The organism is Pseudoalteromonas sp. 2CM39R, assembly GCF_023161845.1.
In genome coordinates this window covers 359,891-417,561 of the sequence record NZ_JALNTM010000005.1, presented here as the reverse complement: position 1 = coordinate 417,561, position 57,671 = coordinate 359,891, and the positions used below count along the sequence as shown (strand labels likewise).

At 40.0% G+C, this 57,671-nt stretch carries 47 protein-coding genes (1 of these 47 cut by a window edge); 30 read left to right on the top strand and 17 right to left on the bottom strand.

All coding sequences use genetic code 11. From position 1 onward, the window contains the following. Positions 1-240: the 3' end of an apolipoprotein N-acyltransferase gene (gene lnt, locus MTF66_RS14320; protein ID WP_248527553.1), read on the top strand. It extends 1,314 nt beyond the left edge of the window; the window shows 240 of its 1,554 coding nt (coding positions 1,315-1,554); its start codon lies beyond the left edge, outside the window; it ends in the stop codon at positions 238-240. Between the two features lie 51 nt (positions 241-291). Here lnt and MTF66_RS14315 read toward each other — a convergent pair whose 3' ends face one another. The 4 genes from MTF66_RS14315 to MTF66_RS14300 all read right to left on the bottom strand — a co-directional run bounded on the left by MTF66_RS14315 (position 292) and on the right by MTF66_RS14300 (position 4,967). Beyond that, positions 292-1,206: a hypothetical protein gene (locus tag MTF66_RS14315; protein ID WP_248527552.1), complete on the bottom strand. Its 915-nt coding sequence runs from the start codon at positions 1,204-1,206 to the stop codon at positions 292-294. Between the two features lie 357 nt (positions 1,207-1,563). After that, positions 1,564-2,040 (bottom strand): FKBP-type peptidyl-prolyl cis-trans isomerase, encoded by a 477-nt coding sequence (locus MTF66_RS14310; protein ID WP_248527551.1) that lies wholly within the window; start codon positions 2,038-2,040, stop codon positions 1,564-1,566. Next, a complete protein-coding gene (locus MTF66_RS14305) occupies positions 2,037-4,439 on the bottom strand; it encodes a Lon protease family protein (RefSeq protein ID WP_248527550.1) in 2,403 nt (800 codons plus the stop codon). Before MTF66_RS14305 ends, MTF66_RS14310 begins: the two co-directional genes overlap by 4 nt. 69 nt (positions 4,440-4,508) lie before the next feature. After that, the gene (locus tag MTF66_RS14300) at positions 4,509-4,967 is read right to left on the bottom strand and encodes a zinc ribbon-containing protein (RefSeq protein WP_248527549.1); all 459 of its coding nucleotides are present in this window, start codon (positions 4,965-4,967) and stop codon (positions 4,509-4,511) included. A gap of 186 nt (positions 4,968-5,153) precedes the next feature. On the opposite strand from MTF66_RS14300, the gene leuS reads away from it, so the two are divergent. The 13 genes from leuS (at position 5,154) to lipA (ending at position 17,862) form a co-directional block, all read left to right on the top strand. After that, a complete protein-coding gene (gene leuS, locus MTF66_RS14295) occupies positions 5,154-7,742 on the top strand; it encodes a leucine--tRNA ligase (protein WP_248527548.1) in 2,589 nt (862 codons plus the stop codon). A gap of 1 nt (position 7,743) precedes the next feature. Continuing rightward, a complete protein-coding gene (gene lptE, locus MTF66_RS14290) occupies positions 7,744-8,232 on the top strand; it encodes an LPS assembly lipoprotein LptE (protein ID WP_062564351.1) in 489 nt (162 codons plus the stop codon). Continuing rightward, positions 8,232-9,272 (top strand): DNA polymerase III subunit delta, encoded by a 1,041-nt coding sequence (gene holA / locus MTF66_RS14285; protein WP_248527547.1) that lies wholly within the window; start codon positions 8,232-8,234, stop codon positions 9,270-9,272. The genes lptE and holA overlap by 1 nt, the downstream gene beginning before the upstream one ends. 12 nt (positions 9,273-9,284) lie before the next feature. After that, entirely contained in the window at positions 9,285-9,920 is a 636-nt protein-coding gene (gene nadD / locus MTF66_RS14280) for a nicotinate-nucleotide adenylyltransferase (protein WP_248527546.1), read from the top strand. A gap of 55 nt (positions 9,921-9,975) precedes the next feature. Further along, complete coding sequence (rsfS, locus tag MTF66_RS14275) at positions 9,976-10,293, top strand: ribosome silencing factor (protein ID WP_054561829.1); 318 nt, start codon at positions 9,976-9,978, stop codon at positions 10,291-10,293. A gap of 27 nt (positions 10,294-10,320) precedes the next feature. After that, the gene (gene rlmH / locus MTF66_RS14270) at positions 10,321-10,791 is read left to right on the top strand and encodes a 23S rRNA (pseudouridine(1915)-N(3))-methyltransferase RlmH (protein WP_248527545.1); all 471 of its coding nucleotides are present in this window, start codon (positions 10,321-10,323) and stop codon (positions 10,789-10,791) included. 8 nt (positions 10,792-10,799) lie between these two features. Continuing rightward, positions 10,800-12,680, top strand: coding sequence for a penicillin-binding protein 2 (gene mrdA / locus MTF66_RS14265; RefSeq protein WP_217876403.1), 1,881 nt, complete (start codon positions 10,800-10,802; stop codon positions 12,678-12,680). Next, positions 12,677-13,783, top strand: coding sequence for a rod shape-determining protein RodA (gene rodA / locus MTF66_RS14260; protein ID WP_062564348.1), 1,107 nt, complete (start codon positions 12,677-12,679; stop codon positions 13,781-13,783). The genes mrdA and rodA overlap by 4 nt, the downstream gene beginning before the upstream one ends. Beyond that, positions 13,783-14,550 (top strand): septal ring lytic transglycosylase RlpA family protein, encoded by a 768-nt coding sequence (locus MTF66_RS14255; protein WP_054561832.1) that lies wholly within the window; start codon positions 13,783-13,785, stop codon positions 14,548-14,550. The genes rodA and MTF66_RS14255 overlap by 1 nt, the downstream gene beginning before the upstream one ends. 54 nt (positions 14,551-14,604) lie before the next feature. Beyond that, the gene (locus MTF66_RS14250; RefSeq protein WP_058585340.1) at positions 14,605-15,765 is read left to right on the top strand and encodes a serine hydrolase; all 1,161 of its coding nucleotides are present in this window, start codon (positions 14,605-14,607) and stop codon (positions 15,763-15,765) included. 183 nt (positions 15,766-15,948) lie between these two features. After that, on the top strand, positions 15,949-16,227 hold the full coding sequence (gene ybeD, locus MTF66_RS14245) for a DUF493 family protein YbeD (RefSeq protein ID WP_054551674.1): 279 nt from the start codon (positions 15,949-15,951) through the stop codon (positions 16,225-16,227). Between the two features lie 19 nt (positions 16,228-16,246). Beyond that, positions 16,247-16,900, top strand: a complete 654-nt coding sequence (gene lipB, locus MTF66_RS14240; protein WP_082389180.1) for a lipoyl(octanoyl) transferase LipB — start codon at positions 16,247-16,249, stop codon at positions 16,898-16,900. Beyond that, positions 16,897-17,862: a lipoyl synthase gene (gene lipA / locus MTF66_RS14235; protein ID WP_054551675.1), complete on the top strand. Its 966-nt coding sequence runs from the start codon at positions 16,897-16,899 to the stop codon at positions 17,860-17,862. The genes lipB and lipA overlap by 4 nt, the downstream gene beginning before the upstream one ends. Before the next feature lie 59 nt (positions 17,863-17,921). Here the strand turns inward: lipA and MTF66_RS14230 are convergent, their stop codons facing one another. Then, positions 17,922-18,515, bottom strand: coding sequence for a TetR/AcrR family transcriptional regulator (locus MTF66_RS14230; RefSeq protein ID WP_248527544.1), 594 nt, complete (start codon positions 18,513-18,515; stop codon positions 17,922-17,924). 175 nt (positions 18,516-18,690) lie between these two features. On the opposite strand from MTF66_RS14230, the gene MTF66_RS14225 reads away from it, so the two are divergent. Together MTF66_RS14225 and MTF66_RS14220 are read left to right on the top strand one after the other, a co-directional pair. Beyond that, positions 18,691-19,710: an MBL fold metallo-hydrolase gene (locus MTF66_RS14225; protein ID WP_248527543.1), complete on the top strand. Its 1,020-nt coding sequence runs from the start codon at positions 18,691-18,693 to the stop codon at positions 19,708-19,710. Positions 19,711-19,837: 127 nt separating this feature from the next. Beyond that, positions 19,838-21,463 carry a M28 family metallopeptidase gene (locus tag MTF66_RS14220; protein ID WP_248527542.1) on the top strand — a complete coding sequence of 542 codons (1,626 nt, stop codon included), beginning with the start codon at positions 19,838-19,840 and terminating at the stop codon, positions 21,461-21,463. Positions 21,464-21,524: 61 nt separating this feature from the next. On the opposite strand, the gene MTF66_RS14215 is transcribed toward MTF66_RS14220, so the two are convergent. The 4 genes from MTF66_RS14215 to fabB all read right to left on the bottom strand — a co-directional run bounded on the left by MTF66_RS14215 (position 21,525) and on the right by fabB (position 30,175). Next, positions 21,525-26,324, bottom strand: a complete 4,800-nt coding sequence (locus tag MTF66_RS14215) for a FimV/HubP family polar landmark protein (protein WP_248527541.1) — start codon at positions 26,322-26,324, stop codon at positions 21,525-21,527. A gap of 320 nt (positions 26,325-26,644) precedes the next feature. Next, positions 26,645-27,661, bottom strand: a complete 1,017-nt coding sequence (locus MTF66_RS14210) for an aspartate-semialdehyde dehydrogenase (RefSeq protein WP_248527540.1) — start codon at positions 27,659-27,661, stop codon at positions 26,645-26,647. Positions 27,662-27,693: 32 nt separating this feature from the next. Then, positions 27,694-28,815 (bottom strand): 4-phosphoerythronate dehydrogenase, encoded by a 1,122-nt coding sequence (locus MTF66_RS14205; RefSeq protein ID WP_248527539.1) that lies wholly within the window; start codon positions 28,813-28,815, stop codon positions 27,694-27,696. A gap of 145 nt (positions 28,816-28,960) precedes the next feature. Further along, a complete protein-coding gene (gene fabB / locus MTF66_RS14200) occupies positions 28,961-30,175 on the bottom strand; it encodes a beta-ketoacyl-ACP synthase I (RefSeq protein WP_054561838.1) in 1,215 nt (404 codons plus the stop codon). A 179-nt stretch (positions 30,176-30,354) separates the two neighbouring features. Between fabB and mnmC the strand changes: the two genes are divergently transcribed. Continuing rightward, the gene (mnmC, locus tag MTF66_RS14195) at positions 30,355-32,403 is read left to right on the top strand and encodes a bifunctional tRNA (5-methylaminomethyl-2-thiouridine)(34)-methyltransferase MnmD/FAD-dependent 5-carboxymethylaminomethyl-2-thiouridine(34) oxidoreductase MnmC (protein ID WP_248527538.1); all 2,049 of its coding nucleotides are present in this window, start codon (positions 30,355-30,357) and stop codon (positions 32,401-32,403) included. Between the two features lie 23 nt (positions 32,404-32,426). Here mnmC and MTF66_RS14190 read toward each other — a convergent pair whose 3' ends face one another. Further along, on the bottom strand, positions 32,427-33,884 hold the full coding sequence (locus MTF66_RS14190; protein WP_248527537.1) for an OmpA family protein: 1,458 nt from the start codon (positions 33,882-33,884) through the stop codon (positions 32,427-32,429). Positions 33,885-34,026: 142 nt separating this feature from the next. On the opposite strand from MTF66_RS14190, the gene MTF66_RS14185 reads away from it, so the two are divergent. The 3 genes from MTF66_RS14185 to MTF66_RS14175 all read left to right on the top strand — a co-directional run bounded on the left by MTF66_RS14185 (position 34,027) and on the right by MTF66_RS14175 (position 37,068). Beyond that, a complete protein-coding gene (locus MTF66_RS14185) occupies positions 34,027-34,662 on the top strand; it encodes an SDR family oxidoreductase (RefSeq protein WP_248527536.1) in 636 nt (211 codons plus the stop codon). An 83-nt stretch (positions 34,663-34,745) separates the two neighbouring features. Next, positions 34,746-35,582, top strand: a complete 837-nt coding sequence (locus MTF66_RS14180; RefSeq protein WP_248527535.1) for an ABC transporter substrate-binding protein — start codon at positions 34,746-34,748, stop codon at positions 35,580-35,582. A gap of 7 nt (positions 35,583-35,589) precedes the next feature. Beyond that, on the top strand, positions 35,590-37,068 hold the full coding sequence (locus tag MTF66_RS14175) for a methyl-accepting chemotaxis protein (protein ID WP_248527534.1): 1,479 nt from the start codon (positions 35,590-35,592) through the stop codon (positions 37,066-37,068). On the opposite strand, the gene MTF66_RS14170 is transcribed toward MTF66_RS14175, so the two are convergent. Beyond that, the gene (locus MTF66_RS14170) at positions 37,058-37,771 is read right to left on the bottom strand and encodes a sulfite exporter TauE/SafE family protein (RefSeq protein WP_374237346.1); all 714 of its coding nucleotides are present in this window, start codon (positions 37,769-37,771) and stop codon (positions 37,058-37,060) included. The genes MTF66_RS14175 and MTF66_RS14170 overlap by 11 nt on opposite strands. 265 nt (positions 37,772-38,036) lie before the next feature. Here MTF66_RS14170 and MTF66_RS14165 point away from each other — a divergent pair, with 265 nt between their 5' ends. The 3 genes from MTF66_RS14165 to MTF66_RS14155 all read left to right on the top strand — a co-directional run bounded on the left by MTF66_RS14165 (position 38,037) and on the right by MTF66_RS14155 (position 40,650). Further along, entirely contained in the window at positions 38,037-38,753 is a 717-nt protein-coding gene (locus MTF66_RS14165; protein WP_248527532.1) for an enoyl-CoA hydratase/isomerase family protein, read from the top strand. 271 nt (positions 38,754-39,024) lie between these two features. Further along, positions 39,025-40,029 carry an alpha/beta hydrolase gene (locus MTF66_RS14160; RefSeq protein WP_248527531.1) on the top strand — a complete coding sequence of 335 codons (1,005 nt, stop codon included), beginning with the start codon at positions 39,025-39,027 and terminating at the stop codon, positions 40,027-40,029. Between the two features lie 69 nt (positions 40,030-40,098). Further along, entirely contained in the window at positions 40,099-40,650 is a 552-nt protein-coding gene (locus MTF66_RS14155; RefSeq protein WP_248527530.1) for a hypothetical protein, read from the top strand. Positions 40,651-42,029: 1,379 nt separating this feature from the next. Here the strand turns inward: MTF66_RS14155 and MTF66_RS14150 are convergent. The 5 genes from MTF66_RS14150 to MTF66_RS14130 form a co-directional block, all read right to left on the bottom strand. After that, positions 42,030-43,817, bottom strand: a complete 1,788-nt coding sequence (locus MTF66_RS14150; RefSeq protein ID WP_248527529.1) for a hypothetical protein — start codon at positions 43,815-43,817, stop codon at positions 42,030-42,032. An 85-nt stretch (positions 43,818-43,902) separates the two neighbouring features. Continuing rightward, positions 43,903-45,138 (bottom strand): hypothetical protein, encoded by a 1,236-nt coding sequence (locus tag MTF66_RS14145; protein ID WP_248527528.1) that lies wholly within the window; start codon positions 45,136-45,138, stop codon positions 43,903-43,905. An 832-nt stretch (positions 45,139-45,970) separates the two neighbouring features. Continuing rightward, on the bottom strand, positions 45,971-46,684 hold the full coding sequence (locus MTF66_RS14140; protein WP_248527527.1) for a hypothetical protein: 714 nt from the start codon (positions 46,682-46,684) through the stop codon (positions 45,971-45,973). 94 nt (positions 46,685-46,778) lie between these two features. Next, a complete protein-coding gene (locus MTF66_RS14135) occupies positions 46,779-47,057 on the bottom strand; it encodes a hypothetical protein (protein WP_248527526.1) in 279 nt (92 codons plus the stop codon). A 195-nt stretch (positions 47,058-47,252) separates the two neighbouring features. Then, complete coding sequence (locus tag MTF66_RS14130; RefSeq protein ID WP_248527525.1) at positions 47,253-47,588, bottom strand: hypothetical protein; 336 nt, start codon at positions 47,586-47,588, stop codon at positions 47,253-47,255. A 446-nt stretch (positions 47,589-48,034) separates the two neighbouring features. Between MTF66_RS14130 and MTF66_RS14125 the strand changes: the two genes are divergently transcribed. Both MTF66_RS14125 and MTF66_RS14120 read left to right on the top strand, forming a co-directional pair. After that, positions 48,035-48,346, top strand: coding sequence for a hypothetical protein (locus MTF66_RS14125; RefSeq protein ID WP_248527524.1), 312 nt, complete (start codon positions 48,035-48,037; stop codon positions 48,344-48,346). Positions 48,347-48,401: 55 nt separating this feature from the next. Further along, complete coding sequence (locus tag MTF66_RS14120) at positions 48,402-48,803, top strand: hypothetical protein (RefSeq protein WP_248527523.1); 402 nt, start codon at positions 48,402-48,404, stop codon at positions 48,801-48,803. A gap of 311 nt (positions 48,804-49,114) precedes the next feature. Here MTF66_RS14120 and MTF66_RS14115 read toward each other — a convergent pair whose 3' ends face one another. Next, positions 49,115-50,098 carry a hypothetical protein gene (locus MTF66_RS14115; RefSeq protein WP_248527522.1) on the bottom strand — a complete coding sequence of 328 codons (984 nt, stop codon included), beginning with the start codon at positions 50,096-50,098 and terminating at the stop codon, positions 49,115-49,117. A gap of 785 nt (positions 50,099-50,883) precedes the next feature. Here MTF66_RS14115 and MTF66_RS14110 point away from each other — a divergent pair. The 5 genes from MTF66_RS14110 (at position 50,884) to MTF66_RS14090 (ending at position 57,426) form a co-directional block, all read left to right on the top strand. Beyond that, positions 50,884-52,938: an AAA family ATPase gene (locus MTF66_RS14110; protein WP_248527521.1), complete on the top strand. Its 2,055-nt coding sequence runs from the start codon at positions 50,884-50,886 to the stop codon at positions 52,936-52,938. Continuing rightward, positions 52,938-54,620, top strand: a complete 1,683-nt coding sequence (locus MTF66_RS14105; protein WP_248527520.1) for a UvrD-helicase domain-containing protein — start codon at positions 52,938-52,940, stop codon at positions 54,618-54,620. Before MTF66_RS14110 ends, MTF66_RS14105 begins: the two co-directional genes overlap by 1 nt. 78 nt (positions 54,621-54,698) lie before the next feature. Further along, positions 54,699-54,935 (top strand): hypothetical protein, encoded by a 237-nt coding sequence (locus tag MTF66_RS14100; RefSeq protein ID WP_248527519.1) that lies wholly within the window; start codon positions 54,699-54,701, stop codon positions 54,933-54,935. 93 nt (positions 54,936-55,028) lie between these two features. Further along, entirely contained in the window at positions 55,029-55,427 is a 399-nt protein-coding gene (locus tag MTF66_RS14095) for a hypothetical protein (RefSeq protein WP_248527518.1), read from the top strand. 1,516 nt (positions 55,428-56,943) lie between these two features. Continuing rightward, positions 56,944-57,426: a hypothetical protein gene (locus MTF66_RS14090; RefSeq protein ID WP_248527517.1), complete on the top strand. Its 483-nt coding sequence runs from the start codon at positions 56,944-56,946 to the stop codon at positions 57,424-57,426. Positions 57,427-57,671 lie beyond the last annotated feature (245 nt).

The following is a 57,671-nucleotide window of genomic DNA, read 5'->3' as shown; positions in this document are numbered from 1 at the left end:
GCCCTAGAGTTACAGCGCCCGCTAATCCGCGTGACCAACAATGGTATTAGCGCCGTTTACGACCCTATCGCTAAATCACAATTAGCTATGCCACAATTTAAAGCTGATGTACTTGAGGCCAATATCACTTTAATCAAAGGCGATAGTATCTATAGTCAATACGGCAATTGGCCAGTGTGGGCGGTAGTGATACTACTCGGTACTGTTGGTGTGCTTGTTAGGATTAAAAATAACAAATAAAAGTTTAGACTACAGTTAAAGAGTGGTAACTCCACTCTTTAACTTATAACGCTAGCATTGATAAGTGTATATTTTTTTATTTCCCTTCGTTTTGGTTTCCACAACTCGGCAGCTAACTCCTCCGTCTAGTGAGCTGGAGTATCTTTCAAACTTGGCGTGTTCATTTCTTTCGCTCTCATTTTTATCTTCGCTCTTAGCATTTGCGAATATAAAATCATGACCACTAATTTCGTCTTGGTTCAAAGGAATTGAGTTTTTAAATCCATCCCGCCCACCTAAAATATTAAATGACTTAATTACTGGGTTTAGTGTTACGCTAACAAAACCATTTAGGCTTTTAGCCAAATCATCACTATAAAAGTTTATACGAACATATAGCTTTAACTTATTCATATTCGGAAATTTAATTGTTCCCTTAGTTGGTAATAATATTTTTGTTAAAGCTAATGTCTCACCCGCAAAATAAAAGTCATAAACATCATTTCTAAAATAACTGGCAAGCAAAAAGTCATAGGGACTTCCCTTGACTTCAATCCCCTTTCCTATCGGAGAATTATCATTGGCATTGGAATTAGTATACTTAGGAGTCGATATATTACGTTGAGTACTTTGCGCATTTTTAAGCATACTCTTTTCAGAAGCACGCGTTATTACACGTACTAACTCTTTGCGGTATTCATAGAGAAGGTCTAAATCAAAAGCTTCATCATTACTAAGCTCAGACAAAGAAACACTAACTACTGGCTCACCATAACGATCTTCAATGTAGTGAGTATCATATTTTAATGCTGTTTCATTAATCATATCGACCACAATGACAGCTTTAGTATCAGAGTTAACGCTTAGCCTTGCAACCTTGTCTTTTTGACTTTGAGAGCAATTATTGCAGATTTCAACTTCTGCCTGACCAAAAGCAGGCAAGGATATTCCCGAAAAAATAATAAACAATAATATAAGTTTGTACATTCAAAAATCCTTTTATTTATGCAACTTTAAAATAACCAAAATACAAGAAACAACCTAATTTTCTGAAGGTTTTCTATGGGCTATAGAAGTTCATTTTAAAAAATGAGATGAGGCTTTACTACTTCAATATAAATAAAATACCCCAAAGGGGTACTATAGAACTTGTACAGAGACCTATCAATTTTGTCAACGCAAGATTAGCTAGTTATTACACTGCAACGTGCATGTTCGAAAGAATAAATTACTTTAAAAGTCTCAGCTACTTTACATTCAATAATGTTTGCATTGAGGTAAATCTGTTCAACTACTTTAGCAGGCAATTAAAAAAAGGCTTCATGATGAAGCCTTTTTAACATTTTAAGATTCTATCTTAATCAACTCTACATCAAATATAAGTAGCGAGCCTGCTGGAATGCTGCCGACGCGTTTACGGCCGTAAGCAAGCTGAGGCGGGATATAAAAGGTAAACTTATCCCCTTCGTTCATTAGCTGTAAGCCTTCGGTCCAACCTGCAATGACTTGATTCAAACCAAAGCTGATTGGCGAATTTCTTACCACTGAGCTGTCAAAAACACTGCCATCAGTAAGCGTGCCATGATAGTGAACCTTTACTTTACTGGTTGCAGTTGGCTTTGTGTCACTCCCTGAACTTTGCTCAATTTTGTATTGCAGTCCAGATGCGGTTTCATGAACATCGTCAGCTTTACTGTTATTCGCTAAAAAGTCCGCGGCGAGCTTTTCATTTTCAAGGGCTTGTAGCTTCGCCTTTTTGCTGTTTTTAAAAATTAAAAAACAAAAAATACCAATGATCAGTAAAAGTATTAAATTAATCATTCTGCATCCTTCTCATCATCATTGTCGCCATTTACGATATCTGCAATATTGGCAAGCCTTGCTAAGGCTAGCGCATTTATAGAGCCTTCAGGGTAACCTTCTGCGGTCATTTCACCTGCGTCTTTATCCATTAATAAGCTCAGTGCTTGATCAACGGTTTCAACGGCATAAATATTAAAGCGCCCTTTTTCAACGGCATCGAGTACTTCGTCATCAAGCACTAAATTAACTTGGTTAGATTTAGGAATAATCACCCCTTGCTCACCGGTTAAGCCACGCATTTTACAAAGCTTGAAGAAGCCTTCTATTTTCTCGTTTACGCCACCAATAGATTGCACATCACCATGCTGATTAATTGAACCTGTCAGTGCAATAGATTGGCTAATAGGTAAGTTTGTAATGGCTGATATAAGCGCGCACAGCTCTGCTAATGAGGCGCTATCACCGTCGATGTAGCCATAACTTTGCTCTATTGCGATATTGGCACTGAGCGTTAGGCTAAATTGCTGAGCATACTTATTACCTAAGTAACCAGTTAATAGCATCACCCCTTTTGAGTGAATGGCTTTACCCAGCTCGGCTTCACGTTCAACGTCAATTACGCCATCTGCACCTGCGTATACAGTGGCGGTAATGCGTGCTGGTGTGCCAAATGAGGTATCGCCGATGTGTAGCACAGTTAAGCCATTTACTTTGCCCACTGCGTGACCTTCGGTTGCAATTAAAATTTGCCCCTCTTTGATATCACTCAGCATGGTTTCAGAAATTTGCCCTGTACGGTATTGCTTACCAACAATGGCTTCATCTATGTGATGAGCACCAATCACTGTTTGGCCATCTTGTTTGGCATAAAAACTGGCTTCTGCCACTAACTCTAATACATCAGCAAAACGAGCTGAGAGCTTGTTGTGATGCTCAGCTTGGCGATAACTAAACTTTAATAATCTTGCCATTGCAGCTTCATTTACCGTGCAATTGAGTGTTTGCTGACAATACTCTGTCACCTTGGTAATGAACTGATATTGCAGTTTATCGCTACTTGGCAAGTAATAATCAAAGTCAGCAAGTACACGGAATAACTCTGCAAACTCTTCGTCATATTCACCTATGGTGTAATAAAGGTCGCGAGAGCCTAGCAGCACTATTTTTACATCAAGAGGAATAAGCTGCGGACGTAACGTGAAGCTACTTCCCACAGAGCTGTCTTGATATGGTAAGTCGTTTTTGATTTGATGCGTTTTTAAAGAAAGCTTAAGGCCATCCCACACTTGTGGGTTCGCCATGACTTTTTCGGCATCCATAATCAAATAGCCACCATTAGCACGGTGCAGTGCACCTGGCTGAATTGAGCGGTAACTGGTGATAAGCGAGCCTTGCGAAGTCGCATATTCAATTTTGCCGAAAATATTGCCAAAGGTCGGGTTTGGCTCATACACCACAGGGGCTGCATCGCCCTCTTTGTATTCGACTAGAATATTTGGCGCAAAGAAGTCTGTGAGCATCCCTTTACGGTCAAAGTCTTCTTTGTTTTCGTCGTTTTCATCATCGTCGAGCCATTCAAGTACCGCATCAATGATTTCTTCACGAATGTCTTTTAAATAACGTAATACACCGATGTGTGTCGCGTATTTATGTTCAAGGGCTTTAATTAGTGGCTTAGTGGCAAGCTCAGCAGTTGATTTTTTAAGGTTACGTAGCTTTTCAGATGACTCTCGTTTCCAACGAGGAAGCTCAATCAGCGCTTCGATTAATGCGTCTTCAAGCTTTTCGATAACCTCATAAAATTCGATACGCAGTGGCTCATCAAGAGCAGCAAATTCACTGTCGCTCAGTTGTTTACCATTCACTAAAGGCGCAAAACCAACAACGCCATTTTCTTCAATCAGTGCCACACTTTGCTCAAGTGCTGCAATTTCAACAGCAGTAATTGCCGCATCGTAAGTATCGGTGAATTCACGATCGATTGACTTTTTCTTGCGCTGATAACCTGGGTTATCAAAAGCCGCTGGGAATGTATCGAGTACTTCGTCAATGAATGAATCTATATCGTCAGCTAACTGCTTTGATTGACCTGCTTGCATAAATAACGCGATTGGCTCGCGGTGGTCATCATAGTTGTTAACGTACAACCACTCATTAGGCGTTGGGCGGTCTTTTGAATGGGCCGTAAGTTTGTCTTTTACTAAGGTGTAACGACCATGAGCCGCTTCACCCATCACATAAACATTGTAACCCGGTAATTCCATTCCGAGTGAAAAGTCGAGGGCACTTTGTGCACGTTGTTGACCAATAAATGGCAACGCTTCTGGATATGGGTTTTGCATACAAGTCGCAACATGACTTGCGGCAATTTTAGGCGCTAACGCAGAAATAGGTAGAGGGATTAGTTTTTTTGTCATTCTAACTTCTTATTTCCCAGTCTTGACTGGGCATTATAGGTAACGCCCAGCACAAGCCTGCGTCACTGATTAAGGTTGTAATGCCTTACGGCGAAAATAAATACCGCCACATTCAGTACAAGGAGTAATTTGCGTAGCATGGTAAACATCGTAACTATGCTGACAATTTTTACATACTAATGTGCCCATGGCTATCCATTCTCCCTCTTGATAAACACCATTATGTTGAAAATCTTGGTTTAAGGCTTGCCATTCGAGCTGGGTTTTATCTTCAATGTGCGATAACTCATACCAAAGCGATTCTTTAAGCTCTAGCCATGCGAGTGAATCATAGTGACTGTCGTTTTCTTTGATGTGGTCGATATCGCGCTGTAGATAGTCACGATACTGATTAAGCTTTTCTTGTCCTAAGTCTTTAAGTGCTTGCTCTGACTCAACAAATTTTTCCATTGCATCTTTTAGCTCATGATCTTTTACATCTTTGAGCCATGCACTTAAGTCGTTAAGCCAAGATTTATAATCTGCCATCGTTTACTCCTTCAAAAATGATGAAAAATCAATCGTTATTCTAGTTGAGTATAGGTTAACCTGCCCTGAAAATATATTTCCTCGGAAAATTAACAAAAGCGCCTATTTGCCGCTGTGATTAGCATGTATTTTGGGTTATCCTTATCGACAATTTTTTAATAATTTGCAAGAAGTCTGGAATCGTAGATGCAAGAGCAATATAACCCGCAAGACATTGAGTCAAAAGTACAAGCCTACTGGGAAGAAAACCAAGTATTTAAAGTCACTGAAGATGAGAGCAAAGAAAAGTATTACTGCCTATCTATGTTCCCATACCCAAGCGGCCGACTCCACATGGGTCACGTTCGTAACTACACCATTGGTGACGTAGTATCACGCTTCCAACGCTTGCAAGGCAAAAACGTAATGCAACCTATGGGTTGGGATGCGTTTGGTCTACCAGCTGAAAATGCGGCAATCAAAAACAACACAGCCCCTGCTAAGTGGACTTACGAAAACATCGATTACATGCGCGACCAGTTAAAGCAATTAGGCTTTGGTTATGATTGGGATCGTGAAATCGCAACATGTCACCCAGAATACTACAAGTGGGAACAGTGGTTCTTCACTAAGCTTTACGAAAAAGGCTTAGTATACAAAAAGATGTCAACAGTAAACTGGGATCCAGTTGACCAAACTGTACTTGCTAACGAACAAGTTATTGATGGTCGTGGTTGGCGTTCAGGTGCCATTGTTGAGCAAAAAGAAATTCCACAATGGTTCATCAAAATCACTGATTACGCACAAGAGCTACTAGACGATTTAGATAAGCTTGATCACTGGCCTGAGCAAGTTAAAACCATGCAGCGCAACTGGATTGGTCGTTCTGAAGGTTTAGAAATCGAATTTAAGCGTGCAGATAACGAAGATACATTCAGTGTTTATACAACGCGCCCAGATACCTTCATGGGTGTGACGTACGTAGCAGTTGCTGCCGGTCACCCAATTGCACAAGAAGCCGCTAAAAACAGCGACGCTGTAGCTATGTTTGTTGATGAGTGTAAAAACACGAAAATCGCTGAAGCAGACATGGCAACCATGGACAAAAAAGGCATTGCAACTGGCTTTTATGCGATTCACCCATTAACAGGTAAGCAAGTACCGATTTGGGTTGCTAACTTTGTATTAATGGATTACGGCTCAGGCGCAGTTATGGCGGTTCCTGCACATGACCAACGTGACTACGAGTTCGCATCAGCTTATGGCCTTGAAATTGCCCAAGTTATCGCACCAGCTGCAGGGTCTGAAGAAACTGTTGATTTAGACAATCAAGCATACACAGAAAAAGGCGTGTTAGTTAACTCGGGTGAGTTCGATGGCCTTGAGTTTGAAGCAGCGTTTAATGCCGTTGCAGACAAACTAGAAGCGCTGGGTGTAGGTGAGCGTAAAGTGAACTTCCGTCTACGTGACTGGGGTGTTAGCCGTCAGCGTTACTGGGGTTCTCCAATCCCAATGTTAAGCGACGAAAATGGTGATGAGCTTGCAGCAACAGAAGACATGCTACCAGTTCGCCTACCAGAAGACGTAGTAATGAATGGTGTGACTTCACCAATCAAAGCTGATCCTGAGTGGGCTAAAACAACTGTAAATGGCGCGCCTGCATTCCACGAAACTGATACCTTCGATACCTTCATGGAGTCGTCTTGGTACTACGCTCGTTACTGTAGCCCACGTTTTGACGAAGGCATGATCGAGCCAGGTGCTGCAAATTATTGGTTACCAGTAAACCAATACATTGGTGGTATTGAGCATGCAATCTTGCACTTACTTTACTCGCGTTTCTTCCACAAACTATTACGTGACTTTGGTTTAGTAAACACAGATGAGCCATTTGAGCGCTTATTATGTCAAGGCATGGTATTAGCTGATACTTTCTATCGTAAAGATGAGAAAGGCGGTGATATCTGGATTTCACCAACAGACGTTCAAACTGAAACAGACGACAAAGGTCGTGTTGTTAAAGCGTGGCACAAAGAAGATGGCGAGCCTGTATTCTCTGCGGGCATGAGCAAAATGTCGAAATCGAAAAACAACGGTATCGACCCACAACAAGTTATTGCCGAGTATGGTGCAGATACAGTTCGTTTATTCATGATGTTTACAGCACCACCAGAGCAAACTCTTGAATGGTCTGACTCAGGTGTTGAAGGTGCAATGCGTTTCTTAAAACGTATTTGGAAATACGCTGTTGATGTAGAAACAGTAGGCTACCAAGCACTTGATAAATCGGCATTAAACAACGACCAAAAAGTTCTTCGTCGTGAACTTCATAAAGCAATTGCAAAAGTGACTGATGACGTTGAACGTCGTCAAACATTCAACACTGCAATCGCTGCAATCATGGAAATCTCGAACAAGTTACTTAAGGCACCACTTGCTGATAAACAAGATGTGGCAATTGCTAACGAAGCACTTGAAGCATTACTTATCATGCTTGCGCCTATCACACCGCACATGTGTCACCAGTTATGGCAAGACCTTGGCAAAGAAGGCGACATCTTAGATGCAGCATGGCCAACAGTTGATGAGTCAGCACTTGTTGAAGATGAGAAGCTAATCATTGTACAAGTTAACGGTAAGCTACGTGCTAAGTTAACAGTGCCTGCAGATGCAACCAAAGAGCAAGTTGAAGCATTAGCATTTGCTGAAGAAAACGTGACTAAGTTCACTGAAGGCGCGACTATCCGTAAAGTAATTTACGTACCTGGCAAACTACTTAACGTGGTTGCTAACTAAGATGGCAGCGCTTCAAGCACTGAAAAACGGACTAGCCCTTGCGCTAGTCTGTTTACTGCTGACAAGTTGTGGCTTTCATTTAAAGAAAGCCTCTAACTTGCCTGACGACTTGAAAGTAATCACCCTTGTTGGTGATGATGAAAAGTCAGCATTATTCGAATTAGTCGAAAAAGAACTGATTGCGAGTAAAGTTGAGCTTAACCAAGTTGGTAAACACCCTGAATTAAAGATTCACAGAGATCGTTTAGAGCGTCAAATTCTGTCATTGTTTGATAATGGTCAGGTTGCTGAATATGAACTTGCCTACAGTGTAAGCTATACCCTGAAGCGCCCTGGACAAAAAGCGATTAATCAAAGCTTTGAATTATATCGTAACTACCAAGACGACCCAGACAATGCCCTTGCAAAAGCAAAAGAGCTTGATTTGCTATTAGGCGAAATTCGTAAGCAAGCGAGTCGTCGTATTGTTCGAGAGTTATCACAACTGTAATGCGTTGTTATGCAAACCAGCTTCCTAGCCAGTTAACAAAAGGCCTCGCGCCCTTTTACATGGTTTTTGGTGAAGAGCCTTACCAAATTGCTCAGTGCATCATGCAAATTCGTCAAGCAGCTAAACAGCAAGGCTTTGACGAGGTAATCAAATTTACCTTAATGCCGGGTTTTGATTGGCAAGAAATTGTTGCTCAATACCAAAGTATGTCACTGTTCAGCGCTCGTACCTTAATTGAGTTTGATTTAAACGAGCAAAAACCAGGTACGCAAGGCAGTCAAATTTTTAAGCAGCTTGTTGAGCTTGCTAATCCCGATACTATTTTGGTTTTAAAAGGTGCCAAAGCCAGCCAAGATATTCAACGCAGTGCTTGGTTTAAAGCCCTCGATAAGCAAGGCTTATTTGTTCCTTGTTACCCATTAACAGGTAATCACCTGAGCCGCTGGTTAGATGAGCAATGCTATCGTTTAAACTTAAACCTTCACAACAACGCGAAACAAAGCTTAATTGATGCCACTGAAGGAAATTTACTTGCCTGCCATCAAGAGTTAGAAAAACTATCTTTGCTTTATGGTAGTGAGCTAATTGACCAGCAAGCCGTTATGCAAGGGCTACTGAATCAGTCAAAATTTGATATTTTTGATTTAAGTGATGCTTTATTAAATGGCCACGCCGAACAAGCGGTTAAAGTAATGACTAAACTGGCTGCTGATAACACTGAAGCCATGAGTATTTTTTGGGCCATCAATAAAGAAGCAGCTAACTTACTGGCTATGCAACACGGGCGCTTGAATGGTGCCAATATGGCTGATTTATACAAAAAGTATAATATTTGGAAAAACCAACAAGCGGTTGTACAACAGGCCTTAAATCGCTTGAACATCCAAGTACTCGAACAAATTACCAAACAATTAGCTCAGTTTGATGCCGCATATAAACAAGGCAACCTTGTAGCCCCCTACCAAGCATTAATGCAAATATGCTTAGTGTTTTGCCAACCTGTGGCGATACCTTTACCTTGCCACCCGGTCTTTGACTAAGAGTAACAATTCATGATTGCTATTTTTGGTGGCACCTTTGATCCAATTCACTTAGGTCATATTAATATGGCCCAGCAGTGTGTTCAGCAGTGCCAACTCGATACCCTTTACTTCATGCCTTGCGCTATTCCTGCTCATAAAGCCAAGCCAGGAATAAGTGATGAGCATCGCATTAATATGCTAAAACTTGCGATTGACGACAATCCGCATTTTGCTATCGATTACCGCGAACTAAACCGAGAAGGTGCGTCTTATTCTTTGCTGAGTTTAGAAGAGCTTCGTGCAGAAAACCCAGCAGCGCCGATTATGTTTTTAATCGGCATGGACTCATTCAATAGCCTAGATAAATGGTTTAAATGGCAAGAGATTGTCAAACTTTGTCATATCGTCGTGTACCAGCGCCCGGGGCAGCACTGCCAAGTATCTGGTGAACTTGCAGCTTATAAAGAGAATGCCGTAACAGAGCAACTTAGCCAGCTACAACAAGCCCCTGCAGGTAAGTTATTCTTTTTAAATGGCTTACAAGTTAATGCCGCCTCAAGCGAAATCAGAAAAAAGCTGCATTTAAATGACGGTATAACGGAACTTTTACCTACCAATGTAAGTCAATACATTGCGCAGCATCATCTTTACCAAACAGATGAATAAATACTGCCTGCGTGATAAAATAACAATTAAGATTATTTATTTTTGAGAAAACACTTTGGATTCTAAACAACTACTCGCATTTGCCCTTGATAAAGTCGACGATATGAAAGCCCGTGATGTGGTACAGCTTGATGTTCGTGGTAAGTCTGACATTACTGATTACATGTTAGTGTGCTCAGGTAACTCTAAACGCCATGTACAATCGATTGCTGACCACGTTGCTAAAGAAGCACGCCATGCAGGTGAAGAGCCTCTCGGATACGAAGGCCAAAACGAAGGCGAATGGGTGCTTGTAGACCTAGGTGATGTGGTAGTGCATGTAATGCAAGACCAATCTCGCGACTTCTATGATCTAGAGAAACTTTGGGGCTAACCCTTAGCAAGGACATAGGTAACCATTTTGAAAATACAATTGATTGCTGTTGGCACCAAAATGCCAGCATGGGTTGAAACCGGATTCACAGAATATCAACGTCGCTTCCCACGTGATATGCCCCTTGAGCTAATTGAAATCCCCGCAGGTAAACGTGGTAAAAATGCGGATATCAAACGTATTTTACAACTTGAAGGCGAAAAGACCCTTGCTGCTATCCCTAAAGGCAACCGCATTGTAACGCTAGAGGTGAGCGGTAAGCCAATGGATACCCATCAGTTGGCAAAAAGTATGGAAAAGTGGCAGCTTGATGGTCGCGATGTCAGCTTATTGATCGGCGGACCAGAAGGCTTAGCACCTGAGTGTATTGCAGCGTCTGAGCAAAAGTGGTCATTATCAAACCTGACACTACCGCACCCTCTAGTGCGCATTATTGTTGCAGAAAGCCTATACCGAGGCTGGAGCTTGAATAACAACCACCCTTATCATCGCGAGTAGTAAAGCCAATGCGAAAACACAGACCCACGATTCGAGACCACTCGGCTGAGGCAAACTTATTTGCTCGCCGAGCATTTGTGGGTTTTGTGTTTGTTACACTGTTAATTGGTGTGTTGTTATCTAACCTATACAACATCCAAGTTATCGAACATCAAGATTATCAAACACGTTCGAACGATAACCGCATCAAAGTTATTCCAATTGCCCCTAACCGTGGGCTTATTTACGACAGAAATGGCGTATTACTGGCTGAAAACAAGCCAGTTTATAATTTAGAAGTAATACCCGAGGAAGTTGATAACCTTGAAGAGGCACTGAGCGAAGTTGAAAAAGTTATCGAAATAACTGAGCAACAAAAAGCTGACTTTCTAGATGACATTAAGCACAATCGCCGCTTTAAAAGCCAAGTTTTAAAAGCCCGTTTAGACGAAACCGAAGTTGCAAAGTTCTCGGTTAATCAGCATAAGTTTCCTGGCTTTAGTATCGAAGCGCGTTTAGCTCGCTATTACCCTTATGGTGATACCCTTACCCATGCCTTAGGTTATGTTGCCAAACTCAACAAAAAAGAACTCACCAAACTTGAAGCAGAAGACCAAGCAACGAACTACCGTGCAACACACGACATTGGTAAACTGGGTATCGAAAAATATTACGAAGAACTTCTTCATGGTGTGGTTGGTTCGCAGCGCGTTGAAGTGAATAACCGTGGCCGAGTTATCCGCACTTTAAGCCTCACGCCACCTGAGCCTGGTCACGACTTAGTACTTACTTTGGATATTGGCCTGCAACAAATTGCTCAACATGCCTTAAAAGATATGCGTGGTGCCATTGTAGTGCTTGATGCTAAAGATGGCGGCGTTTTAGCGCTCTACTCTAACCCTAGTTATGACCCGAATTTATTTGTCCATGGTATCAGCAGCACAGATTACAAAAAGTTGTTAAACCCTGACAGACCGCTAATTAACCGTACCACGCAAGGGCGTTATGCACCTGCCTCTACAGTAAAACCTCATATGTCGATCCTTGCCCTTGAGGAAGGACTGGTAACCGAGCAAACACAAATTTGGGATCCGGGCTTTTTCCAAATTCCTAATGTGGAGCACAAATGGCGTGACTGGAAACGTTGGGGCCATGGTCATGTTGATGTTTATCGTGCTATTGAAGAGTCATGCGATACCTATTTTTACGATGTTGCTTACCGTTTAGGGATCACCAAAATCAGTGACTTTATGACGCAGTTTGGCTTTGGCGAACTCTCTGGAATCGATATTCACGAAGAAACATCTGCCATTATGCCATCAAAAGAATGGAAAGAAGCTCGCTTTAGAGAGTCATGGTGGCGCGGCGACACCATTTCTGTAGGTATCGGGCAAGGTTATTGGACCGCAACACCAATGCAAATAGCTAATGCAACCAACATATTAGTGAACCGCGGGCTCGATCATCCTCCGCACCTTGTACAAGTCGCTAAAAAAGAAAACGAAGTAACGCAAATTAATAATGATGAAAAGCCACCTGTAGTATTAAAAAACCCTCATCATTGGCAAATTGCGCTAGATGCGATGCACAACACCGTGCATAAAGTCACAGGTACGGCGCATAAGGCATTCAAAGGGGCAAATTATGACCCAGCGGGTAAAACCGGTACTGCTCAGGTTGTGAGTATTGCTCAAGGTGAGCGTTACGACGCAAAATCACTTAAAGAGCGCCAACGTGATAACGCTATCTATGTTGGTTTTGCACCCTATAACGACCCACAAATTGTGGTCTCTGTGGTGGTTGAAAACACCGGTGGTGGTAGTACAGTTGGTGCGCCAATTGCGCGTCAATTAATGGATTACTACTTCTCAGCGAACCCGATTCAAATAGCCCAAAGTGACGCGCCATGATCCCATTAAATAAAAAACGCTCAATTTGGCAGCGCCTACATCTCGATTTACCACTACTTATCGCCCTTATGACGATGATGGTAGCCAGCCTTGCTATTGTATACAGTGCCAGCGGCCAAGACTCTGCAATGATGATACGCCACGCAACACGTATGTTTGGCGCTATCTTAGGTATGTTTATACTCGCGCAGTTTTCGCCTAACACATTAAAGAGTATGGTTATTCCGCTCTACTGCGTGGGGCTTTTAATGCTGGTTGGGGTGTTGTTATTTGGGGTTAGTTCAAAAGGTGCACAGCGCTGGCTTGACTTAGGTGTGACCCGTTTCCAGCCGTCAGAGTTAATGAAAATAGCCGTGCCAATGATGGTTGCATGGTATATCGGACGTAACCATTTACCGCCAAGAATCATCCATTTAATTATTGGCTTTGCGATTGTAATGGTGCCAACCATTTTAATTAAAGAGCAACCCGACTTAGGTACCTCTATTCTGATTGCCAGCTCAGGGATATTTGTATTGTTTTTATCTGGGCTAAGTTGGCGTCTTATTGGCTTTTTATCTGCTACTGTTGGTTTGGCAGCATGGCCTTTTTGGCATTACGTGATGCTTGATTATCAAAAACAACGGGTATTGACCTTTTTAGATCCTGAAAGCGACCCGCTTGGCTCGGGTTACCACATTATTCAATCGAAAATTGCGATAGGTTCTGGCGGCGTTGAAGGTAAAGGCTGGCTGCAAGGTACCCAATCACAATTAGAGTTTTTACCTGAGCGTCATACCGATTTTATCTTTTCTGTACTGAGCGAAGAGTTTGGCCTGTTTGGGGTTTGTTTATTACTTTGTATGTACTTGTTTATTATTGGTCGTGGCTTATATATTGCGGTCAACGCGCAAGATGCGTTTGGTAAACTGCTTGCCGGTGCATTAACATTGACCTTCTTCGTTTATGTATTTGTAAATATTGGCATGGTTTCGGGCTTACTGCCTGTAGTAGGTGTTCCGTTACCTCTAATAAGCTATGGTGGCACCTCAATGGTGACCTTGATGGCCGGATTTGGCATTATCATGTCTATCGCCACCGATAAAAGGATGCTTTTAAAATAATGACACAGCGAGTCAATTACTTACTTATAGCGTTATTTTCTGTGCTGCTAGCAGCATGTAGCTCTTCATCTCAGCAAGGCCGTTATGCTATGGAGCATGATGCAGCCCCGCTTCGAAAACCAACCGAACTTGAAATGCAAGATGCCATAGTCACCCCGGTTGTTAAAAGCGCAAGCGCTAGTCGCCCTTACGAAGTCCGTGGTAAACGCTACACGCCGATGCTAGATGAAACAGGCTATGCAGAAGAAGGCATAGCTTCGTGGTATGGTCGAAAGTTTCACAATTATCACACCTCAAACGGCGAGGTGTACGATATGTTTGCGATGACAGCAGCCCATAAAACGCTGCCGCTACCGAGCTTTGCCAGAGTAACAAATTTAGATAACGGAAAATCAGTAATTGTTCGCGTAAACGACCGTGGTCCGTTTCATGATGACCGGATTATCGATTTATCTTATTCTGCGGCCTATAAATTAGGTTATTACCGACAAGGTACAGCCCGTGTTAAGGTTGAGGCTGTTACCCTTGCCAATTCTGCCCCTCGTTTAAGCTACATTCAGGTTGCAGCGGGAAGTACTCTTGCTAATGTTGAAGCGCTGGCGTTTCAACTTCGTCAGCAATATCATGTGCCAACAAACATTGTTGAAAAAGATGGAATCTATCGATTACGTCTTGGTCCAATAAAAGATGCCGCAGAAGCACAAGCAGTTTTAGAAAAGCTAAAACAAAACCAATTTCAGAACGCGTTCTTGCTTTACAGTGAGTAAGACCTTTAGAATAGGTCAACGCAACATGTTTAACTTTAACCATTAATGAGTACGATGAAATCTATAAAATATAAAATCTTAAGTGGCGTTTGTGGCCTTGTTTGCACAGCTAGCGTATTTTCTGCAACAGCCCAAATTATCCCTGCCCCACCTCAAGTTAATGCGAAAGGTTATTTCTTGGTTGATTTCACCACAGGTAAAGTAATTGCCGAAGGCGAAGCAGATACAAAATTAGCACCGGCTAGTTTAACCAAAATGATGACCAGTTATGTAATTGGTACTGAAATCAAAGCAGGTAATATTGCACCAACTGATATGGTTACAGTTAGTGAAAAAGCCTGGGCAAAGAATTTTCCTGAATCATCAAAAATGTTTATCGAAGTCGGTAAGCAAATCAGTGTTGATGACTTAAACCACGGTATCATTATTCAATCAGGTAACGATGCCTGTGTAGCAATGGCAGAACACATTGCTGGTAGTGAAAGCGCATTTGCTGATTTAATGAATGCCCACGCTGAAAAGCTTGGCATGACTAACAGCCACTTCGTGAATAGCCATGGTTTAGATACTAACGAACACTTCACGACACCACGTGATATGGCAACCTTAGGTGCTGCACTTATTCGCGATGTACCAGATGAGTACGAAGTATACGCGAAAAAATCATTCACTTTTAACGGCATCAAGCAATACAACCGTAACTCATTGTTATGGGATGAAAGCATGAACGTTGACGGTATTAAAACTGGCCATACATCAGAAGCGGGTTATAGCTTAGTAACTTCTGCAACTAAAGATGATATGCGTTTAATCGCGGTAGTAATGGGCACTCAAAGCGAACGTGCTCGTAAAGTTGAAAGCAAAAAGCTATTAAACTACGGTTTCCGTTTTTTCGAAACAATCACGCCATATAAAGCAGGCGACAGCTTTGCTGAGCAACGTATTTGGATGGGTAACAAAGAAAACGTATCGTTAGGTATCTTAGAAGACACACCAATTACGATTCCACGTGGTCAGCGTAAAAACTTAAAAGCGAACTTCGAACTTGATAAAACATTAGAAGCACCGCTTGCTAAAGGTACTAAAGTAGGCACGCTATTCTTACAGCTTGAAGGTGAAGAAATTGCACAATATCCACTAGTTACACTAGAAGAAGTGGAAGAAGGCAGCTTCTTTAGCAAGATCTACGATTACCTACGTTTACAAATTCAGTAATCTGGTCATAAAGTTTATAAACGCCTTGCACCGCAAGGCGTTTTTTTTTGTCTGAAAAATGATAGAATGCGCCCCATATCAGTCGCGCTGGGTCGAGTGCGTCGTAATCTAAGTTTGCTTAACGCCAAGAAATGGCAGAGAACACCTCTATTAAGCACACTCACTGTTTGAGGAGTCACCGTCGTGGTTCAACCTGTAAAAAATACTAAGTTTGATGAGTATTTAGATTTCCCATGCCCATTCACATTTAAAATCATGGGCTTAGCTAACGTAAATCTAACAGATCAGATCCTAGAAAAGCTGCAACCAATTGCACCTGGCGATTATGCGCCAAAGGTAAAACCAAGCAGCAAAGGTAATTACGAATCTGTAACGCTTGTAGCAACGGTTACAAGTAAAGAGCACATTGAAGAAATTTATAACGTGATCAGCAACATCGATGACGTACGTCACATGCTATAGGCCGATTACGGAGTAAGTCGTGAGCGAAAGAGAATTAATCGTTCGTCAACTAGGTCGTCAGCGTTACATGCCAATTTGGCAAAAAATGCAATCTTTTACCGACACCCGTGATGAGCACACAGCAGATGAAATTTGGCTGGTAGAGCACGAGCCAGTATTTACGCAAGGCCAAGCAGGCAAAGCTGAGCACTTATTAAATACCGGTGATATCGAAGTGATCCAAGTGGATCGTGGTGGTCAAGTTACCTATCACGGACCAGGCCAACAAATGATGTATGTGCTATTCAACTTACGTCGTTTAAACATTGGTGTAAGGGAGCTGGTAACCTGGCTTGAAGAGTGCATTATTGATACGTTAAAAGACTACGACATTGATGCCTACGCGAAAGCGGATGCACCCGGTGTTTACGTTAACGACAGCAAAGTTGCCTCATTAGGCCTTCGCGTTCGCCGCGGTTGCTCTTTCCACGGTTTAGCACTAAATGTAAGTATGGATCTAAGTCCATTTTTACGTATTAATCCATGCGGCTATGCTGGCATGAACATGGTGCAAACAACCGATCTTAACGGTCCGCAGAACCTCGAGCAAGCAGGTGCAGGGCTTGTAAAACACATGATTAAAAAGCTTAATGCTACTGTGGTTAAGCACACTGAAGGGTTTGAAAACGAATGAATAAACCAGTCAAAATGGAACCAGGCGTAAAACTGCGTGATGCAGAAAAAATGGCACTGATCCCAGTTAAAGTTTTACCGACTGAAAAAAACGAAATGTTGCGTAAGCCAGAGTGGCTAAAAATTCGCTTACCAAAATCAACTGAACGTATTGATGGTATTAAACAAGCGATGCGTAAACATGGTTTACACTCAGTGTGTGAAGAGGCTTCGTGCCCTAACCTATCTGAATGCTTCAACCATGGTACTGCGACTTTCATGATCTTAGGTGCTATTTGTACTCGTCGTTGTCCGTTCTGTGATGTTGCCCATGGCCGTCCATTAAAGCCAGACGCAGCTGAGCCAGAAAAGCTAGCGCTGACTATTAAAGACATGAAGCTAAGTTATGTTGTAATCACGTCAGTAGACCGTGATGATTTACGTGATGGTGGTGCACAGCACTTTGCTGACTGTATTCGTGAAATTCGCAAGCACAACCCAGAAATCACGATTGAAATTCTAGTACCTGATTTCCGTGGTCGTATGGACAGAGCCCTTGATATATTAATCGAGACGCCGCCAGATGTATTTAACCACAATCTAGAAACAGCACCGCGTTTATACAAATTAGCGCGTCCAGGTGCTGACTATAAATGGTCACTTGAGTTGTTACGCCGGTTTAAAGAAGCACATCCAGATGTGAAAACTAAGTCTGGTTTGATGGTAGGTTTAGGTGAAGAAATTAGCGAAATCGAAGAAGTGTTACGTGACTTACGCGAGCATAACGTTGATATGCTAACAGTAGGTCAATACCTACAACCTTCTAAGCACCACTTACCGGTTAAACGCTATGTGCCGCCAGCGGAGTTTGATGCATTAAAAGATTATGCGGACGAAATTGGCTTCACACATGCAGCCTGTGGTCCATTTGTTCGCTCAAGCTACCATGCTGACCAACAAGCAGCTGGTAAAGAAGTGAAGTAAACCTTCTTGCAGATATTTAAAAAGCCCGCATTAAGCGGGCTTTTTTATGTTCCAAAATATCAGCCCCCATAACGCGCTAAGAACATTTTTACAGTCTCGCTTATTACTTTGTTATAGGAGTCGCCTTCTTGGCGCTCAAAGCCATACAGCAACGGATAAAAGATCAACGACTTTAACTGATACACAAACTGTTTTGCTGCAAACTCAACATCATCAATCGTTAAAAGCTGTGCTTTCACACCTGCTTCTAAAAACGCCACCAGATCTTGCATACAGCCCATGTTGTTACTGGCTAATGATTTTGCTAAATCAGGCTGCTGTAACATCTGCATGAAAGCGACTTTCGCTACTTTTAAAAACTCTTCAGAGGTCAAAAGCGCCACTTCTTGTTCAGCAATGCGTGTTAACTGCTCTGCAATTGGCACAGCGGCGTCAAATACAACCGCTTGCTCTTGACGGACTTTTTCAAACATAAACACTAGAATGGCTTGAAACAACACATCTTTATTTTCAAAGTGATTATATACGGTACGCTTTGAGGCACCCGCTAAGCTTGCAACCTGATCCATACTTGTATGCTCAACACCTTGCTGAAAAAACAATGTCTCAGCTGCATTCAAAATATCTAATCGTTTTCTCTGTGATAATTTCATGGACCCCTCCGATAAGGGTTACTAGTGTAACGCAAAAATAAAAAATGCACTAGATAGTTTACTTTTATAGCAAACCATGAAAAACTACACCGTGTAGTTTACTTATGGTGACGATATGAAATTTCTAAAATGGCTCGCAATCGCCACTCTATGCATCGTGATAGGAGTGTTTATTATGAATAATCAATTAGCCGCTGAAGGCGTGAGTGATAACAGCCACTCTGCGCAATTATCTGATGGCAAGTTCCACAATACTGCTGAGGTAGAAAGACCCAGCTTTAAGAAAACGCTAGGTATCTTCAAACGCTTTATTACAGAAAAGAAAATTGATGCAGAGCCAAAAGGCGAGCTTCCTATGCATTCTGTTTCCCATGCACAGCTTGAGCGTTTATCTAATGACACAGTGCATTTTGTGAAATTAGGTCACTCCTCTATTTTAGCGAAAGTGTATGACGAATACTGGCTATTTGATCCGGTATTTTCAGAGCGCGCTTCGCCTTTTTCATTCATAGGGCCAAAGCGCTTTCAGCCAACACCTATCAGCATTAAAGAGCTACCAAACATTGCCAAAGTGTTTATTTCGCACAACCATTATGACCACTTAGATAAAGCAGCAATTAAACAGCTTGTTGATAAAACAGATTCTTTTTATGTGCCATTAGGAGTCGAAAACGATCTGAAAAAATGGGGCGTTGATGAAAAAAAGGTGCATAGTTTTGATTGGTGGCAAGAGCAAAATATGGCAAATAGCCAAATTGTATTTACACCAACCCAGCACTTTTCTGGCCGAGGTTTAACAGACGGCAATAAAACTCTTTGGGGCTCTTGGGCTATTAAAGTAAATGACAAACGCTTTTATTTTAGCGGTGACTCTGGCTATTTTGCTGGCTTTAAAGAGATCGGTAATCGCTATGGGCCGTTTGATATCACTTTTATTGAAACCGGAGCTTACGACAAAGATTGGGCTGACATTCACATGACACCAGAACAATCAGTGCAAGCTCACCTCGACTTACAAGGTGATGTGATGGTGCCAGTGCATAATGGTACATTCGATCTCGCCTTTCATGCTTGGTATGACCCACTTAAACGTGTCGCTAAAAAAGCAGGGCAAGAGCAAGTATCACTGAGTACTCCGCTAGTTGGAGAGGTATTTAAAATTCAAGATACCGCCATTGATAAAGCGTGGTGGTAAAATTGACAGGATGAAAGGTGCATTATTATCCTTTCATCCTGAATAATTAGTTATTTGTAGACTCTTTCTGGACAGCCCCCCTTCGCGTCCCATATAGTGAAACCCTGTGCAATCAACCAGAAAAACTATGACAACTCACCTTAAGTATGCAAGCTTGGCACTTGCAATTGGTTTATTCGGCTGCTCTGAGCAACCAACAACAAGCACTGATAAACCAAACGCTGAAAGCAATGAAGCAGTAAACATTGCCAATGTACGCTCACATATTAAAACCCTCGCCTCTGATGAATTCTTAGGCCGTGGCCCTTTAACTGAAGGCGAAACGCTCACTATTAACTATTTAGCCGATGAATATAAAAAACTCGGCTTAAGCGGTAGTTTTAATGGTGAGTTTTTACAGCCAGTTACCATGGCAAAACTCACTCCAGATCAAAACATGACCTTACAAGTGGGTGATTTGAGTTTTAATGCTGGCAGTGATTTTACCGCCCGTACCCAACAAATTAACCCTGAAATCAACATCGATGGCTCTGCTGTTGTGTTTGTTGGCTATGGTATTAATGCACCTGAATATAATTGGGATGACTTTGCAGATATTGATGTAAAAGACAAAACAATTATCGTGCTTGTTAATGATCCTGGTTTTGCCACCCAAGACGACGCGCTTTTCACCGGTAATGCTATGACCTACTACGGTCGTTGGACTTACAAATATGAAGAAGGTGCTCGCCAAGGTGCAAAAGCGGTATTTATCGTTCACGAAACGGCTCCTGCCGCATACCCTTGGGGCGTTGTAGAAAGCTCAAACACGGGTAGTAAATACACCTTAATCGACCAAGATAAAAATGCTTCTGACATCCCTGTAATGGGTTGGATTGATGAACAAGCGGCAAATGAAATTTTTGCTCAAGCAGGTCTTGATTATCAAACTGAAAAAGCTAACGCACTAAAAGCAGACTTTAAACCTGTCGACTTAAAAGCGAAAGCAGCGCTGACACTGAAAAGTGATATCTCTCAAGCGCAATCGCATAATGTTGTTGCAACACTCAAAGGTAGCGAAACTCCTGATGAGTACATTGTAATTGGTGCGCATTGGGACCACTTTGGTACCAAGCAAACTGATGACGGCGTGAAAATCTACAATGGTGCTGTTGATAACGCATCAGGTAGCGCAGCAACGGTTGAAATAGCCCGTATTCTTACTGAAATGCATAAGAAAAAACCATTTAAACGCTCTATTATCTTTGCCAACTTTACCGCTGAAGAAACAGGGCTTATTGGCTCAGAGCAATTCGCTACTGGCGAGATTGTACCAACCAAGCAAATGGTGGCACTGCTTAATATTGATGGTATGAACGTACTTGATGGCGTTGACTACATATTACAATACGGTAAAGGCATGTCTGAAATGGAAGACTACCTTGCAGATGCAGCGAAAGCACAAGGTCGTCATGTAAAAATGGACCCGCGTCCTCAAAATGGTTTGTTCTTCCGCTCTGATCACTTCTCTCTAGCTAAGCAAGGCGTACCTAGCTTACTATTTATGAGCTTAGGTGATACAGATCCTGATTACATCGCGCACAAATATCATAAAGAAGCTGACGACTATTCAGCAGATTGGTCTATGGGCGGTGTTGAGCAAGATATTGAACTGATCGTTGATATTGCCGCCAAACTTGCTGATAACGGCGATTGGCCTAAGTGGAAAGCCGAGTCTGATTTCAAAGCTCGTCGCTTACAAGACAAGCAATAACCTTCGCCTAGATACAAAAAACCGAGCTAGTTGCTCGGTTTTTTATTGTCAGTTTTACTTATTACTCATTAATTTTAGCCTTAAGTGATTGTGCTTCTTCTTGCACTTCCTCTGGGCCATTGGCAATAACATCTTCAATGGCTTGCAACGCTGAGTCAAAGTCGTCTATTTCGATATATGCCCGAGCTAAGTCCAGTTTTGCTGAGTAACCACCACTTTCGGCATCAACATCAGTTGGGTTATCACCCGCTAGTAAGTCATTAAAATCACTCAGTCCTACATCCATATCAACCTCATCATAAGGTTCATGGTCGAGTGCTTCATCGTCACTTTGTTCAAGTAATGAATCGATATCTACAAACTCATCCGTTGAAGTAGTTTGTTGCTCCTCGGCATCTAATGCCTGTACATCAGGTTCAACTGGCTGTTCGCTTTCATCCTGTAAGTCTTCATTTAATAGTGCATTAAAATCAACATCGAACTCACTTGCATCAGCAATATCAGCTTCATCTGGCTCTGCTAATTCATTTAACAGCGCATCAAAGTCTGTTTGAGTAAGGTCAGCCATAAAATCATCATCGATTTCATCGTCTGACAGCTCACTTAAATCAGCCTCGTCAGCTAAATTAGACTCGATATCAGCTAATGTTTGCTCAGCTTCTACGGCATCATCAAGTTCAATATCGTCCAATTCGAATTCAGGGAACTCTTCTAATTCGTCTTGGCTATCAGCCACCTCATCGTCAATTGGCGCTTCGCTCGTTAACTCTGTTGTGCCTTCACTTTGTGATTGATCCGATAAGTCGACCTCAGGATCAAGAATATCATCTTCTGTAAATTCATTATCAAGCAAGATCTCATCATCAAAATCATCGTCTAGCTGATCAAGCTCATTACCCGTTGCTAATGAATTAGCAAGGTCTTGCTCTGCCTGACTTAACTGTAATGGTGCATCTTCATCTAACTCACCAGAAGTGTCTTCATCAGATTCATCTAATTCAAAACCGGCTTCATCTAGCTCAAGCTCTGGATACTCTTCCAGCTCTTGGCTAGGAGTCACCGTATCTTGCTGTAATGGCTCTTCGTCGGCGGTTAAATCAAATTCATCAGTTAGGTCTTCATCTGCTAGCGGATCATCGCCTAAATCAATTTCAACTTCTTCTATGTCTTGCTCTGGTTCATCTATTGACCAGTCTGGTGCTTCGACATAGTCATCTTCTTCACCAATTTCATTTAATAACTCATCGACACTTTTCAGTGACGGATCATCAAACTCATCAAGGCTATCATCTTCATCTAATAGCTCATCGCTATCTTCATTAAACTCTTGATTAAGCGCCTCATCGATATCAACTTCGTCACTATCATCCGTATCATCAACCAACTCTGATGCAATCGATTCAACATTCATGTCATCAACCGCTTGATCAGCATCGGCTAAATCTTCTAGCGACTCTTGTAGATTCTCATCATGCTCTGCACTGTCACTCTGTTCATGACTTAAATCTGAGATCTGGGCTTCAGTGTCTTGCTTCAGCTCATTTGTTTGCTGAATAAGCTCTTCAAGCTCATCATCAACGTCAGAGTCCTGCTCATCACTAGTGTCTTCATCAAGTAATGAGTCAATATCTGCTACATCGAGTTCATCGTCTTGCTCAGCATTGTCATCAATATCTGAGCTACTTTCATCTGTTAACTCAGGTTCTTCTGACTCTACATCAACCTCATCAAGTAGTGAGTCGATTTCATCAGTATCAAATTCATCGCTTAAATCATCCGTAATAGGATCTTCGGTAAGCTCTTCAACTGGTTCTTGTTCTGGCACTTCCTGCGCTTCATCCAATAATGAGTCGATGTCATCAACATCTAAATCATCATCAAGCTCATCTTCGTCGATTAAGTCGTCTACACTAGGTTCTTCAATTGACTCTTCAACCAGCTCTTCAGATTCAGGCTCTTCTACAAGCTCTTCAGGCTGCTCATCAACAAGTTCCGTTTCAGGCTCTGACTCTGTTTGAGCTTCATCTAGTGATGAATCAATATCATCAACATCAAGCTCATCTTCGTCGATTAAATCGTCTGCGCTTGGCTCTTCTACAAGCTCTTCAGGCTGCTCCTCTACAAGCTCCGCTTCTGGCTCTTGCTCTGTTTGTGCTTCATCTAATAATGAATCAATGTCATCGACATCTAGGGCATCATCAAGTTCGTCTTCGTCGATTAAATCGTCTGTGCTTGGTTCTTCTACAAGCGCTTCTGGCTGCTCTTCAACAAGTTCCGCTTCAGGCTCTTGCTCTGTTTGAGCTTCATCTAATAATGAATCAATGTCATCAACATCTAAATCATCATCAAGCTCATTTTCGTCGATTAAATCGTCTGCACTAGGTTCTTCTGCAAGCTCTTCAGGCTGCTCCTCAACAAGCTCTGCTTCAGGCTCTGACTCTGTCTGAGCTTCATCTAGTAATGAATCAATGTCATCAACATCTAGGGCATCATCAAGGTCGTCTTCGTCGATTAAATCGTCTGCACTAGTTTCTTCTGCAAGCTCTTCAGGCTGCTCTTCAACAAGTTCCGTTTCAGGCTCTTGCTCTGTTTGAGCTTCATCTAATAATGAATCAATGTCATCAACATCTAAATCATCATCAAGCTCATTTTCGTCGATTAAATCGTCTGCACTAGGTTCTTCTGCAAGCTCTTCATGCTGCTCCTCAACAAGCTCCGCTTCAGGCTCTGACTCTGTCTGAGCTTCATCTAATAATGAATCAATGTCATCGACATCGAGGGCATCATCAAGCTCGTCTTCGTCGATTAAATCGTCTGCGCTAGGTTCTTCTGCAAGCTCTTCAGGCTGCTCCTCAACAGGCTCCGCTTCAGGCTCAGCTTGTGCCTCATCTAGCAATGAATCAATGTCATCAACATCGAGGGCATCATCAAGCTCGTCTTCGTCGATTAAATCGTCTGCGCTTGGTTCTTCGGTCGGCGCTTCTTCTTGAACTTCATCTAATGATGAGTCAATGTCATCAACATCTAGCGCATCATCAAGATCATCGTTTTCTAATGCATCGTTAGCTTCAGCGGCTGGCTCTTCTGTTTGTGCATCATCGATTAAGCTGTCGATATCGAAATCATCTTCATCGATGAGCTCATCCGCGCTTGGTTCTTCGGCTGGCGCTTCTTCTTGAGCTTCATCTAACAGCGAGTCAATGTCATCAACATCCAGCGCATCATCAAGATCATCGCTTTCTAATGAATCATTAGCTTCGGCTGCTGGCTCGTCTGTTTGCGCTTCATCAATTAAACTGTCGATATCGAAATCATCTTCATCAATGAGCTCAGCTTCAACGTTAGTTGTTGAGGCATCATTATTTTCATCGAGTAAGTCATCAATATCGTCTAGGTTTATGTCTTGATTAGAATCCGTGTTGTTTTGCTCATCAATTAAGCTATCAATGTCAAAATCATCTTCAGCGTCATCTTCTGCAAGCTCTTCACTAAGCGCTGCCATTTCATCATTGGCGTTATCTAACGAGTCATCTTCATCAGTATCAAATAGGTCATCAATGTCATCAGCACTTAAAATATCACCCGATGAATCTGCTGGAGACTGTTCGCTATCTAGGTCAATTTCATCACCTAAACTGTCGTCATCGGTTTGATCGAAATCTTGCTGTAAAAATGCATCTAAATCATCATCGTCAGCACTATTTGAAGACTCATCATTAAACTCGATGTCATCACTTAATAAACCTTCTAGCTCATCTTGATTTAAAACACTGTCATCTTCATCAAAACCATCATCAATGCTGTCGTCAAAAATGATGTCATCATCTGGTAGCATGTCTTGGTCTAAGTCGTCATCTAAACGCACACTCAAGTCATCATTGTCTTCGACCGGATCAGGAACTAGCGGATCAGTTTCTACAATCGGTTCTAAATCATCATCAGCATTATAACTTGGGCTTTGTGGTAAAAATTCATCGTCATCGCTGGCATCTGTATCATCACTGGCGCTATTACGTTTTTTCAAAAACATCACAACAGCTGCAATGATCAGTAATGCAGGAATAAACATTAATGCACCGAGAACAAATGGGTTGCTCAGTAAATCCGAAAAACTAAACCCACTGTCCTCTTCAATCTTTTTTGCTTTTTGCTGCTCTATGATTTCATTTTGTTTAGTGATCAACTCTTTCAGTTGCTTTTGGATTTCACTGTCTTGGCCAAGTTGCTCACGAACGGTTTCAAGCTCTTTAGAAATACCGCTCAGTTGATTTTTGAGTTTATTGTTCTCAGCTAAAATTTCTTCAACATTTTCAACCGACGATTTAAACTGCTTTTGTAACTCTACTAGCTGCGTGCCTTGTTCTGTTTTAATGGTGTTGATTTCTTGCTTAAGTTCTTGTTTTGCTTCGTCTACATCAACTTTACGAGCTTGAGTTACTTTCTTTTGCGATTCATTAATTTCAGCTGTAGTCAGCGTGCCGTTTTTCTTTTTTTCCCACAGCTCATCATCTTGTTCAGAACGCGCTTTTGCTAATGTCGGGTTGACCGCACGCATTTCTGCAATGGTTGGAATTTTTAGGTATGCGCCATCACGCATATGATTTAGGTTTTGGTCTAAAAATGACGATGGGTTTTTGTCATACAGAGCTTGCATGACCTGATAAATACTTACAGAGTTGTCAGGGCGAATTTTAGCGGCAATACGCCATAATGTATCGGTCGGTTTAATTGGACCAATAGAGCGCCCCTGCGCACCGTAATCGACACCTTTAGGGCCTTTAAGTGTGGTGCCTTCATCAGAGTATGTCGGTGTTACCACCAATGCAGACGCTAATATGAAGAGTGTTGCTAAACCGCGCATGCTGATCCTTTATGTTTTAAATGTTAACGCAGCAACCTTGGTTGCTTAAACATCAAGTAATTCTTGCAGAATTGATTCTTAATTATGTTTTCTTGCAAGCTCTATTCCAGCTGCAAACTATAACTTAGTTGCCTTGCAATATCTATTGCAACACCTTGATAGTAAATAGCTTAAATAATAGCGGCTGAGAGGCTTTTTTATTGTTATCGTTAAGTTTATACGCTTTTACAGCGTATGCGGCAATAATTTGGCAATGAATTCACAAAAAAAGCGGCAAATTGCCGCTTTTCTTAAATTTAGCTCAGCCTAAATCATCAGATTTATAAATAATTTGCGATAAGCTCCTCAGCAATCTGCACACTATTTGTTGCCGCACCTTTGCGCGTATTATCGCTAACAACCCACATGTTTAAACCATGCGGGTGCGAAATATCAGCACGTAAACGACCCACGTATACAGTATCGTTACCACTTGCGTCTGATACTGCTGTTGGGTAATCGGCTAAGTCTTCAATAAACTCTACACCAGGTGCATCGTTTAATAGCTGCTTCACATGTTCGATATCTACTGGCATACGCGTTTCAATATTAATCGCTTCACTGTGACCAAAGAACACGGGAACACGAACACAGGTAGGGTTAACCACGACACTATTATCACCTAAGATTTTTTGTGTTTCGTTGACCATTTTCATTTCTTCGCGGGTATAACCGTTATCTTCAAAGCTATCGATTTGTGGGATCACATTAAAAGCAATTTGTTTAGGGAAAACGGCATTATCCATCGGACGCGCATTCATTAAGTTTGCTGTTTGCTTAGCTAGTTCATCAACGGCTTCTTTACCCGCACCCGATACAGCTTGATAAGTTGATACGTTAACGCGGTCAATGCCATAAGCATCATAAATTGGCTTTAATGCCACCAGCATTTGAATCGTTGAGCAGTTAGGGTTTGCGATGATGTTGCGGTTTCTGAAATCCGCTAAGCTTGATGCATTCACTTCAGGAATAATGAGTGGCACATCGTAGTCATTACGAAAGTGTGAGGTATTATCAATTACCAAACAGCCTGCGTCCGCCGCAATCGGTGCGTATTTTTCAGAAACACTGCCGCCTGCTGAAAATAAACCAATGTGAGCTTGGCTAAAATCAAACTCTTCGACATCGATAACTTCAATGCTCTCACCGCGAAATTGAATTTCTTCACCAGCACTACGGCTGCTTGCGAGTAAAAATAATTGGTCTACCGGAAACTTACGATCTTCTAAAGTTTCGATAATCTGACGACCCACTAAACCTGTGGCACCTAATACGGCTACATTAAATTTTTGCGACATGTGTTTTCCTCTTTTGAATAAAGCAAATGGCTTTATTCGTTAATTCTAAATCCCAGTGCAGCTAATGCGCCTTCACATGCACTGTTGGCAGCCACAGACAAAGTACTAAACTCGCGTCTTGGCGGGTAATTCTTACGTAAACTATCAAAGCCTTCGCTTGCTAATTTACTTCGTAAAATGCCATCGTCACGACGCACATCATAAATTAAGTGCACTAAGCGACCTATATCATCTAGGTTAAAGGTTTCGCCTAGCGTAACAGAATGGCTAATTGGCTCTGGCAAAAAATCGTCCAGAGACTTAAGCGCTGCGATGCCTTCAAGCTCACATACTTTCTGATACAGCATTTGTGTACCGCGGGCTTTGCCTTCAAGTGTATGCCCTGCAATATGCACGCTGGCATAACGTACATAATCAAGCAGAGGTGTCAGTATATTGGGTTCGTTTTCCCAAACATCAAGCACACAATCTAATTTTTCGCCTTGCTCAAACAATGCTAGCAATGCTTGGTTATCAATCACATCACCACGGCTTGCATTAATAATCGTCATACCTGGCTTAAGCGCTTTTAGGCGTTTTTCATCGAGCATGTGCAAGGTTTTATGTGGCCCCTGCTTAACTAATGGCACGTGAAAGGTCACAATATCAGCTTGAGCTAGTAATGTGTCTAACTCAATATGCTCTGTAAGTTCACCGGCTTCATGCTTCGGAGGGTCACATAACAGTACATTCATACCTAGCAGGCTTAGCTTATCACGTAAGCAGCTACCGATGCTGCCAACACCCACTATGCCGATGGTTTTACCTTGTAATGAACTGGCATTTTCTTGGCTCAAGGCATACAAGCAACTAATAACATATTCAGCAACCGCCACGGCATTACAACCTGGTGCGCTGCTAAATGCGATATTTCGCTCAGCAAGTAACTCAGTATCAATGTGATCAACACCTATGGTTGCTGTGCCCACAAATTTTAATTTATCTGCTTGAGTGAGTAAGGCTTTATCTACATTGGTAACAGAGCGGGTTAACAAAATATCGACCCCGACTAGCTGCTCGGGTTGAAGATTACGGCCATCAAATCGCTCAACATCACCAAAATCGGCAAAGTACTGCTCAACCAATGGCATATTTTGATCTGCAAGAATTTTCATTTGTGTGTCCGAGAGGCAGAAAGTGGCGCTATTGTAGCGAATTTATCAGTATTCGGATAGGTAACAACTAAGACGATTTTGGGGTTATTTATAACAAATGAAAAAGCCGAGCTATTGCTCGGCTTTAAGCAAATACTGGAGAGGTTTAACCTTTATATTTGCTCATTACTAATGTGGCGTTAGTGCCACCGAAACCGAAGCTGTTAGACATAACTGTATTTAGTTCAACGTCTTTACGCTCAGTTACAATATTTAGACCTTCAGCTTGCTCATCTAGTTCATCAATGTTGATAGATGGAGCAACAAAGTTATGCTCAAGCATTAATAGCGAGAAGATTGCTTCATGAACGCCTGCTGCACCTAAAGCATGACCTGTCATCGCTTTGGTTGCACTGATCATTGGCGAGTTACCACCAAATACTTCTTGGATAGCGCCAAGCTCTTTCACATCACCAACAGGTGTTGAAGTACCGTGAGTATTTAAGTAATCAATGCCGCCTTCAAGATCTTGCATTGCTTGCTTCATACAACGTACAGCGCCTTCACCTGATGGAGCTACCATGTCGTAGCCGTCAGACGTTGCACCGTAACCAGTGATTTCTGCATAAATGTGCGCGCCACGAGCAAGTGCATGCTCAAGCTCTTCAACAACAACGATACCGCCACCACCAGAGATAACGAAACCGTCACGGTTTGCATCGTATGTACGTGATGCTTTCTCTGGTGTTTCATTGTACTTAGTAGACAATGCACCCATTGCATCGAATTCCATTGCTAGCGTCCAGTGAAGCTCTTCACCACCACCTGCAAAAATAACGTCTTGCTTACCTAATTGAATTTGCTCAACCGCGTGGCCGATACAGTGTGCAGATGTCGCACATGCAGAGCTTAGTGAGTAGTTAACACCTTTAATTTTAAATGGTGTTGCAAGACACGCCGAAGTCGTACTCGCCATAGTACGTGGTACCATGTAAGGACCAACACGTTTTACGCCTTTTTCACGTAAAATGTCAGCCGCTTCAACTTGCCATTTAGATGAACCACCACCTGAACCAACTAATAAACCAGTGCGCTCGTTTGAAACTTGATCTTCACTAAGGCCAGCATCTGCAATCGCTTGTGACATTGAGATATAAGCGTATGCAGCAGCATCGCCCATAAAGCGCATTGCTTTACGATCAACAAACTCTTTAACATCAATATCGATTTTGCCAGATACGTTACTACGTAGGTTGTAGTCAGCAAACTCTTGGTTGAACGCGATACCACTACGGCCTTGTTTTAATGATTCTAATACTTCTTCTTTGTTGTTACCGATGCTTGAAACAACACCGATGCCCGTAATAACGGCTCTTCTCATGGGTAATTACCTTAGCTCTATACTAAATTGTGTTCTATTTTACGCTGAAATTACTTTCGAAGTGGTCAGCTTTCTAGCGTACACATGTACTCTGAATGTCTAGCTTATAAATAACGCCAGACTATTTCAAAGAAAACACGTAAAATAATGAAAAAAGTTTGTAGTTAATTAGTTAAACCATGATCAAAAACGCACATATTCATTTTAATCACCTTGGTACCCCTGTCGCCGATCAGTTTGACGATGTTTATTTCTCTAATGACGATGGCTTAGCCGAATCACATTATGTGTTTTATCAACAAAACCATATCCCTCAACGATTACAAAATCATGACCGTAACCACTTTGCGATTGCTGAAACAGGCTTTGGTACGGGGCTTAACTTTTTAAATACCTGGCAGCACTTTGCTGCTCACCTTGATAGGCAGCTTGCAGAGCAAGAAGTTCAAAATCAACCCGACCATAGTGGTAAAAAGAGTGTTACCCGCTTGCACTTTATCTCTTTTGAAAAGTTTCCAATTAAGCGTGATGACCTTGCTCAAGCTCTCAAAGCCTGGCCTAGTTTAAGCAAGTATAGTGAGCAACTAATTGCTCAATACCCAATTAATTTGGCTGGCTGTCATCGCCTTGAATTTGCAGGTGGCAAACTAATACTCGACCTTTACTTTGGTGACGTGCAAGACAGCATTGACGCCATGAGCTACCCAAGCGAAGGAGTTGTTGATGCGTGGTATTTAGACGGCTTTGCACCAAGTAAAAACCCAGATATGTGGCAACAGAGTTTGTTCAACAAGATGCGTGCTATCTCAAGAGCAAATGCTACACTCGCCACTTTCACTGCCGCAGGCTTTGTCAGAAGAGGACTCATCGAAGCCGGCTTTAGCATGAGTAAAGCAAAAGGCTATGGTAAAAAGCGCGAAATGCTGATTGGCGAGCTCACTGAGCCTAATGAGCAACAGTCAGGGCCTGCGTATTTTACTCATCAGCAAAGTGAACTGAGTAATGTGGCTGTTATTGGCGGTGGTATTGCCAGTAGCAGTGTACTGTATTCACTGGCAAAAAGAGGCCTAAAAGCTACGCTTTTTTGCCAAGATGAAGCGCTTGCCATGGGCGCTTCTCACAATGTACAAGGGGCTGTTTATCCGCATTTACAAGCAAAAAACTCACCACACAGTGAAATGTTTGCCCATAGCTTTTTATATGCGATGCGTCTTTACCAACAATTACTTGATGATGGTTTTGACTACCCCCACCAGTGGTGTGGTGTATTACAACATGCGGTTAAACAAGGCCTAGCTGATAAACATCAAAACCTTGCTGAAAAAGAACTTTGGCCAGCAGAATTAATGCGTAATGTAAGCGCCGAAGAAGGCGACGAAATTGCCGGTGTAGAAACGGGCTACTCAGGTGTATTCTTTGCAAAAGGTGGCTGGGTAAATCCACCAGCCCTAGTTACTGCACTATTTAATGCGGCAAATTCGTTAAGTGCCACTACCAATAATAAAATGGACAGTCACTTTAATTGCCATATTGAAAAGCTCGAAAAAACCGCTGACGGCTGGTTATTACACAGCAAAGAGCAAACATTCGGACCATTTAGCGATGTGATTAATTGTGCAGGTGAACACAGCGATCAGTTTAGCCAAACTCAAGCTTTACCTGTTGTTGGTGTGCGCGGCCAAGTTTCACATGTGCAAGCAAGCGAGCAGTCAAAACGCCTAAAGACCGTGCTTTGCCACAAAGGGTATTTTACTCCTGAATATCAGGGCCATCATTGCATGGGCGCAACTTTTGAAAAAAACTCAAAAAGCCGTGAAGTTAAAGAGCAAGACAACCACACCAATCGCGAACAACTATTAAACTTTTACCCCAACTGCGAGTTTGCAACGACCTTAGGTGAGATAACAGCCGCGAAAGCTGCTGTAAGGTGCACCTTCATCGACCATTTACCTATGGCAGGTGAATGGGCTGAACAAAGTGATTATGTAAGCGCGTTTGCTAATTTAAGAGTAGGTAAGCGTTATCAGTACCAAACGTTAACGAAACCTCAGCAAGGCTTGCATGTGCTCACTGGCTTTGGCGCAAGAGGCCTGTGCAGTGCCCCCTTGTGTGCTGAGCATTTAATTGCTTGCTTAAACAATGAGCCAAGACCATTTAGCGAACGCGTGAGTCAGGCTATTCACCCCGCCCGCTTTATTGTTCGCGACCTAATTCGTAATAAAATTTAAAGGGGCTAAACAGCCCCTTTTGATTAATTACCTAATCGCTCAACAAGCTCTACGCGCCGGTTTAGCTGACGACCCAAATCATTTTTATTATTGGCAGCTGGCGCATAAGGGCCTACGCCATAACCAATTAAACGCGACTCTTTAATGCCGTATTGACTCACGAGCGCTTTAACAACCGCTTTTGCTCGTTTACATGACAACCCTAAATTATATTCTGGGCTCCCTTTGTCATCTGTATGACCAACAACGTACAAGTTTAAGCTGTTATTTTTATTTAAAACATCCGCAATCACTTTTAATGACTCTGCTGACTCAGGTTTAATGTCTGATTTATCATGGTCAAAGTAAATGCCATAAATGGCTGCTTTACCTTTTTGCTCTAGCTGCTTTAACACCTGGTCCGGATTGATTTTAACTAAATCTCCTTGTAAAGGCTCTGTTCGAATTATAACAAGCTGCACTCGCGTAGTGCCTTGGTAATTACCCACAAAAAATGCGACAAAGGTTGTTTGATTTTCTATGGTGTTTTTCATTAACTGATAGCGCGGCTGACGATAATAGTTATAAACTTGTTTTACCGACAAGTGATCACCAAGTGCTTGTATTGCCTTGCGGTCGTCACCACATGCTTGACGTTCGCAACTAAATACCGTTTCAAAGCCTTCTTTTGTTAAGGCAGACACATAGTTATGAAAAACCTTAAGGGTTGATACTTTTCTAATTTCATAAGTAATACGAATGATATCGCCTGTCACATCTTCAACAGGTAGCGCTTTGTTTTTACGGTTGAATATTCCTGTTGGTAGTGAAAATTCTTCGTAATCAATTTGCTCATAGGCTTCAATAAAACTACCAGGATAACGGCTAAGTAATGGGTGATCGCTTGAGCCTCTAATATCGTCTTTAGGTGCTTTGGTAACGGGGTTTGTTTGCTGTTTTGCAAAAGCAGCTGTATTGGCTTTTATCAGACCTGTTTCAAGCTCTTTAATCGCAATTGAGCTACTCATAACACGCGTTTTACTGTTGTACTGGCCAACAAATAACGACACAGCAAACTCAGGCTTTTCACCTTTAGTGGCAAGAAGATAATATGGCTTACGATGATAATTATAGAGCTGAAAGTAACCGACTTCCTCTGCAAAATCACTGCTGTCACCGCAAGCGTCTAGCTCACAAGAGTAAACAATATTAAATCCATCGGTGAGTAAAGCGTGTTTATAGTTTTCAAATACTTTGAGAGTGGCAACATTGTTTATTTCGTACAATGTGTGGTTTACATCGCCAATAAAGTCTTTGTAACTAAATCTCTCTGATGACTTTTTACTGCCATCAAACTGACTCATTAATTGTGTCTGTTCGCCACTGAGTTTAACCGACTTTTCAACCTCACTATTTGGATAAGGTGATAGCCATTGATTAGCAGATACTGCATTGCAAAATACCAATGTTACCAACCCTAAAAGTTTAATAAATATTTTCACTTTAAGTCCTTTTAATTGAGTTTGTACCTAATTTAATACTATGCCAAATAATACTTTTTTATTCAAAGTTTGCTTGTACCCCTTTAAAAATAAATCCACACCCCAAGGTCTTTAGTTACACAGCAATTAGAAGGAGTTTGATATGAAGACCTTAATCATTGGCGCAACGGGCCAAATAGGTAAAATGACCACCGAAAAAATGCTGGCAAGTGGCCATGACGTAGTGGCTCTGGTTAGAGACAAAAGCAAACTAACTGCGCTTGAAAGTAATAATTTAACGATTGTAGAGCAAGACCTCGAAAACGATTTTAGTCGTGCTTTCGAGGGTGTTGAACAAGTGATTTTTAGCGCGGGTTCTGGCGGCGCAACGGGTGCAGATAAAACCTTACTGATTGATTTATGGGCCGCTGTTAAAGCGATTAATTATGCGGTAGATGCCAAGGTTAAGCACTTTATAATGGTGAGCTCAATCGGTGCTGATGCCCCAGACAACATTGAAAGCAGTATCAAACCGTATTTAGTTGCAAAGCACATGGCTGACCAACATTTAATCAATAGCGAATTAAATTACAGCATTGTCAGACCTGGCACGCTATTAAATGATGCAGCAACGGGATTATTAACCACCACGCGCCCTGCAACCCGCCAAGATGCGGTGATCAACCGTGAAGATGTGGCAGATACCCTGCTATACCTTGCTGAACATACACCAAAAAAACCACAAGTGTTTGAATTGTTTAATGGTGATAAGTCAATCGACAGCCTACTAAGCAATTGAATACGTATGCATAAGAAATAAGATTGAGAAAGCGCGTAAAGCACTTTAGTTTATTGTTTACATAATAATAACAAAGGTGCTTTATGCGTTATTTTGCTTTACTTTTTTGCTTTGCTTTTACGTCGGCTTGTTTTGCCGCACCGGTAAAAGTTCAAAGCTACAGTGGCGATACCTCCCTTCCCCACAAATTACTGATCAGCGCCATCGAACGTGCTGGCTTAGAGTATATTCACCCTTATGAAACCAATAAAGATATCTCTAATGCACGTATCTTAAACGATGTAAAAAACAACCAGCTGGATGTGATGTGGAGCATGACATCAACTCAGTTAGAACAAGAATATCAAGCCGTTTATATTCCCTTGTTTCGTGGCTTACTTGGCATGCGAGTCGCGATTGTGAAAGCACAAAATCGCGAACTGTTTAGCTCAGCAACTAGCTTACAAGATTTAAAACGTTTTACCGCTGGGCAAGGTAAAACCTGGCCAGACACGAAAATATTAAAAGCAAATCAACTGCCTGTTGTCACTACATTAAAATACCCTAATTTGTTCCCAATGCTTGAAGGCGAGCGCTTTGATTACTTCCCACGCGGTGTGAATGAACCTTGGGATGAAATTGCCAATCACTCAGAGCTTAACCTCACTGTTGAGCCGCACTTGGTCATTAAGTACACCGCACCACTTTACTTTTTCGTCAACAAAAACAACCTCACGCTACATAGACAGCTAAATGATGCCCTAAACGAGATGATTGCTGATGGCACATTTAACGCCATGTTTTTGGCAGACAGCCAAGTACAAACGGTTTTATCAAAAGCCAATTTAAGCTCGCGTCGCGTAATTGAGCTAGATAACCCAACGTTATCGTCGAACACACCTAATAAAAATAGCCCTTTGTGGTTTAACCCATTTCAATGAGCGCACAATGAAATCATTAAAATATAAAATGACCTTGGCACTGTCTTTGTGCCTTTTACTGAGCGTGATCTTCGTGATCAGTGCAAACTACCTGCTGGCAAAGTCGAGTCAAACACAGCAATGGCAAGACGACATCACAGCCCTTAATGAGCAAATGCAGGTTATTTTAGCCGAGCCGGTATTCTCTTATGATGAACCGTTAATCAATCAGATTATTAAAGCCTTTTCGCAAAACAAACATGTACATAGCATTTCAGTGACAGATCATCGCAATAAGCCTCTGGCCGCTATTACAAAACATAGCAATAACGCATCGGTTAGCAAAACTATTGATTTGCACTATTTAGATAATTTAATTGGTCACATAAAAATTGGTTACTCACAACAAGCACTGCATAGCACCATTGCTGAGTCGACACGCACCATGTTTATTACCTTGCTGGTCTCTTTTATCGCCTTGGGTGCGGTGATTATTTATATCGTGCGACTGTTAGTGATAAAACCAATTGATAGCGTAAATAGCCTTGTTGATGAAATTGTCAAAGGTGAAGGCGACCTTACAAAACGTATTAGCTATCAATCTAATGATGAAATAGGCTATTTGGTTGATGGTTTCAATCGATTTATAGCGCAAGTGCAAGAAATAATTACAGAGCTAGGCAGCACAGCCAGTGAGCTTGAAATGATAGCCAGCACAGTAAACGAAGCATCTGTGCGCTCTAAAAACGAAGCCGAGCTTGAATATAATCGCACAGATTCAGCAACCAATGCGCTTAGTCAGTTAAGTGAAGCAACCAAAGAGATTGCGCAAGGGGCTAATCAAACTGCGCAGCAAACCACCGACGTTCATCGCTTATGCCAACAGGGCGAACAAAATATGAATGCCAATGGCAATATGGTTGACGAATTAGCTGCACAGCTCGACCATACATCAAACGTAGTTAAACAATTAAACGCCAGCAGTAACGAAATCAGCCAAGTGCTCGATGTTATAAAAAGTATTGCCGAGCAAACCAATTTACTGGCTCTAAATGCTGCTATTGAAGCGGCTCGTGCGGGGGAATCAGGTCGTGGCTTTGCTGTGGTGGCCGATGAAGTAAGAGCGCTTGCTAGTAAAACCTATGATTCAACGTCTGAGATTGAATCAATTATTGTATCGCTACACAACAATACCTCTGATTGTGTAACCGCAACGGAGCAAAGTAAGTCACTCAGCGATAAAGTGAGCCAAGCGAATCAAAAAAGCCAAGCGGTGTTTAAAGATATTGCTAAACAAATCAATACCATTAATCAAATGAACGAAAGCGTAGCGGCAAGCTCTGAAGAGCAAACCAGTGTGACCGCTGATATCTTAAATACCATGCAGCTTATTAACCAAGGCGCTAAGAGCCTATCGCAAGAAGCTCAACACCTCGATAACACCATCGGCCAACTCAACGAATTAGAACGCGGCATCGTTGCTAAGCTTGGTTTGTTTAAATACTAAAAGACATAATTCCCTGCCACGCAAGTTGCAGGGAAAGCACCGTTAACACTAAACGAAAAATCTTTTTAAATTTATCTGACGAAATGCGGTGCAATAACTTAAGGCCAAGCCAAGTACCTAAAGCACCGCTCAATATCATGAGCATAACCAGCGGCAACCACTGCCAAAATGCAAACCCCACAGCCCCATATAAAATCGCTTTTAAGGTATGTTGTACTGTCATGCAGCTTGAAAATGTGGCGGTAAACTTAAGCTTATTATAATTATTTACATATAAGCAGCTGCCAACCAATGGCCCACTTGCCCCTACAAACATCGAAATAAACGTGGTCCAAAGCCCTGCGAGAACACGCCATAACTTTGAAGTTTCTCTGAGCTTTGGCGTCACACCCCACAGTAAATAAAGCACAAAGGCAGCAACCACTATTTTCATTAATTCAAGGGGTATTGATGTGACAATCGTTGAGGCAACCAATGCTCCGATGACTCCCCCTAAAGAGAAGTACACAAACATAGCGCCATCAATATGCTTAAACGTGAATAAAAAGCGGTTTGCATTAGAGCCTAACTGCACTAACCCATGGACAGGAATAACCACACTCATAGGAAGCATGGATGCCATGATCACTAGCAGCATTAAGCCGCCGCCCGCACCAAAAGCTGCTGAAATCATTGAAGTAAAGCCCGCAACCACAATGAGCATTATTGTGCTGATCGGGCTTAATAAATCTCCACCGAAAAACTGCCAACTGATCAAATCCATTGTTACGCTTTAAATAGTGTGTTTGAGCTAACGCTATCATGACTCACCACTATTAGCGACAATTCGAAAAACCCTTTCGACTAAAAGACCAGATCAACCAAAAGAGAAGTGCCCCTAAATTCACAACTGGTCAGACTTGTGGTTTATTTTGTTAAACCGATGGTATATAACTATGCCCACAACACAATAAAATTAAAGGCACAGCATGACACTGATGAATGTAAGTACACAAGGATCTGTTGCTATCTTAACTATGACAACAGCTGAAAATCGCCATAACCCTGCTTTTGCAGAGGCTTTTTTAAATTGCCTTGACGAAATCGAACGTAACCCTGAACACAAAGCTCTAGTGATCACTTCAAGCAGCGAAAAATCATGGAGCTTGGGCATAGATACCGATTGGCTTATGCCCGCATTAAAAACACAAAAATTTGCTGAAGTAAGTGGCTTTATGCACTCAATGGATGCGGTATTTAAACGCCTATTACTGTTCCCAATGCCAGTAATCGCAGCGATAAATGGCCACGCATTTGGTAATGGTGCAATTTTATCTTGCGCTTGTGATTTTAGATTTATGCAAAGCGATCGTGGCTTCTTCTGCTTTCCAGAAGTTGACTTATCAATCCCGTTTTTACCGGGCATGCTCGCCTTTATTAAAAAAGCCATACCAGACTATCGTTTTAACGAAATGATGCTAACTGGCCGTCGCGTTACCGCAGGCGAACTTGCCACGGATCATGTTATTGAACAAGCCTGCCCAGACAGTGAAACCTTGTTAAATAACGCCCTAGAATTTGCCAGCCAATTCGATAAAAAACGCGCTATTTTCGCAGAGCACAAAAAGCGCCTACACAAACACATCATCGACACCATTGATATAGAAAACAAACCGATCATTGATGCCGTTCAGTTGGTTGTTTAGAAAACAAAAACTTTAACTGGACAAAGGTGTCTTCAAGTTGAAGGCACCTAAACCAAATCATTAAAAACAAAATAAAATACAACCCAATTAACCCAGATAAAATTCAAAAGCGGTTTTAACAAACCTAATAAAAAGAGACTAAATATCTTCACAAAAATCTCTAGCTGCACCATAAATATTACCTATTTTAATAATAAAACACCCAAAAAACTTGATCAAAAAACAAACAGAAACAACTTTTATATTTACCAATATAAAAGGAGTTTTAATCATGCTTTCGAATTTAATCATATGTACTAGAGATACCAAAAAGAAAGGTAAAAAAGAGTTTTTCATTTCAGAACCTGGTGCTACTAGATATCTAGAAGTAAACGATGGAAATTTTAATCCCCACCCTACTGAAACAGCTTTAAATAGAGGTGAATGGCTTGAAAAAGTAATTAACAGGGCAACTAATAATAGGAAAAGAGTTCACCCCAAGGGGCACCCACTTGAAGGGTATACCTACGGTGACATCCTAATATTTGTACATGGATATAATAATAGTATTAAAGATATTATGATTCGCCATGACTTATTACAAAAGAACTTAAACAAGCTAGGGTTTAAAGGTGCGATAGTTAGTTTCGATTGGCCCAGCGCTAACGCTGCACTAAACTACTTAGAAGACAGAAGCGATGCCCTAAAAACAGCCGAGAGCTTAGTAAAAGACGGCATTATGCTTTTAGCTATGAATCAAGCTAATGAGAATAATCTGAAGTGCGATGTAGATATTCACTTGATTGGCCATAGTACTGGTGCTTATGTAATCCGGGAAGCATTCTACAAAGCAGACCAAAACAGAAAACTAGAGCGTATAAACTGGAATGTCAGCCAGGTAGCTATTATTGGTGGCGATATTTCTAGAAAATCAATGCAAAGCGATGATAAAAAATCTAGTGCTTTATTCGCTCATGCGACAAGAATTACTAATTACCAAAATCCAAGAGACTCTGCTCTAAAGCTTTCAAATGTTAAACGCTTTGGTACGCAACCACGAGTTGGCCGTGTTGGAGTACCTGATAACAGCCCTTCCAATGTAGTAAATGTCAATGTAGAGAAGCACTGGTTAACATTGGAAAAAGTTAAAAGTAATGCTAACTGGTCACACTCTTGGCATTTCTATGATGATTATTTTTGCGAAGATCTACTTTTTACAATTAATGGTGACTTAGATAGACACTCAATACCAACAAGAGTTGTTGAAAATGGGAAGCTTTATCTAAGAAAAAATTAAAAAGCACTTATTTTTTAAGTTACTTCATAACATTAGTTGCAAACTTCTTACTATTTAAAGGAGTATATAGTGGAAAAGAAAAATAAAGTTTGGAATAGCCTCGAAATAGCAAAATTAATTGTTGGAATTGCCATGCCAATTTCCATAGCTTCTTTTGGTGTAATAACTAACATGACATTACAGGAAAGTAATCATAATTTTAGTTTGAATAAAATTATAATCACAAAGAGAGCAGAAATATACGAACAAATTGGCGAAAAGCTAAACAATATTTATTGCTATATTGAAGAGGTGGGCGAATATAAAGATATGACTCCAGAAACAATCTTAAAATATCGCAGATATTTGAATACTAAAATGCATTCACATAAAGCTTTTTGGTCACCTGAAACATTTGACTTGTACTTAAACTATATGGATAGGGAAGCTTTTGCTCTATGGCAAGGAGAGGTAACAGATGCACGTATAAAAGATGACCCAGGACAAAAAAGATCTCTGTCCTCTTGGCAAGAAGATTGGAATAATAGATTTACAGGAATGGAAAGTCCGACTCACAAACAATCGTATGAGTTACTTTTAAACTCCATAGCAAATGATCTAGGAATAAATAACTCTCGTTAAAATAGTCCAACAAATCTGGCCCTTAATGGGTAATTTAATTTCTAAAGACAATAAAAAGGCCGCTCTGAGAGCAGCCTTTTTCATATTTGGTGGAGCTGGGGGGATTTGAAGGCGCGTCCTTAGCTTAATTTTAAAGGGCTACAGCAGTGCTCGTGCATTCATCGTGCAGTACCTTTTCTAGGCTTCCCTTTTACTTTATAAAATATTAAAACATGCCAACCAAAAGGTAGGCATGAATCTATGCGATAACAGCTGCACTCTTGTTTGGTTAAGTTTGCCGTTAATTTTAAATATGACCATGAAGGGAAAACTTTATTTTGTTGACCCCATAATATATTTAAAGGTTCTCAAAAAAATCAGCTATCGAGCAATCAAACAAATGATAGAAATTCTGTAACTGTGACATGTAAGGCCGGATTATACTATTTTACAATAGTCAAAAAGTAATACAGTTTGGCTGAAAGAGTAACACAGTTTTCAAACTCAAACATGGGTTATATCCGCTAAGGTAGAACCCATGTTATTGAGCTACGATTTTTTCCCACAGCATCATCGTAGTTGAAAGAATAGGTTTCACTGTTATTTTTATTATTTCAAAGACTGTGTATAAATAATCAACGAACCGCCAAAATGCCAAAGCAACTGCGGCGACACCAAACGCTAAAGCAACTACGACGACACCAAACGCTAAAGTAACTACGACGACACCAAACGCTAAAGCAACTACGACGACACCAAACGCTAAAGCAACTACGACGACACCAAACGCTAAAGTAACTACAACGGCACCAAATACTAAAGCAACTACGACGACACCAAACGCTAAAGCAACTGCGACGACACCAAAAGCCTAAGCAACTAAGACGACACCAAAATATGAGTTTGTTTTTCAAGCATGGTAGATAATATTTCGATATTCCCCCACATCAAGGTCGTAGTTGAAAGCAGGAATATTGCTCATTCACAATAATGTAAATAAGCACTATTACGGCAGAAATTCAGTCATAATATTGCTTATTTACACTATTACAAACAAATTCAAGAATAGGTGAAAGCATTTTAGACACTCTCAAGCCTGGTTAAAAAATAGGTATTCAAAAGCGATAGTTTTCGGTATGTCCACAGTATTTTGTTGTAGTTAAAAATACTTATTTAATAATTGCTTATGTTAATAAAATACCATGTACTAAAACTTAAATACGCTTGATAAAACTGTGGCCAAAATCAGTAGACAACTACAAGTTCGGCAAAGAGTGAGAAGCACACGGCCACTCTAGCGCGTTTTTGGACAAAAACACGTTAGAGTATTTATTCGGTAACGCCTTGCTCACCGGAAAATTGGGAGCGCAGCGAGCAATTTTTCCGCGTGCAGCAACTTGCTATACCTGTTTCACGAAAAATTCAGATTTACTTTTTACTGAAGAGCTCAACTTAACACCAACCTCTCCTGTTTCTACTTCATCAAAATCTTGGTCATTTACTCTAAGAGATATTATTTCAACTTTGCTGTATTGATCATTTTTCTTGACGTACAAACTTGCTCCTTTAGTCAGCCTAATTCCATTAAGATCTATGATAGCTACAGTGCCAGAAGAAAAATATTCCTGAGGAATACCTATAGATACAAGGCTCTTTGGTTTTAATTCAACAAGCCCGTATTCAAAAAGGCAATCACGAACTTCGTCCTTTAGAATCACTCCGCTTTCAATTAAAAAATATGCATTATATAAATCATACGTGGTAAGCAGCCCTCGCTTGTCTAATACAGCATCATTTATTTGGTTTTCAGTGAATGGAGGGTTATTTCTTGTTTTTGGTGGCATATACCTTTGATGATTTACAATATACAACCCGTAAACATCAAACTTGTTCCTCTGCTCTGCACGTCGATATCTTATTTTACTAATTTGAGAACAATCTTTATCAGTTGATGTTCCGCCAACCCCTTTGATTTCAACAACTAAAAACCTATCCTCGCAATCTACCTGAATATCTTCTTCAAGCAAATCTGGGGTCGTCTCATCAAGATTAAGAACGTTAGGGAACCCAAGCCACTTTAGATAGTGTTCTACAGCCGAAACAAGTTTATCGCCAGACTCTGATATCAAGTCTCGTAGAAAGGAGTAATTCTCCTTAACTGTTTCAATTGATTTCTCATTAGCTTCAACTTCAGCTATGTACCACTTTTCGATATCAGCCCTCTCATCAATCAACTCCGCTTCGCCAGGCAACAGGTACTCTCCGTTGTCAAGCCAACCAAACTGCCCATGATAAGGAAAGAGGTTTGGGAAAATTTCCGACAAGTAATTATTGAACAACTCTAATAAAAAGGACCTCTTATCCTTAATGCAAGGAAAAACTAGGACAGCACCTTTGGAATGGGCATGATAAAATGAGATTATTTCACCATCGTTATTGAGCAGTAGGGGTATGAAATTGTTATCTTTAATCTGCTTATTGCTGTTATCCCAATGGGTTGGGTGATGAAATGCTAGTTCATAATTTGAACCAACAGAATATTTCAGAAGTAAGGATGTTAATTTTGTATCCTTATCTGGAGATTTCATTTTTTTACCAGTTTTATTGTAGCAATAAGGAAAACCGTTATAAAACTGAGTGTTATTAATGTCCGTTTGGTTAGTAATTCTATTTTCGTAGGAGTTTATCTCAACTTGCTGGTATCTGACAGTCTCCTGTGAGCTAGCAAACACAATAACTATTGATTCCTTCTTCAGTATCTCATTGACTTCTTTAGAAAGAATTCTTGTCGCATATGCTCTCGGGTTAAATATTTTTTCCGGGAACGCACTGAGAAGAGCATGTGCAGAGTGCCCTGTTACATTATCCAGTGAAATTTGAATACTCTCGTAATCAACCTCTTCATAGAAATCCATATTAAATACAAGAATATCGTGCTCATGTAAGTTAACAGGCAGAGAATAGTTTAGCTTTAAAAAGTGTTGCTGGTCTCTTCTATCATTGGGTACTCGAACCATTTTACCTAATGTGCCTTCGCTACAGTTGTACGAAGCATCTTTGAAACCTTCTAGGACTGATTCATCTAGATCAAACAGACAGATCTGAGGAGATTCATGAATAGATTTTTCATCTGTTTCCACTTTGACTTCTTTCTCTTTCGTTGAATCTTGTTTCTTTCTTCCAAACATCTAAAATCCTTTTAAATAGGTATAACGCCCGCAACACCGGAGAAATTGGAGCGCAGCGTAAATTTGTTCCGCGTGATTGCGTTTGTTAGGCATTTTGTAGCTGACCAAGAAGCTCATCTTCCATTTCTTTTAGCATGAACTCCTCCTTTTCTAAGAACCATTTTAAAGAGATAAATTCCAACCCTAGTCTTCCAACGTAATGCTCTGATGCAATATAAACAAAGGGCTCTTCATAACCATCAACCACCTTAGAAAAAACAAAGCCAGCATCTTCAGACATCACGATATCTAAGTCGAAACCAATGTCTTTAAACATTGTTTTAAGAATAGAACCATCAATAACAACAAATAGATACACCTCACCAGTCAAAAAACGGTACAGAGATTCTGCATCTCTTATAGAAAGTGTAAATGGATAGTAATTGTCCCATCGACCATCTGTTTTAGCTTGGTTTAGCATATAAACCAAAGGCTCTTTAATTCCATCGAATAGATTATCATAATCGGTAATAGTCCCCGTTTGAATTCCCATATAATGCAACCCTGGTTCTGGGCAAATCTTGCAGGACTTTTCATTTACAAGAGTACGAATAACATCATTTATCTCTGCATTATGATGTTTTTCATCTTCTGGGAATGCTACACGCCTCATACCGTCTAAGCCGCCAATAGATCCTAGATCATTTTCAAAATAACAATGTATTTTTTCAATCGATTCAATTTGTCGCTTTACTCGCTTATTCGAGTTTTGACTAGATTTCACCTCAATAACGTGAGGGTCACTTGCACCTAGAAGACAAACATCACCATGCCTTATCGAGTTGGTGATATCACAAAGGACAGCAGGTACATTGTGGTCAACGGCACTCATGACAACTTTCCACTCCTCTTCTATTCCTTCTTTCCCACCAATAAACCCGGATTTTTGTTTTATTTCAGGTGAATCTACTTCAAAGAGAAGCCGCTTGAGATTCCATTTGCTAATGTATTTAAAAACAATACCATCACCAAAACATCTCCAAACATAAAGCAGATATTTATAGCCAGCTAATGATTCATTTACGTTAGAGATCTTCGACTTAATTTCAATAGATCGTTCTTTACCATTTCTGTTTGCTCGCAGGGATTTCTTTAGCTCTCTTAGCTCGGCTTTCTTTTTACTTATCCTTAGTTCTGTATCCAATATCCTATCGAGAATGTATTTTTGAGCTTCCAGCAGAGGAGTAAAATCATTACTTGATGGATCAATTTCATCAAGCATATCTTTCAAGGTAAAAATATGCCTCTTGTAATATTTCAACATGCTCAGATTTGAATCCATAAATTACCTAGTGCCTAACAATTTTATAGTGCGCCCGTCGCGCATCTTTCTGCCGATGTAACGCGCATGTATTAATAAATGTATTTTTAACAAATACCGTAATGCATTGCCAACTATAATATTTTATTGACGCTAAAGAGATTAAAAAAAAGAAAATGCGCTCGTCGCTCATTTTCTTGAATTTGGGAGCACAACAACATAAAAGTTAGTGGAATATCAGATTATGGAGTAGAGCCAATATCATTAGATGAATAAGACTGTATCTGATAGCTCAAAGCCGACCTATAGGGTAATTAAGTTAACTCATCTTGGGGCAAAACCAATTTGCAAAATATGCAATTTGCTAACTCGAAAAGGGGCAGAAACGAGTTACATCTTAATGTCCTCAATTGGCAAATATGCGACTGTCAGGTTTGTTTGAGTTCTATTGTTCAAATCTGACAGTTCAAGTTAAAGATCATTCATCAAAGCATACCGAAATAAGTTAAACGTAATCAGTTTTATCATTTTTTTTAACATTATGTATTGAATATAAAACCGTGAAGGTTAAGATTAGTGCAGGAATAAACCAGAGCAATTCAATAAACATTTTCACCCCTTAGAGCTTACTTTTTCATCGTTGCTGATTGAATTCATAGTGTCCACACTCTTTTTTGTCAGTAAATAATATGCATGACAAACACAAACAATCGTAATAATGAACGCGAGAAGAATATAGATACTTAGTGTCACAGCACTTTCCTTACCTCAGCTTTGTTATAGCGAAATACTAACTATTAGTAAGTAACAAATATACTCAACAGAAGCCAAATAGCAATTACTTCCCTCTAAATCAGATAACGTTACCGTTTACATCAACGAGAGTTATGGCATCGATATCATAAATTCCCAGTTCAACGTCTTTGTAATAAACATCATCTGAGACTTGGTAAATTAGTCGCCAATCTAAACCTTTAGTATCCACAGGATAATAGCCAGTTGCTACCCACTTATTGCCTTTAGCATCAACAGCAACAGCCCCTGGTATAAATCGCTCAGCGTTGTTGTTTAAACTATCTATCCATTGAGTTTCAGTTTTATAACCTGTTACAACATAGCCTTCTCCCTTGACAGAAGTATCGAGATTGGCATTTCGATAATTTTGGGTTGCTAAATACTCAGGATCGACACAAAGGTTATCATTTTCGCGCATAGCTAGGAATTGAATTTCCGATGATGAAGCTATGGTTAACCCATATTTATCTTCAATTTTATCATTGAGTTTGCTTATCGTTCCATGCAACGAGATTTCTTCAATAGTTGGTAAATCATGAAGGTAATCCCACATGTTTTTCTGTATTTTATAGTGATCATGCTCATCACTAATAATCCACCGTCCATTCTCATCATAAAGCGCTTGAATGATCAGATAAGTGTCATGTTTGGCAGCTAAAGTTCGACTACTCAAACTTAACTCAACATGGCCGTCTACTAGGTAAAATGCACAAAATCTTGGTGACGGACAATTAGATTGTTGTTTATTCTCAAAGTGCTCGAAATTATTCAAGGGACTACTACTCGCATGACAAAAGTAAACTAAAACATATTATTCAAAAACACGTTTCCAAAATACAATAAACAGCTTTTCCTGCACTAACCACTTAACCTAAAGAAACAATATTCATATTTGCATCTATTTCAAACTTGAAGCGATTTTTAATCCCGTGGGGTATCGACAAGTTATGGGTTGGTTTAAAACGAAAGAACTCGTCTTGGCTAAAACTTTGGTCGGGATCATCTTCGAATATCATTAAGTCGATTTCTGCCTCTTCACAATAATATTGCTCCAAATCATCTACTGAAAGCTTTGAAACGATATCGGTATAAGTTGAGTCACTGTAGCTAACAGCCCACCGCACATAGAACTTTGGTTTAACCATTTTATTCCTCTAATCAATTTACGCGTTGGTAATAGGTTAAAGGAAACAAGGATTCCGAAATACATGAAAATGCCCACCAAAAGGTGGGCATCAATCTATGTGGTAACAGCAGCACTCTTGTTTGATTAAGTTTGCCGTTAATTTTAAATATGGCCATTAAGGGAAAACTTTGAGTTGTCGTCCCTCATTGTAGATTTAAAGATTCTCAAAAAAATCAGCTATCGAGCAATCAAACAAATGATAGAAATGCTGCAACTGCCCCGACTGCAATACATGCTCTCTTACGAGGCTTTTAAATTGCCTGAGCACATAAAAGTTAGACTGAACAAAAACGTTGGTTATTGGTCTATGCTCTTCAGGCAGCAATTCAAACATTCCCGAACTCAAGACTATGAACTCTTGCGACATGACATAGTTGCGAACGTAATAAATATAGTCAGTACCCCTTTCGTAAAGCGCAATATAGTCCTCATCATAGGCAATGCTAGGTTGCTGTTGTGTTAGCTCGATTGATTTTAAGTTAGTGTTCACTGTGATCTCCTAAAATTTAATAACCTCAGAAGTAACTAGCTCCACTATCAGAAAATTAGTGTTAATTATCTTTTATATACTTAGCTTCAAGTGTTTTTTTTATCACATAGTAAACCGTTATAAAGACGAACACTGTTGCTAAACCAACACCTGCGAAAAACATTACATCAATCATTACGCATCCATTTTTGCATCGTCTCTACATTTTAGTGGAGTATTACACCACTGCCAAAACGTTTGGTTATTTTGTTTACACTCTTTATAAACCCTAATAGCCTCATAAATGAGGTAGCTTAAAAACAATACCCATTCCATAAATTAACTCTTTTTAGCTGTTGTTTGGTTTTTTAACTTTAATGAAAAAAACTTAGAATCAAAGCATTTTACAAATTTTCCTCAGCCTGCTCCTTGATATCAATTCAAGCAAATTAAAAGGAGACAGCTTTATGAAGAAGAAACCACTAAAAGGCTCATATATGTGCTTTTTAAACGAAGAACTTGGCCGTGCAATTGCTATGACTGAGCATTCTATAGATTCACAACATTTAACGAGAAAAAAATTACAAGGGTTTGACTGGTATAGTATGTTTGATTATCAACTAGAACATTTGCACCCAGCTGAAAAAGACGCACTGGCAAGAGTTGCTAAACTATTAGCTGAATTGGCTTTTGAAACCCAGCAGTACGACTCACGAAAGACCAGTTTACATCAAATAATCCTTTCCTTGGATGAAATTAATAGCAATGAAGCTTATTAATTTTCCAGAGATGAACTTAATTATTCATGAGGTTTATCAACTAAGGACTTACACCATGAGTAATAAGACAGAAAATGATCAAACACCTTTTATTCATTTATTCACTAGAAAAACACGAACGCCTGAACATTGGTGTGATCGGTTTAGGGTGTGCTGGTATTTTAATTCAGATTCATTGGACTATATTTACGAGCACAAAAATGAGCGCTTTCAAACCAATGGCTTCGTATTGTCTAAGAGCTTGCTGGAACAGCTTCCTGAAGAACTTCAGAAGAAGTTTTTCGAACCGAAAGAACGAGGTCTAATCTTCTGTGTTTTTGGCGAATTGATGCATGAATACCTTCAAGCAGGCAGTGTTAGTGATAGCGAGTTTATTTCAACTTTTGGGGTATCTAAGTCTCGGTACTTTAACGAAGAAGCGTTCAATGAATTTGAGGAAATGATCGAGTTTATCTAAGGGCTGACTATCAGCCCTTTTTTTATTAATTCACAGTTACAAACTCAAACAATACCAAAAAACTTCTCTCAATATGGCGCTAGTTATATTTAAGTGCAGGAACCAAAAAACTAACTTTTCTCTATGTCGCTGCCATGCTTTTTTAGTGCAGCGGCGAACGTATTGAAAATTTGATAAACCTCAGATCGAATTTTTACATTGGTTCGACAAGCAATGAGGTTGCTTGTTAAGTATTCTGGATTGTTCAATATGAATAATCCAGAATACTGAATGCTAAGGTCAAAATTCAAAGGGGCTAAATGCCCCACAGGTCAATCTGTATGTGAAATACCAAGCACTACCCCAGCATCTTTAAATCCATCTAAACGCAACTGCAACACAGTATCTGATGACGACTTTGCTAATGCCGTCAGCTCATCTAACTTTTCTAAATAGCCTTTAACATTGATTTCTGAAGTTTTTACTTCGTCGGTTAGTTTGCGATCCGAGTTAAACATTAACTCATAAATATGACTGCACTCATGGGCTTTGAATTTTATGTTATTTTTTAAAATAGTGACTTGTTGGTCTGTGAAGGCAAACTTAGTTGTTGTAAAAATACGCTGGTGAGTTTTCTCAATTTGAGTGAGGAACCGTTGGCGATGGCTATACATAAACACTTGGCTGTAAAGTCCATCACTTAACTTAATTTGTTGGTAGTATTTATCTAATATCCTTTTACGAAGCTCACCATTACCTTTATTTTTAGAATTAGAAGTTTCCATTTCAATAGCGACATTGGTCTTTGTTCCTGCAAGCCTCACAATACCATCAACTAAGCGATCATCATTTTTGCGTTGCTCCAAGCACAAGGCTAACTCGCGCTCACTTATCAAACCATCTATTTTGTTATCACGAAATAGGCTTATCATCACAAGCTGAATACTGAGATCATGAACCAAGTTTCTTTCATTGATTCGGCTTGCATCTGACTTCAGATGTAATTCTTGCTGTAATAAAAACTCAGAGCATCGAATACCTTCGCTAGTTAAAACTATAAAGGCTTGGTCGGTATTACCGAATGTTTGGTGAATATGTAAAAGCCCTTTACGCTTCATTCTATTTACGAGTTTGTTAACCGCTTCACGTGTTAATGATAATAACTGTTGCAGTACAGTTTTACTGCTCAGACCGAATCGACCAATCCAGGTAATAACAGCATCTTCTCTTATAGAACCGAGTTGGGCTGGGTTAGTAATGTCTGATGTTTCAAAATAGGCTAACGGAAGTTGTAAGTATTTTTCGATTTGTTTCATGCTTCATCCTTGTTTTATTGAATCTAAATTACCAAGGTTCAAACCATGCCAATTATCAGCACAGTAAGCATATGCCTTGCATCATGCTAGGGCTTTGCCTTGCTAAGCAGTCTGCTTAACAAACTCAATTTATCCAAATTGAGAAGAACTTCGTTCTTTTAGTAAATCTCTTACACGCCAGTGTTTACGCGACTTGTCGCTACACTGGCTCTTCGCACTTCGTTTGTCGGTATTAGATTTATTCGGAGTCAGCTACCGCTGATCAAGCGCCTTCTCACCCGTCATTGTTCAGGGGAAGAGGCATAAATGCACCTGTCCAATTCGGTGCCGCTATCGCGTTGTGGCTGGCTATCACTTTGCTTCGCAGTGATAACCAGTTTTGCTTAAGCAAAATTCGAACGCGCTTGATCTGCGATGCTGACTCCAGCTCCGCTGCCATGACAATTTCATTGCCACAACAGCTACGCGATTTGCTGTTGAGCTTCGCTCAAGCTTTTATTAACTTTTTCATGTTTGAAAAAGTTGTTTGAACTTCGTTATTTGACTTGCACGTTTACCGACCAAATTAACGGCCCTGTATCAAAGTCAATTTAAAGCCAACAATAGTCTATTTCAAAAAAAAGTCTGACCCCGAAAAGTGAACGACACTTAAAGCCCTATCTTCTTGTTTCTTAAGTGACAAACAAAGATAGCTTTGATAAGTTGTTTCAAAAATTTTTGCAGTAAACCTCTTTAATCTAACTACGTTGTTCAGATTGTTGGGTTTGTTTATTTAAGGGAACTAAATGAAGTTAAATAAATTATACATTTCTGGGTATAAAAGCGTCTCTACCGTTAATCCACAAGTAATAGAGTTCGATAAAAATGTCACTACTTTTATAGGGCATAATGGCACAGGTAAAAGCACAGCACTTGAAGCGCTAAATAAACTCTTTGCAACAGACCACTCACTTCGAAGTATTTCCCCGTCAGACTTTTACTTGTCTGACGAGGATGATAAATCAGCTGCTCGCAATTTAGTTATTGAAGCCTGGTTTAACTTTGACGCTTCCGATGGAAACATTTCGATACCTGCTCTTATCAATGGTTTAACCGCTACAAGTAACGATGGCGAAATAATATTTAGAGTAAGACTTGAAGCTAGTTTAAGTTTTGATTACAACCCACTTGGCGACGTTGATGAAAAGGTTTGGATCATTGATGGAGATATGGAAAACCCTGAAGAGGATAATAAACATCGTCTGTCCGCCGTGCAACGCAACGGTATTCAAGTCCATTATGTACCTGCAAACCGAGACCCACTTATTCAATTAAAGTATTCGTCAAAGGCGGTATTGGGGAGACTTCTGAGAGCTATAAAATGGCAAGAAGACGAACAAGCTCAATTTGAAACGCAAGCCCAAGAACTAAATAAGTTAACAATAGAAAATCCAGCGTTAGTTCAGATTACTTCAGCAATTAATGATAACTGGCAAAGTATTTATAAAGGGCAACACTTAAATGAAGCAACACTCAATTTTCCAGTTGGAGATATTGATGAGATATTAAAGTTAATTCAACTTCAATTTATGCCAGATGCGACTGGTAATAAAGTTGAGACTAGTCGTTTAAGCGATGGACAAAAATCTCTAGTTTATTTTGCGTTAACCAAGGCATTGTTTGAAATAGATAAAACCACTAGAAATGCTGTAGCTAAAGGGGAAGACACTAATTTTGACCCTGAAAAAATGAAACTTCCTATTTTCAGTTTAATTGCCTTAGAAGAGCCTGAAAATCACTTATCACCGCATTACTTAGGAAGAATCATTAAGCTCGTAAAAGAATACGGCGATAGTGAATTGTGCCAAGCTATCGTATCGACCCACTCTCCTTCTCTTGTGGGGAGAGTTGAACCGAATCAAATTAGACATTTCAGGTTAGATACAGATACAAAAAGCACACACATTCAGTCATTAACTTTACCAGGTGATGCCGACGAACAAGCTAAGTATATAAGTGAAGCGGTCAAAGCTTATCCTGAAATTTATTTTGCTAAGTTAGTGGTTTTAGGTGAAGGCGACAGTGAACAAGTTATAATACCAAAATTGCTAGAGTTCTATGAGACAGATATAGATTCTCACGCTATCTCAGTTGTTCCTTTAGGTGGAAGACATGTAAACCATTTTTGGCGACTATTGAATGCTTTAAAAATTCCATTTGTCACACTTCTAGATTTTGACATTGACAGAAATGGGGGCGGGTTCGGAAGAATTAATTACTGTGTAGAGCAATTGTCCAAGTTTAAGCCCGATATACACTACCTACACACTGAAATTTTAGATCAGATACCAGCTTGGAATTCACCAGCTAACCCAGCAAGCTTTTGTATTGATTTTCAAATCGATGAAACTTCAGAAATAGAAAGCATAAACATAGTTTCGAAACTCGAAGAAAATAACGTATTTTTCTCAAGCCCTCTTGATATTGATTACTCAATGATTTGCGCTTTTCCCGATATCTTTTGTGAAAAAGACAATGAATACGGCGAACGAGGCCCAGTTGAAGGTAAAGAGGATGAAGAAGATGCAGATAACGCTAAACGCAAAGCTGCATTAATAAAAGCTGTACTGAAAAAAGGTAACTCAGGAATGCGTTATGCATTTGGCGATGAATGGGAAAGGAATTTTCTATGGTATAGATATCGCTTTTTGTCAAATAAAAGTAAACCTGCATCCCATGTTCGCATGATCTTAAAAATTGAAGATAAATATGATGCTGACGAAATAAAGGCAAAGTTACCTCCTGAATTAACTAGGTTAATGAACAAAATTATCGACCTTGCTGAACAGGTTATTGAATAATGGTGGAATGGAAGCCATCACCAGGTATCGATGCTACTGACGAGTTGATGGATATTATCAATTTTGAGGGGTCTCTTTCTGTGTTAGCAGGCGCTGGTGCTGGTAAAACTGAATTACTTGCACAGAAAGCAAGTTATTTATTCGAAACTCAAAAATGTCCTTGGCCTAAAAGAATACTATCATTGACTTTTAAAACAGAAGCTCAAGAAAATATAAAACAAAGAATAGACCGTCGCTGTGGGGAAAAGTCGGAACGTTTCGATTCCTTCACATTTCATGGTTTTTGCAAAAGTATCATTGATAGGTTTAGAAATACACTAGATGAAGCTGAACGACCAAGCGATAATTACGATATTGTCTTAAGACAAGCTGATGCAAACGGCTCAGACAAAATACTAATGAGTGACTTGCCAACTTTAGCATTGAAAATAATAGCTCAGAGGGAAGATATTAAAAATATCTTTTCTTCATCTTATGAATATGTTTTTGTTGATGAATTTCAAGACACTACAACTCAACAATACTCTCTAATTAAGCAATTATTTTGTAATACTTCAGCTAAAGTTACTACAGTCGGTGACGTTAACCAAAGTATTATGCTTTGGGCGGGTGCCAGACCTTCTGTATTTACAGATTTCTTAAATGATTTTGCCGCGGAGAAAAAGCTACTTCTAAAAAATCATAGAGCTTCAATTGAAATTCAAAACATACTAAAAACAGTATTAGAGTTTGTTGAGGAAAAAGACGAGCCAATATCCGTATTACAAGATACTTCAGACAATTGTTCAGTACATATATTTAGTGATGAGTTGCAAGAAGCGAAGTTTATTGCAACTGAAATACAAAGAGCCATTCAAAATGGCGTCAAAGAAAGTGAAATCTGTATATTAACTAAACAGCAGTCAGCCAAGTACACTCAAATACTTAGGGGTGAGCTTAACAGGTTTAGTATTAATAATTTGGAAATGAGTGATTTACAAGACGCTTTGAAAGAACCTCTCGGCAGAATTTTTTCTTTGTTTTTTAAGTCGGTTGTTTGCCCAACACCAAAGGTTATTACTGAACTATATGACATTTATAGAAGTTTAAATCGAGTGGAATTAGGTGATGATCAAGAAGCTAAACTTACATCATTGATCGCAAATTTCATATCAGAGAAACAAAATAAATTTGATGCAACAGCAACTATCGAAGCAGTCATTTCTGATGTACAAGACTTTATTCATTTCCTCGACGTAAAAAAAATTAAAGGTCGCTGGAGGCAATACAAATCTAACGCCTACTATTCAAGTGTTTGGCATACATTGGAATTACACATGAGGGAAATGTACTCACAATCAGGAAACATTGGTGATGCTGTTGAGTTGTTTGCTGCTGAAAGTGCGGTTCATGTAATGAATATCCATAAGTGCAAAGGCTTGGAATACAAACATGTTTACTTTATTGGTTTGGAGGATCAAGCATTCTGGAATTACAGCAATGAACCATTTGAAAATAATTGTGCATTATATGTTGCTTTATCGAGAGCTAAAGAAAAAATATGTATAACCTACTGTACTATAAGAGAACATCGTGTAACGCAGTGGCGTGATAACAGGCAATCTACTTTCAATGCAGTTAAGCCAGTTTATAGTTTACTAATCGACAACTGTAAATTCAAAACCGTAAATCATACTGGATGAGTTTATTTACTTTAAGACTCTAAAAGTACCTTAACACGATACTACATAGTCATGCAGGACAAAACAAAGGAGGACTGCATGACTTCAAATCAAAGACTTAAATTGTTTTTCATTAGTGAATTGGCAACGATCTTCAAGGTGTTATCGGTAGTAATCTTAGTGACTATCATTCTTGAACGAGTTGTTGGTATGAAACTTTATGAATCCTATCCATATAGAGGTGGTTACGCGATTGTTGCTTGGCTTATAACAAGCTTATTGGAACTTAGTATGAGGATTTTCAAACTCAAACTTAAGAAGAAGTATCGTCAATAATCTGAAGCGCTCCATTGAGCGCTTTTTTTGTTTGCATCTCATTTAATTTTCATTAAGTTCAAGAAGTACCGAAACAAACATAGGTATAAAATTATGAACTTATTGAGTTATCAACTATTTGAACATTGCTCTGTTGAGTATGAGTCACCAACCACAGAACCAATGGCTCTTATAGAGACTTGTGAGGTTACTGTTACAGGAGTTAATCCATCAACTGGATTAGCATTAATAGACAATAGCTGTATTGACGCTGGCGGTAACTCATTTGGCGAATCAATTGATGTCGGCGTTAGTGATGCACTGGATACTAGTTGTTCAGTAATGAAAATTACTGATGCTTGTTTTGATGACTTAAGCAACTTAAGTATTGAACATGGCTCATCAAGTAGCGGTTTTATGCTCATCGATGATAATTTCGTGACATTCGATGATGACCACGGTGCATGTTGTTGGGGTGATGATATCTCAATGTCGATGAACGCAGAGTTTTAAAAATGGCTGTGAATACACGAGCGCTGGTATGAAGTCATTTCAACATGTCTTATTGGCCACATTGATACTGTTCGCAATAGGTACTTGGCTTATAACAACTGTAGCAAGATGGCTATACAAAAAGTTTAAACAAAAGATAAATAGATAAACTCACAAATCCTCGTTAGTTAGTGTCCTCCCAAAGCCTATTTTTACAATAGGCTTTTTTAAACTTTCATTGAAAATAATAGCATGAATGTCTATGCAGGAATAGCGCATAGAATCACAACCTGAGTGCTTTTTTTAAAATTCGCCCTCAATGACACTCTAAGGGTCCTAATTGGATTTTTAGCTGCGTAGGTATGATGTTTAGATGAAAGTTCACCAGAGAGGGTTATAGGCTAGTATTTGATGATACTTTAGGTTTCCGTTAGGTTGGTAAGTTTACTTAGCATCTTAGAAATTTATAATTAAAATCATCATTCTTTCTATCTAATTCTAATATCTCTAATCTAGATCTAGAGGGAGTTTCTAAAAAATGACATCTTACGAGTTAACCGCATGATTTTGATAAGATAAAGTGGGTATTATTTTGTTATGCGGGTATTTTTCAGTTATGTTTCTAAACCATACCTTTTAATGAATACATTGTTATATCAATAATTTATACGGGTATTTTTTAGTTATATTGGTTGGGTATTTTTCAGTTATTTATAACTAAATAATACCCGTCGGTTATAACTTATCCTTACTACTAAAAAATATTTAATTTCAATAAGTTAATTAAAAACCAACAAGCTTTGGGTATTTTTCAGTTATGTTTTCGTAAATTACAAAATGTTCAATTTGCAACCCAAAAAATCTAACCAGCTGTTTTTATTACATTTAAGTGGGTATTATTGAGTTATATCGGGTATTATTGAGTTATATCGGGTATTTTTGAGTTATATTTTTAACTGATACTTTCCACTAACACACTGTTTTTAATAAGCTTACTTGGGTATTTTTGAGTTATATTTTACTATTCATAATTTACAACAACAGAATCGAATATAAATATAAATACAATGCATAAGCACCCAGTCAAACCTTCATTTTACCAGGTTTATTATCAGGATCTTCTGGCGAACCTACCTAATGGCATAGATAGCAGTTTCCACCACTTGTATAACGCAAGCTTCCTTGGCATTTAGGGCAAACATCGAGGGATTCATACGTGCTTTCACCTTTCAATTTGGCTTCTTGTCTCGCTTTTGCATTCGCTTCATAAATATTGCCACGACCAGTGGCATCAGCTTTATTTCTAACTCTTTGTGTATTCTGCTGGCACGGACGACAACCGCCGTTCTTATATCTATCCATCGAGCCGCAGTTTACACATGGTTTTTTAGTTCTTGGCAACCTCTATAACCTCAATTTTCATTCTCACGTAAAAAATGCGCCACCTAATTCATCTTGATTAAATAGCTTCAACAACTGACGCAAAGGTCAATTGAAAACAAATAAATTAATAAGCACTAATTATATAAGGTCAAAGATGAATTATCCAAGATTTAAGAATGAACCTAAGACAATCAATGCTGATGAAGCTTTACATTTTTCTATCTGCTCCGCCAGCAGTAAAGATGAGTTTTTGTCTACTATTAAGTTACTGGCTAGCCAACATTGCAGTGATGCTATTTCAGTAAACAGCGACAAATCGTTAATAGACGTTGAAAGGCTCACTGATTTGTCGGTTGATGTTAAACGCTTATTGAATAGTGGCTGGGCATCTTCAGGAGAGCAGACGATTAGATTTGCTTTAGCCAGCATATATAACTCTCATGCTGTTATCGAAATATTACAAGAAAACTTCCTGTTTGAACTTGAAAAAGGCGGGTACATAAAAGTTCTCAAAGACATTGACTGTTATGCACCTAGCATCCCAGAAAAAGCACTTTTTAGCAGCGCTTGCACATCTCTAGATGAGAAAAACAAAGAGCTTTTGACAAAGCTAATGCTCAATTACAGTGGCTGGTAGCCGTTTCTAATGGACTCAATTAAGAGTTGCATTTGTTTTTTTAATTATTAATTTCAACACCAGAATAAAGGTCTGAGAAATCGTTATGTTAAGAGTTATTCCACTTAAAAAATACTGTGCGATCACCGGAGAGTCGGTTGGAGCTATAGAGAGGCGTATAGATCGCGGGTATTGGGTCTTAGGGGTTCATTACCACAAGAGGAAAGAAGTAAAAGAAAGAGCAATAGATCTCGACGCTATCGAAA

What these genes read in the sequence shown, in the direction of transcription:
- MTF66_RS14315 (WP_248527552.1), bottom strand. Translation starts at nt 1,206, where the DNA reads ATGTACAAACTTATATTATTGTTTATTATTTTTTCGGGAATATCCTTG.
- MTF66_RS14310 (WP_248527551.1), bottom strand. Translation starts at nt 2,040, where the DNA reads ATGATTAATTTAATACTTTTACTGATCATTGGTATTTTTTGTTTTTTA.
- MTF66_RS14305 (WP_248527550.1), bottom strand. Translation starts at nt 4,439, where the DNA reads ATGACAAAAAAACTAATCCCTCTACCTATTTCTGCGTTAGCGCCTAAA.
- MTF66_RS14300 (WP_248527549.1), bottom strand. Translation starts at nt 4,967, where the DNA reads ATGGCAGATTATAAATCTTGGCTTAACGACTTAAGTGCATGGCTCAAA.
- leuS (WP_248527548.1), top strand. Translation starts at nt 5,154, where the DNA reads ATGCAAGAGCAATATAACCCGCAAGACATTGAGTCAAAAGTACAAGCC.
- lptE (WP_062564351.1), top strand. Translation starts at nt 7,744, where the DNA reads ATGGCAGCGCTTCAAGCACTGAAAAACGGACTAGCCCTTGCGCTAGTC.
- holA (WP_248527547.1), top strand. Translation starts at nt 8,232, where the DNA reads ATGCGTTGTTATGCAAACCAGCTTCCTAGCCAGTTAACAAAAGGCCTC.
- nadD (WP_248527546.1), top strand. Translation starts at nt 9,285, where the DNA reads ATGATTGCTATTTTTGGTGGCACCTTTGATCCAATTCACTTAGGTCAT.
- mrdA (WP_217876403.1), top strand. Translation starts at nt 10,800, where the DNA reads ATGCGAAAACACAGACCCACGATTCGAGACCACTCGGCTGAGGCAAAC.
- rodA (WP_062564348.1), top strand. Translation starts at nt 12,677, where the DNA reads ATGATCCCATTAAATAAAAAACGCTCAATTTGGCAGCGCCTACATCTC.
- MTF66_RS14255 (WP_054561832.1), top strand. Translation starts at nt 13,783, where the DNA reads ATGACACAGCGAGTCAATTACTTACTTATAGCGTTATTTTCTGTGCTG.
- MTF66_RS14250 (WP_058585340.1), top strand. Translation starts at nt 14,605, where the DNA reads ATGAAATCTATAAAATATAAAATCTTAAGTGGCGTTTGTGGCCTTGTT.
- lipA (WP_054551675.1), top strand. Translation starts at nt 16,897, where the DNA reads ATGAATAAACCAGTCAAAATGGAACCAGGCGTAAAACTGCGTGATGCA.
- MTF66_RS14230 (WP_248527544.1), bottom strand. Translation starts at nt 18,515, where the DNA reads ATGAAATTATCACAGAGAAAACGATTAGATATTTTGAATGCAGCTGAG.
- MTF66_RS14225 (WP_248527543.1), top strand. Translation starts at nt 18,691, where the DNA reads ATGAATAATCAATTAGCCGCTGAAGGCGTGAGTGATAACAGCCACTCT.
- MTF66_RS14220 (WP_248527542.1), top strand. Translation starts at nt 19,838, where the DNA reads ATGACAACTCACCTTAAGTATGCAAGCTTGGCACTTGCAATTGGTTTA.
- MTF66_RS14215 (WP_248527541.1), bottom strand. Translation starts at nt 26,324, where the DNA reads ATGCGCGGTTTAGCAACACTCTTCATATTAGCGTCTGCATTGGTGGTA.
- MTF66_RS14210 (WP_248527540.1), bottom strand. Translation starts at nt 27,661, where the DNA reads ATGTCGCAAAAATTTAATGTAGCCGTATTAGGTGCCACAGGTTTAGTG.
- MTF66_RS14205 (WP_248527539.1), bottom strand. Translation starts at nt 28,815, where the DNA reads ATGAAAATTCTTGCAGATCAAAATATGCCATTGGTTGAGCAGTACTTT.
- fabB (WP_054561838.1), bottom strand. Translation starts at nt 30,175, where the DNA reads ATGAGAAGAGCCGTTATTACGGGCATCGGTGTTGTTTCAAGCATCGGT.
- mnmC (WP_248527538.1), top strand. Translation starts at nt 30,355, where the DNA reads ATGATCAAAAACGCACATATTCATTTTAATCACCTTGGTACCCCTGTC.
- MTF66_RS14185 (WP_248527536.1), top strand. Translation starts at nt 34,027, where the DNA reads ATGAAGACCTTAATCATTGGCGCAACGGGCCAAATAGGTAAAATGACC.
- MTF66_RS14180 (WP_248527535.1), top strand. Translation starts at nt 34,746, where the DNA reads ATGCGTTATTTTGCTTTACTTTTTTGCTTTGCTTTTACGTCGGCTTGT.
- MTF66_RS14175 (WP_248527534.1), top strand. Translation starts at nt 35,590, where the DNA reads ATGAAATCATTAAAATATAAAATGACCTTGGCACTGTCTTTGTGCCTT.
- MTF66_RS14170 (WP_374237346.1), bottom strand. Translation starts at nt 37,771, where the DNA reads ATGCTCATTGTGGTTGCGGGCTTTACTTCAATGATTTCAGCAGCTTTT.
- MTF66_RS14165 (WP_248527532.1), top strand. Translation starts at nt 38,037, where the DNA reads ATGACACTGATGAATGTAAGTACACAAGGATCTGTTGCTATCTTAACT.
- MTF66_RS14160 (WP_248527531.1), top strand. Translation starts at nt 39,025, where the DNA reads ATGCTTTCGAATTTAATCATATGTACTAGAGATACCAAAAAGAAAGGT.
- MTF66_RS14150 (WP_248527529.1), bottom strand. Translation starts at nt 43,817, where the DNA reads ATGTTTGGAAGAAAGAAACAAGATTCAACGAAAGAGAAAGAAGTCAAA.
- MTF66_RS14145 (WP_248527528.1), bottom strand. Translation starts at nt 45,138, where the DNA reads ATGGATTCAAATCTGAGCATGTTGAAATATTACAAGAGGCATATTTTT.
- MTF66_RS14135 (WP_248527526.1), bottom strand. Translation starts at nt 47,057, where the DNA reads ATGGTTAAACCAAAGTTCTATGTGCGGTGGGCTGTTAGCTACAGTGAC.
- MTF66_RS14125 (WP_248527524.1), top strand. Translation starts at nt 48,035, where the DNA reads ATGAAGAAGAAACCACTAAAAGGCTCATATATGTGCTTTTTAAACGAA.
- MTF66_RS14120 (WP_248527523.1), top strand. Translation starts at nt 48,402, where the DNA reads ATGAGTAATAAGACAGAAAATGATCAAACACCTTTTATTCATTTATTC.
- MTF66_RS14115 (WP_248527522.1), bottom strand. Translation starts at nt 50,098, where the DNA reads ATGAAACAAATCGAAAAATACTTACAACTTCCGTTAGCCTATTTTGAA.
- MTF66_RS14110 (WP_248527521.1), top strand. Translation starts at nt 50,884, where the DNA reads ATGAAGTTAAATAAATTATACATTTCTGGGTATAAAAGCGTCTCTACC.
- MTF66_RS14105 (WP_248527520.1), top strand. Translation starts at nt 52,938, where the DNA reads ATGGTGGAATGGAAGCCATCACCAGGTATCGATGCTACTGACGAGTTG.
- MTF66_RS14100 (WP_248527519.1), top strand. Translation starts at nt 54,699, where the DNA reads ATGACTTCAAATCAAAGACTTAAATTGTTTTTCATTAGTGAATTGGCA.
- MTF66_RS14095 (WP_248527518.1), top strand. Translation starts at nt 55,029, where the DNA reads ATGAACTTATTGAGTTATCAACTATTTGAACATTGCTCTGTTGAGTAT.
- MTF66_RS14090 (WP_248527517.1), top strand. Translation starts at nt 56,944, where the DNA reads ATGAATTATCCAAGATTTAAGAATGAACCTAAGACAATCAATGCTGAT.